The 57671-nt window shown below is 41.7% G+C and carries 51 protein-coding genes and 2 pseudogenes (2 of these 53 cut by a window edge); 27 read left to right on the top strand and 26 right to left on the bottom strand.

Annotation, left to right across the window (positions count from 1 at the left end; translation table 11 throughout):
- The 7 genes from FD725_RS09035 to FD725_RS09005 all read left to right on the top strand — a co-directional run.
- Window positions 1-3518 carry the 3' end of a pre-peptidase C-terminal domain-containing protein gene (locus FD725_RS09035; RefSeq protein ID WP_179047814.1) on the top strand. Its footprint begins 12787 nt before the window's first position, so only the last 3518 of its 16305 coding nucleotides appear in the window; its start codon lies beyond the left edge, outside the window; it ends in the stop codon at window positions 3516-3518.
- Window positions 3519-3639: 121 nt separating this feature from the next.
- Window positions 3640-4161: a peptide deformylase gene (gene def, locus FD725_RS09030; RefSeq protein ID WP_179047813.1), complete on the top strand. Its 522-nt coding sequence runs from the start codon at window positions 3640-3642 to the stop codon at window positions 4159-4161.
- A gap of 92 nt (window positions 4162-4253) precedes the next feature.
- A complete protein-coding gene (locus FD725_RS09025; protein ID WP_179047812.1) occupies window positions 4254-5435 on the top strand; it encodes an HMA2 domain-containing protein in 1182 nt (393 codons plus the stop codon).
- A 32-nt stretch (window positions 5436-5467) separates the two neighbouring features.
- Window positions 5468-6214, top strand: a complete 747-nt coding sequence (locus FD725_RS09020) for an HMA2 domain-containing protein (RefSeq protein ID WP_179047811.1) — start codon at window positions 5468-5470, stop codon at window positions 6212-6214.
- Between the two features lie 191 nt (window positions 6215-6405).
- Window positions 6406-8721: a heavy metal translocating P-type ATPase gene (locus FD725_RS09015; protein ID WP_179047810.1), complete on the top strand. Its 2316-nt coding sequence runs from the start codon at window positions 6406-6408 to the stop codon at window positions 8719-8721.
- A 67-nt stretch (window positions 8722-8788) separates the two neighbouring features.
- Window positions 8789-9094 carry a DUF5132 domain-containing protein gene (locus FD725_RS09010; RefSeq protein ID WP_179051483.1) on the top strand — a complete coding sequence of 102 codons (306 nt, stop codon included), beginning with the start codon at window positions 8789-8791 and terminating at the stop codon, window positions 9092-9094.
- A gap of 286 nt (window positions 9095-9380) precedes the next feature.
- Window positions 9381-9956 (top strand): HMA2 domain-containing protein, encoded by a 576-nt coding sequence (locus FD725_RS09005; RefSeq protein WP_179047809.1) that lies wholly within the window; start codon window positions 9381-9383, stop codon window positions 9954-9956.
- Window positions 9957-10132: 176 nt separating this feature from the next.
- On the opposite strand, the gene FD725_RS09000 is transcribed toward FD725_RS09005, so the two are convergent.
- Window positions 10133-10948 (bottom strand): carbon-nitrogen hydrolase family protein, encoded by an 816-nt coding sequence (locus tag FD725_RS09000; protein WP_179047808.1) that lies wholly within the window; start codon window positions 10946-10948, stop codon window positions 10133-10135.
- A gap of 396 nt (window positions 10949-11344) precedes the next feature.
- Between FD725_RS09000 and FD725_RS08995 the strand changes: the two genes are divergently transcribed.
- Window positions 11345-11938, top strand: a complete 594-nt coding sequence (locus tag FD725_RS08995) for a MarC family protein (protein ID WP_179047807.1) — start codon at window positions 11345-11347, stop codon at window positions 11936-11938.
- 140 nt (window positions 11939-12078) lie between these two features.
- Window positions 12079-12312, top strand: coding sequence for a type II toxin-antitoxin system HicB family antitoxin (locus tag FD725_RS08990; RefSeq protein WP_179047806.1), 234 nt, complete (start codon window positions 12079-12081; stop codon window positions 12310-12312).
- Window positions 12313-12742: 430 nt separating this feature from the next.
- On the opposite strand, the gene FD725_RS08985 is transcribed toward FD725_RS08990, so the two are convergent.
- Both FD725_RS08985 and FD725_RS08980 read right to left on the bottom strand, forming a co-directional pair.
- Window positions 12743-13120: a hypothetical protein gene (locus FD725_RS08985; RefSeq protein WP_179047805.1), complete on the bottom strand. Its 378-nt coding sequence runs from the start codon at window positions 13118-13120 to the stop codon at window positions 12743-12745.
- A 507-nt stretch (window positions 13121-13627) separates the two neighbouring features.
- On the bottom strand, window positions 13628-14692 hold the full coding sequence (locus tag FD725_RS08980) for an NAD(P)/FAD-dependent oxidoreductase (RefSeq protein ID WP_179047804.1): 1065 nt from the start codon (window positions 14690-14692) through the stop codon (window positions 13628-13630).
- A 214-nt stretch (window positions 14693-14906) separates the two neighbouring features.
- On the opposite strand from FD725_RS08980, the gene FD725_RS08975 reads away from it, so the two are divergent.
- Window positions 14907-15749, top strand: a complete 843-nt coding sequence (locus FD725_RS08975) for a YaaW family protein (protein ID WP_179051482.1) — start codon at window positions 14907-14909, stop codon at window positions 15747-15749.
- Window positions 15731-17053, top strand: coding sequence for an O-antigen ligase (locus FD725_RS08970; protein WP_179047803.1), 1323 nt, complete (start codon window positions 15731-15733; stop codon window positions 17051-17053). Before FD725_RS08975 ends, FD725_RS08970 begins: the two co-directional genes overlap by 19 nt.
- A 490-nt stretch (window positions 17054-17543) precedes the next feature.
- Here FD725_RS08970 and FD725_RS08965 read toward each other — a convergent pair whose 3' ends face one another.
- The 5 genes from FD725_RS08965 to FD725_RS08945 all read right to left on the bottom strand — a co-directional run bounded on the left by FD725_RS08965 (window position 17544) and on the right by FD725_RS08945 (window position 29077).
- Complete coding sequence (locus tag FD725_RS08965) at window positions 17544-19877, bottom strand: NACHT domain-containing NTPase (RefSeq protein WP_179047802.1); 2334 nt, start codon at window positions 19875-19877, stop codon at window positions 17544-17546.
- A 393-nt stretch (window positions 19878-20270) separates the two neighbouring features.
- On the bottom strand, window positions 20271-21380 hold the full coding sequence (locus tag FD725_RS08960) for a response regulator (protein ID WP_179047801.1): 1110 nt from the start codon (window positions 21378-21380) through the stop codon (window positions 20271-20273).
- Window positions 21381-21534: 154 nt separating this feature from the next.
- Window positions 21535-22746, bottom strand: coding sequence for an EAL domain-containing response regulator (locus tag FD725_RS08955; RefSeq protein ID WP_179047800.1), 1212 nt, complete (start codon window positions 22744-22746; stop codon window positions 21535-21537).
- Between the two features lie 13 nt (window positions 22747-22759).
- Window positions 22760-26641, bottom strand: a complete 3882-nt coding sequence (locus FD725_RS08950; RefSeq protein WP_372726709.1) for a PAS domain S-box protein — start codon at window positions 26639-26641, stop codon at window positions 22760-22762.
- A 1182-nt stretch (window positions 26642-27823) separates the two neighbouring features.
- Entirely contained in the window at window positions 27824-29077 is a 1254-nt protein-coding gene (locus FD725_RS08945) for a folylpolyglutamate synthase/dihydrofolate synthase family protein (RefSeq protein ID WP_179047798.1), read from the bottom strand.
- 203 nt (window positions 29078-29280) lie between these two features.
- On the opposite strand from FD725_RS08945, the pseudogene FD725_RS08940 reads away from it, so the two are divergent.
- Window positions 29281-29388: pseudogene (locus FD725_RS08940) on the top strand (DUF433 domain-containing protein); the annotation flags it as partial.
- Window positions 29389-29416: 28 nt separating this feature from the next.
- On the opposite strand, the gene FD725_RS08935 reads toward FD725_RS08940, so the two are convergent.
- A complete protein-coding gene (locus FD725_RS08935) occupies window positions 29417-29737 on the bottom strand; it encodes a DUF5615 family PIN-like protein (protein WP_179047796.1) in 321 nt (106 codons plus the stop codon).
- 2 nt (window positions 29738-29739) lie between these two features.
- Entirely contained in the window at window positions 29740-29958 is a 219-nt protein-coding gene (locus FD725_RS08930) for a DUF433 domain-containing protein (RefSeq protein WP_179047795.1), read from the bottom strand.
- Between the two features lie 150 nt (window positions 29959-30108).
- Between FD725_RS08930 and FD725_RS08925 the strand changes: the two genes are divergently transcribed.
- From FD725_RS08925 to FD725_RS08910, 4 genes are all read left to right on the top strand, one after another.
- Window positions 30109-30624, top strand: coding sequence for a hypothetical protein (locus FD725_RS08925; RefSeq protein ID WP_179047794.1), 516 nt, complete (start codon window positions 30109-30111; stop codon window positions 30622-30624).
- Window positions 30625-30856: 232 nt separating this feature from the next.
- Window positions 30857-31066 (top strand): hypothetical protein, encoded by a 210-nt coding sequence (locus FD725_RS08920; RefSeq protein WP_179047793.1) that lies wholly within the window; start codon window positions 30857-30859, stop codon window positions 31064-31066.
- Window positions 31056-31445 (top strand): type II toxin-antitoxin system VapC family toxin, encoded by a 390-nt coding sequence (locus FD725_RS08915; RefSeq protein WP_179047792.1) that lies wholly within the window; start codon window positions 31056-31058, stop codon window positions 31443-31445. Before FD725_RS08920 ends, FD725_RS08915 begins: the two co-directional genes overlap by 11 nt.
- Window positions 31446-31613: 168 nt before the next feature.
- Window positions 31614-32507 (top strand): hypothetical protein, encoded by an 894-nt coding sequence (locus tag FD725_RS08910; protein ID WP_179047791.1) that lies wholly within the window; start codon window positions 31614-31616, stop codon window positions 32505-32507.
- Between the two features lie 247 nt (window positions 32508-32754).
- On the opposite strand, the gene FD725_RS08905 is transcribed toward FD725_RS08910, so the two are convergent.
- Window positions 32755-33489 (bottom strand): peptidoglycan-binding protein, encoded by a 735-nt coding sequence (locus FD725_RS08905; RefSeq protein WP_179047790.1) that lies wholly within the window; start codon window positions 33487-33489, stop codon window positions 32755-32757.
- Window positions 33490-33757: 268 nt separating this feature from the next.
- Here FD725_RS08905 and FD725_RS08900 point away from each other — a divergent pair, with 268 nt between their 5' ends.
- From FD725_RS08900 to FD725_RS08870, 7 genes are all read left to right on the top strand, one after another.
- On the top strand, window positions 33758-35200 hold the full coding sequence (locus FD725_RS08900; protein ID WP_179047789.1) for a hypothetical protein: 1443 nt from the start codon (window positions 33758-33760) through the stop codon (window positions 35198-35200).
- A 389-nt stretch (window positions 35201-35589) separates the two neighbouring features.
- Window positions 35590-36051, top strand: coding sequence for a ribosome maturation factor RimP (rimP, locus tag FD725_RS08895; RefSeq protein ID WP_179047788.1), 462 nt, complete (start codon window positions 35590-35592; stop codon window positions 36049-36051).
- Window positions 36052-36235: 184 nt separating this feature from the next.
- The gene (nusA, locus tag FD725_RS08890; protein ID WP_179047787.1) at window positions 36236-37513 is read left to right on the top strand and encodes a transcription termination factor NusA; all 1278 of its coding nucleotides are present in this window, start codon (window positions 36236-36238) and stop codon (window positions 37511-37513) included.
- Window positions 37514-37661: 148 nt separating this feature from the next.
- Window positions 37662-37931, top strand: a complete 270-nt coding sequence (locus FD725_RS08885) for a YlxR family protein (protein ID WP_179047786.1) — start codon at window positions 37662-37664, stop codon at window positions 37929-37931.
- Window positions 37932-38418: 487 nt separating this feature from the next.
- Complete coding sequence (infB, locus tag FD725_RS08880; protein WP_179047785.1) at window positions 38419-41529, top strand: translation initiation factor IF-2; 3111 nt, start codon at window positions 38419-38421, stop codon at window positions 41527-41529.
- A 128-nt stretch (window positions 41530-41657) separates the two neighbouring features.
- Window positions 41658-42269 (top strand): low-complexity tail membrane protein, encoded by a 612-nt coding sequence (locus FD725_RS08875; RefSeq protein ID WP_179047784.1) that lies wholly within the window; start codon window positions 41658-41660, stop codon window positions 42267-42269.
- A 6-nt stretch (window positions 42270-42275) separates the two neighbouring features.
- Window positions 42276-42473: a hypothetical protein gene (locus FD725_RS08870; protein WP_179047783.1), complete on the top strand. Its 198-nt coding sequence runs from the start codon at window positions 42276-42278 to the stop codon at window positions 42471-42473.
- A gap of 155 nt (window positions 42474-42628) precedes the next feature.
- Here FD725_RS08870 and FD725_RS08865 read toward each other — a convergent pair whose 3' ends face one another.
- Window positions 42629-42847: a hypothetical protein gene (locus tag FD725_RS08865; RefSeq protein WP_179047782.1), complete on the bottom strand. Its 219-nt coding sequence runs from the start codon at window positions 42845-42847 to the stop codon at window positions 42629-42631.
- Between the two features lie 74 nt (window positions 42848-42921).
- Here FD725_RS08865 and FD725_RS08860 point away from each other — a divergent pair, with 74 nt between their 5' ends.
- Together FD725_RS08860 and FD725_RS08855 are read left to right on the top strand one after the other, a co-directional pair.
- A complete protein-coding gene (locus FD725_RS08860; protein ID WP_179047781.1) occupies window positions 42922-44580 on the top strand; it encodes a DUF1565 domain-containing protein in 1659 nt (552 codons plus the stop codon).
- Window positions 44581-44655: 75 nt separating this feature from the next.
- On the top strand, window positions 44656-44796 hold the full coding sequence (locus tag FD725_RS08855; protein ID WP_179047780.1) for a hypothetical protein: 141 nt from the start codon (window positions 44656-44658) through the stop codon (window positions 44794-44796).
- A gap of 58 nt (window positions 44797-44854) precedes the next feature.
- On the opposite strand, the gene coaE is transcribed toward FD725_RS08855, so the two are convergent.
- From coaE to FD725_RS08820, 8 genes are all read right to left on the bottom strand, one after another.
- Window positions 44855-45433, bottom strand: a complete 579-nt coding sequence (gene coaE / locus FD725_RS08850; protein WP_179047779.1) for a dephospho-CoA kinase — start codon at window positions 45431-45433, stop codon at window positions 44855-44857.
- Between the two features lie 74 nt (window positions 45434-45507).
- A complete protein-coding gene (gene cobA, locus FD725_RS08845; protein WP_179047778.1) occupies window positions 45508-47082 on the bottom strand; it encodes a uroporphyrinogen-III C-methyltransferase in 1575 nt (524 codons plus the stop codon).
- A gap of 68 nt (window positions 47083-47150) precedes the next feature.
- The gene (locus tag FD725_RS08840; RefSeq protein WP_218653160.1) at window positions 47151-47855 is read right to left on the bottom strand and encodes a PmeII family type II restriction endonuclease; all 705 of its coding nucleotides are present in this window, start codon (window positions 47853-47855) and stop codon (window positions 47151-47153) included.
- 12 nt (window positions 47856-47867) lie between these two features.
- Window positions 47868-48098 carry a hypothetical protein gene (locus FD725_RS32150; RefSeq protein WP_218653159.1) on the bottom strand — a complete coding sequence of 77 codons (231 nt, stop codon included), beginning with the start codon at window positions 48096-48098 and terminating at the stop codon, window positions 47868-47870.
- Window positions 48099-48140: 42 nt separating this feature from the next.
- Entirely contained in the window at window positions 48141-49316 is a 1176-nt protein-coding gene (locus FD725_RS08835; RefSeq protein ID WP_179047777.1) for a DNA cytosine methyltransferase, read from the bottom strand.
- A gap of 255 nt (window positions 49317-49571) precedes the next feature.
- A complete protein-coding gene (locus FD725_RS08830; RefSeq protein ID WP_179047776.1) occupies window positions 49572-50048 on the bottom strand; it encodes a tetratricopeptide repeat protein in 477 nt (158 codons plus the stop codon).
- Between the two features lie 4 nt (window positions 50049-50052).
- Window positions 50053-51015, bottom strand: coding sequence for a homogentisate phytyltransferase (locus FD725_RS08825; RefSeq protein ID WP_179047775.1), 963 nt, complete (start codon window positions 51013-51015; stop codon window positions 50053-50055).
- Between the two features lie 628 nt (window positions 51016-51643).
- Window positions 51644-52309 (bottom strand): isochorismatase family protein, encoded by a 666-nt coding sequence (locus FD725_RS08820; protein WP_179047774.1) that lies wholly within the window; start codon window positions 52307-52309, stop codon window positions 51644-51646.
- A gap of 109 nt (window positions 52310-52418) precedes the next feature.
- Between FD725_RS08820 and FD725_RS08815 the strand changes: the two genes are divergently transcribed.
- On the top strand, window positions 52419-52781 hold the full coding sequence (locus FD725_RS08815; protein WP_179047773.1) for a helix-turn-helix domain-containing protein: 363 nt from the start codon (window positions 52419-52421) through the stop codon (window positions 52779-52781).
- 383 nt (window positions 52782-53164) lie between these two features.
- Here the strand turns inward: FD725_RS08815 and FD725_RS32425 are convergent, their stop codons facing one another.
- A complete protein-coding gene (locus FD725_RS32425; protein ID WP_256871878.1) occupies window positions 53165-53299 on the bottom strand; it encodes a hypothetical protein in 135 nt (44 codons plus the stop codon).
- A gap of 339 nt (window positions 53300-53638) precedes the next feature.
- Between FD725_RS32425 and FD725_RS08810 the strand changes: the two genes are divergently transcribed.
- Complete coding sequence (locus tag FD725_RS08810; protein WP_179047772.1) at window positions 53639-54043, top strand: phosphomannose isomerase type II C-terminal cupin domain; 405 nt, start codon at window positions 53639-53641, stop codon at window positions 54041-54043.
- A gap of 76 nt (window positions 54044-54119) precedes the next feature.
- Here the strand turns inward: FD725_RS08810 and FD725_RS08805 are convergent, their stop codons facing one another.
- From FD725_RS08805 to FD725_RS08785, 5 genes and pseudogenes are all read right to left on the bottom strand, one after another.
- The gene (locus tag FD725_RS08805; RefSeq protein ID WP_179051481.1) at window positions 54120-54878 is read right to left on the bottom strand and encodes a HEAT repeat domain-containing protein; all 759 of its coding nucleotides are present in this window, start codon (window positions 54876-54878) and stop codon (window positions 54120-54122) included.
- 234 nt (window positions 54879-55112) lie between these two features.
- A pseudogene (locus FD725_RS33110) lies at window positions 55113-55731 on the bottom strand (GNAT family N-acetyltransferase).
- Between the two features lie 142 nt (window positions 55732-55873).
- The gene (locus FD725_RS08795; protein WP_179047771.1) at window positions 55874-56032 is read right to left on the bottom strand and encodes a hypothetical protein; all 159 of its coding nucleotides are present in this window, start codon (window positions 56030-56032) and stop codon (window positions 55874-55876) included.
- 105 nt (window positions 56033-56137) lie between these two features.
- The gene (locus FD725_RS08790) at window positions 56138-56539 is read right to left on the bottom strand and encodes an ABC transporter permease (RefSeq protein WP_179047770.1); all 402 of its coding nucleotides are present in this window, start codon (window positions 56537-56539) and stop codon (window positions 56138-56140) included.
- A protein-coding gene (locus FD725_RS08785) for an AmpG family muropeptide MFS transporter (protein WP_179047769.1) crosses the window boundary here: on the bottom strand, window positions 56524-57671 show its 3' portion. 358 nt of this gene lie beyond the right edge of the window; the window shows 1148 of its 1506 coding nt (coding positions 359-1506); the start codon falls outside the window, past its right edge; it ends in the stop codon at window positions 56524-56526. The genes FD725_RS08790 and FD725_RS08785 overlap by 16 nt, the downstream gene beginning before the upstream one ends.

Below are 57671 nucleotides of genomic sequence, written 5' to 3'. Positions count from 1 at the left end.
CGGGAACAGATAACGGTAGCGGCATTGCCTCCTACGATATCTACGCCTCAGTGAATGGTGGTGCATTTACCTTGTGGCAAGACAACATCACCACTACCTCTGCTCAGTACAGTGGTGCAGTTGGTAATACCTACGCCTTCTACAGCATCGCTCAAGATAATGTCGGCAACCTCCAACCAGTTCCCCTAATTGCCCAAGCTACCACCCAAGTGATTGCCGGCGCGACGACGACAGTGAGTATTAGCGATGTCACAGTTATTGAAGGGTTGAACACCAACGCTGTATTTACCGTCACCCTTTCAGCCGCCAGCAGTCAACCAATTACTGTTCAATATACGACAGTTAACGGGAGTGCGATCGCCAACTCTGATTTCACCCCTCTCACCAACACCCTCACCTTTGCTGCCAATCAAACCAGCCAAACAATTACCATTGCCCTGTTAAATGACAACCTCAACGAACCCAACGAAACCTTTACCATTAACCTGAGTAATCCGACTAATGCTACTCTAGGTGATGGTCAGGCGATCGCTACCATCAGCGACACCTTAACTGCTACTACGACAACCGTCTTACCCAATAACGTAGAAAACCTCACTCTGCTGGGTACTGATAACATCAACGGTACTGGTAATACTGGCAATAACATCATCACAGGCAACAGTGGTAACAACAGACTCAACGGTGGTGCTGGTGTCGATACCTTAATTGGTGGTGCAGGCGATGATATTTATGAAGTCGATACCACCACTGATACCTTAACGGAAGCGGCTAATGGTGGTACAGATACAGTTGAGTCTTCTGTCAGCTTCAACCTCAGCACTATTGCCAACATCGAAAACCTGACTCTTACAGGTACAGCCAATATCAACGGTACAGGCAATAGTGAAAATAACGTCATCACAGGTAATAGTGGTAATAACCAACTTAATGGTGGTGCAGGCGTAGACACCTTGATTGGTGGCAATGGTAACGATACATATATCATCGACAACAGCGATATCATCACCGAAACTGTCAGTGGTGGAGTAGATACAATTCAAGCTGACTTTAACTTTAATCTCACCACAGTCGCCAACATCGAAAACCTCACCCTCACAGGTACAGGTAATATCAACGGTACAGGAACTAGTGGAAATAACGTCATCACAGGTAACAGTGGCAACAACCAACTTGATGGTGGAGACGGTGACGATACCCTCAATGGTGGTGCAGGTGTAGATATCTTGATTGGTGGCAATGGTAACGATACATACATCATCGACAGCAGCGATATCATCACCGAAACTGCTAGTGGCGGCATAGACACAATTCAAACCAGCGTCAGCTTTAATCTCAGCACAGTCGCTAACATCGAAAACCTTACCCTCACAGGTACAAGCAATATCAACGGTACAGGTGCTAGTGGCAATAACATCATCACAGGTAACAGTGGCAGCAACCGCTTGGATGGAGGTACAGGAGTAGACACCCTCATCGGTGGTGCAGGCAATGATTTCTACGTCGTAGATACAACCACTGATACACTGCAAGAATTGAGTAATAGCGGCACAGATACCATAGAAGCCATCATCAGCTTCAACTTAACCACAGTCGCCAACATCGAAAACCTCACCCTCACAGGTACAGCCAATATCAACGGTACAGGCAATACTGGCAATAACGTCATCACAGGTAACAGTGGTAGTAATCAACTCGATGGTGGTGATGGTAATGATACCCTCAATGGTGGTGCAGGCGTAGACACTCTAATTGGAGGCAATGGTAACGATACATACATCATCGACAACAGCGATATCATTACAGAAGCAGCCAGTGGTGGAGTAGATACAATTCAAGCCGACTTTAACTTTAATCTCACCACCGTCGCCAACATCGAAAACCTCACCCTCATAGGTACAGGTAATATCAACGGTACAGGAACTAGTGGAAATAATGTCATCACAGGCAACAGTGGCAACAACCAACTTGATGGTGGAGACGGTGACGATACCCTCAATGGTGGTGCAGGCGTAGACACCTTGATTGGTGGTAACGGTAACGATACATACATCATTGACAGCAGCGATATCATCACCGAAACTGCTAGTGGCGGCATAGACACAATTCAAACCAGCGTCAGCTTTAATCTCAGCACAGTCGCTAACATCGAAAACCTTACCCTCACAGGTACAAGCAATATCAACGGTACAGGTGCTAGTGGCAATAACATCATCACAGGTAACAGTGGTAGCAACCGCTTAGATGGAGGGACAGGAGTAGACACCCTCATCGGTGGTGCAGGCAATGATTTCTACGTCGTAGATACAACCACTGATACACTGCAAGAATTGAGTAATAGCGGCACAGATACCATAGAAGCCATCATCAGCTTCAACTTAACCACAGTCGCCAACATCGAAAACCTCACCCTCACAGGTACAGCCAATATCAACGGTACAGGCAATACTGGCAATAACGTCATCACAGGTAACAGTGGTAGTAATCAACTCGATGGTGGTGATGGTAATGATACCCTCAATGGTGGTGCAGGCGTAGACACCCTAATTGGTGGCAATGGCAACGATACATACATCATCGACAACAGCGATATCATTACAGAAGCAGCCAGTGGTGGAGTAGACACAATTCAAGCAGACTTTAACTTTAATCTCACCACAGTCGCCAACATCGAAAACCTCACCCTCACAGGTACAGGTAATATCAACGGTACAGGAACTAGTGGAAATAATGTCATCACAGGCAACAGTGGCAACAACCAACTTGATGGTGGAGACGGAGATGATACCCTCAATGGTGGTGCAGGCGTAGACACCTTGATTGGTGGTAACGGTAACGATACATACATCATTGACAGCAGCGATATCATCACCGAAACTGCTAGTGGCGGCATAGACACAATTCAAACCAGCGTCAGCTTTAATCTCAGCACAGTCGCCAACATCGAAAACCTCACCCTCACAGGTACAGCCAATATCAACGGTACAGGTAATACTGGCAATAACGTCATCACAGGCAATAGTGGTAGCAATCAACTGGATGGTGGTGACGGAGATGATACCCTCAATGGCGGTGCAGGTGCTGACATCTTGACAGGTGGTGCTGGAGTCAACACTTACGTTTTCCAATTTGGTCAATCTTTGATTGCTAGCGCTGACAGAATCAACGGTTTCGCTATAGGTACTGATAAGATTGATTTACTGAGTCAAACTGGCACAGCATTAGCAGCACCAACTAACTTAACCCGTGCCACAGATAGCGTTGCTACTACTCTATTAGAATTAGTCAATCAAGTCTTTGCTGATGCAGATGGAAGCACTGTTGGCAACCAAGCTTTAGCTGTTAACAGTGCTGTATTAGCACGAGTTACACAGGGAGCAATATTAGGTACTTATCTAGTAGTCAATGACAGCACAGCCGGATTACAAACTAATCAAGATTTAGTCATCAATCTCACCAGTTACACAGGAACTTTACCTCCTTTAGGAACAGTACCTGTCAATAACTTTTTTGCATAATGAATTATTTAGCTGGTTCGGGTGTTGGGTTGTGAGATCCCCAACTTTTCCAAAACGTTGACCATCTCACCAAACTGCTCATCACCCCCGCTAAAATTTAATAAGATACTCTCCTATTCCCATGATGATTATTCAATTAGGTAATCCCAGGCTACGCCAAAAAGCTGCTTTGGTGGAAAATGTCGATGATGCTAATGTGCAGCAACTAATTGATGAGTTAATCGCTACGGTTGCTGAAGCTAACGGTGTGGGAATTGCCGCTCCTCAAGTAGCACAGTCACAGCGTTTATTTATTGTGGCTTCTCGTCCTAATCTCAGGTATCCCCATGCACCAGAAATGGAACCTACTGCTATGATCAATCCCAAGATAGTGGCACACTCGACCGAAGTTGTTAAAGATTGGGAGGGTTGTCTCAGTGTTCCTGGTATTAGAGGGTTAGTCCCCAGATATCAAGCGATAGAAGTAGAATATACAGACCGTCACGGCAAATTACAAAAGCAAGAGCTAACAGATTTTGTCGCTCGTATATTTCAACACGAATTTGATCATCTAGATGGTGTAGTCTTTATAGACCGTATAGAAAATACTCTAGAGATGATCACTGAGCAAGAATATCAAAAATTGGTAGTAAACAAGACTTAACAAAAATATTTTGTTAGAATGATATGCAATAAAATTTTTTAATGTATACTTAACCTATTGTTAACCTAAAGCTGGGTGTAGCTATCGAGTAAATGACACAAACTATTAGTAGTCGTGAGAGGGTGAGTCCGCAGTTAAAAATATCTTCTGACTTAACCTCTACTCAGCGTCAAAACGATGAAGTAAAAGTGAATACGAATAGCAGTAGAGCAACCATACAGCCACAAGTGCAACTCACTGCTACTGGTATGCAAGTTGTACACGCAACGAATGGACGCATACGCATCAAGGCGACTGATGGTAGTTTCAACTCTAACGTCAAAAAGATAACTCAACACTTGCGGCAGTATCAAGGTGTCAAAGAAGTTGCAGCCAATGAGCAAACTGGCAGCATGGTAGTAACCTTTGATGAAAATAAACTGTCACTGCGGCAGATGTTGCGGATATTGAGACAATTTAATATACGACCATCACAAAATACTCCATTGTCAGATCCCTTTGCTCCTTGGAAGTCTGCGGATTTTTGGAAAGAGCAGACTGTTTCCTTCATTCCTCTAATGACGGGGTTAGCGGTGACAGGCGGACTGGGAATCAGTGGTTTAGCGGCGATACCCGTTTATATGATTACCACAGATGCGACTCGCTCGGTAATCGACTATCTAAAACCACAAATTAGTGGAACAGAGGCTGTTAAAGAGGCTCCGAAAACTGTGGTGAAGATTGAGGAACACCGCAAAGCCACTACAGAAAATAAACCCGTTAATCATCAAAAAAATATTGGCACAGCAACGCAGTCGGAAAAATTAACTTATGCTGTTGTCCATGAAATCCCTGGGAGGATTCGCTTTAATTTACCATTAATAGCGAGCGATCGCGCTTATGTAAAGCGACTAGAAAGGTTATTAAAAGCTGATCCCTTAGTCACCAATGTGCGGATAAATACTGATGCAGCATCCTTGGCTATTTCTTACAAGCCTAGCAAAGTAGCTGTATCTTACTGGGTAAACTTGCTGGAATCAGCTTTGCACATCAACCCAGTCACAGTCCCCAACACCAGAATCGAGCCACAAACATCTCTATCTCTAGTCACAGAAACAGTGGAGACAACATCATCTGTATCTGAGCCAGAAACAGTTACTCAGATAACTGCATCGGCTGATGAAACAACACCAACATTTGAAGGTCAATCTTTAGATATTTCTAGTCTATGGGCTGACATGAAACCTTCAGCACTCACCTATTCTTTAGATTTAATAGCTAATTTGCCGTTGTAGATAGTTCCTAGAGGAACAGTGGAGGAATCAAGATGGAGGATTCTGCATCATCATCGGATGCCGTCCCGCGACCGACGCAACACCGTGTATCTTACAGTGTGACTTACGCACTGCCAGGACACATAGTATTTTGTGTACCTCGGATTAGTGAAGATGCAAAATACCTACAAAACCTACTCAGGTTGCTAGAAACTGAAAGTGGAGTCATCAGTCAGGAAGTTAATTCTGTGACGGGATCTTTAGCAATTTCTTATCAATCTGAGTTAGCTAACCATGTGGATATGCGTGGGCATCTAGCTAGTCTGTTGGAGATGGCTGATGATGTAGAGACTGAAGAACCAGCAGCTTTACCATCATCACCTGCATCTGTCTTTCAGATAGCTGATGAGCCACAGGTGGAAGTTGAAGAACCTACAACAGAACCAGCCAGCTTATCCTCTACACCTCCATCGGTAATTTATCCACAAACAATCAAGCAGCCGACAAAAATAGCCTATAGCATCGTTCATACCATTCCTGGACGAGTGCGGTTTCATGTACCGCAAGTCGCTTCAGATCCAGCTTATGTCCAACGCTTACAGGCTTTACTCCAATCAGATCCAGTAGTAATTAGTGAGCGCATCAATAGGGAAGCAGCATCAGTTGTCATTACCTATCAAACAAACAAGTTGCAACGTTCCCAACAGCAACTACAAAGCGTCTTGACAGCTGCTGTGTCACATCTGATTAACCTAATTCAATCTGCGGGGATCACAGCCAATGCACCCAGCAGTATTTAAAACCAAGCAAGTCTGCATTTGGTGAGGGGCTAGAGGTTAGAGAGGAAGGGGAGCAGGGGAGCAGGGGAGCAGAGGAGAATAACTAATTACTCATCACTCATCACTCATCACTCATCACTCATCACTCAGCACTCATCACTCCCTCACTCAGCATTATCGACAAATTTACACACCCATCAGAGATCAAGGTAATGGCAAAAATGATAGTTGAACTAGCGTCACCTCCTGCTCATGAGTCTTACGAGACTTTGGAGGTAACTAGAGGGGAAGTATCGGTAACTTCCATACCTTACCAAACGGTAGCGGAACAGAATGGTAAAGTTGCTGTAGCTACTAAGAAAGTTAAATCCCGCAAGTCTGCTCCCCAGGTTACTTATAGTGTGGTTCATGCTGTCCCCGGTAGATTGCGGTGGCGTGTGCCTCGACTACGCAACGATGCCAGCTATGTTAAGCGATTACAAACCTTGCTGGAAGCTGATTCTCTGGTGAGTGGAGTTAAAATTAAACCCTCAGCAGCATCTTTAACAGTTACTTATAAATCCAGTGCGGTCAGCGATGCTAAGATGCGATCGCGTCTGGGTTGTTTAATCGTCGCTGCTAGTGATCCCGGTATTGTCCTCCTCCATCCGCAAAAAGCAGCATCACCAGAAAGTGAGGAAATGTCTTGGCCAGGATTGCAACTTTCCGCTTTAGCTACTGGTTTAGCGATTTTGGGGGGGCCTGTCGGGTTATCGATCCCGCCCCTTGTTACTGCCGGAACTATTGTCCTAGCAACCTTACCTGTATTTAAAAGAGCGCTAGAGGGCATTGTTAGTGAACGCAAACTGACAATTGACTTTTTAGACTTTCTAGCGATCGCTATCACTACAGTCCAAGGTCAGTTTCTCACTCCATCCCTGATGTTGAGTTTAATTGAAATTGGCGAAAATATCCGCGATCGCACGGCACGTTCCTCGAAAATGCAAACTTTGGATTTGCTCAGTTCTTTGGGACAATTTGTCTGGGTAGAGCGTGATGGCGACAAACAACAAATCCCCATCCAACAAGTCCAACCAGGGGATACAGTGATCGTTTACCCTGGGGAACAAGTACCTGTGGATGGCAGTATCCTCAAGGGTAAGGCACTGCTAGATGAACAAAAACTCACAGGTGAATCTGTACCCATCCTCAAAACCAAAGGACAAGCTGTATTTGCTTCCACTTTGGTACGGGAAGGACGAGTATATATTTTAGTCGAACGGGTAGGTAATGATACGCGGGCAGGACAGAGCATCAAACTGATGCAAGAAGCTCCAGTTCACGATACTCGCATGGAAAACTACGCTACAAAAATTGCCGAAAGAGCCGTAGTTCCCACTATTTTATTAGGGGCTGCTGTATTTGCTGCTACCCGCAATCCCATCCGCGCTGCTAGCGTCTTAACACTCGATTTTGCTACAGGTATTCGGGTATCTGTACCCACAACAGTCTTAGCTGCCTTATCTTATGCTGCTCGGCAAGGCATCTTGATTCGCAGTGGTAGAGCTTTGGAGCGATTAGCAGAAGTTGATACCATCGTTTTTGACAAAACAGGTACACTCACCCAAGGGGAAGTAGCTGTGATTGGGGTTGATAGTTACAATCCAGATATATCTAGCGATCGCATTTTAGCCCTCGCCGCCGCCGCCGAACAACGTCTGACACACCCTGTAGCTGAAGCTGTGATTCGCTATGCAGAAGCACAAAAAGTAGCAATCCCCAGCCGCAGTAAATGGGATTATCAATTGGGCTTGGGTGTGAAAGCAGAGATTGATGGCGAAACAGTTTACGTCGGTAGTGAGCGCTTTTTACGGCAACAAAATGTTGACATGGCAGCCCTCAACGGCAATGGACAAAAAGCCACTTCTGTAATATATGTCGCCAGTAACGGGCAACTCCAAGGTAAAATAAGATATAGTGATATTCTTCGCCCAGAGAGCAAAGAAGTAATTTCCCAGCTCATGACGGTGGAAGGCGTAGAAGTCCATATGCTCACCGGAGACAACAAGCGCACAGCCACAGCTGTAGCCGCAGACTTGGGAATTGCCCCTCAGCATACTCATGCAGAAGCCTTTCCCGAACAAAAAGCAACGGTAGTCCGTGGACTGCACGAACAAGGTAAAACAGTTGCATTTGTTGGAGATGGGATTAACGATTCGCCAGCTTTAGCTTACGCCGACGTTTCTGTATCCTTCGCTCACGGTTCAGAAATCGCCCGCGAAACAGCAGATGTGGTGCTGATGCAAAACGACTTACATGGCATATTAGAGGCAATTGCGATCGCCCGTCAAGCGAAGAGTTTGATTCATCAAAACACTGGAATTGTCGCTATTCCTAACCTGGGAGCCTTAGTTGTAGCAGTGTTGTTTGGATTAAACCCCTTAGCAGCAACAGTAGTCAACAATGGCTCAACCATCGTTGCAGGAGTCAACGGCTTACGCCCCATCCTTAAACACTCACCCAAAAAAGCTCTCCCAGCAGGAAGATGAATTAACCAATCTAGCAAGATTAGGCTAGAAAGCTTTCATGCAAATTTTCAAATCACTAGAGGAATAAATCATGCCTAAAATTACTGATTTTGTTGAAGAAGCCGGCGCTCCTGGACTTATCGCTGGTATTGGTGCTGTAATATTAGCTCCTGTTTTGATTCCCGTCGTTGCAGGTATTGGTAAACCCATCGCTAAATCACTCATCAAAGGCGGAATTCTCGCCTATGAAAAAAGTAAAGGCGCTTTTGCTGAACTAGGCGAAACCTGGGAAGATATCGTAGCTGAGGCGAAAGCTGAATTGGCGGAATCTAAAGAAACACCTGCATTTGAAGCTGCTAGCACGAATATTGATAGCTCCGATAATGGGGTGTAAATTGGTAATGGGTAATAGACATCTCCAAAAATGAATCTAGAGACGTTGCAGTGCAACGTCTCTACAAGCAAAAAAATTGATTTTGACTCCTGACTTCTGAATTCTTCTTCAATTGAGTTATCGAGATCCATGTTGGGTTACACTTTGCTCCACCCAACCTACATCTAAATAAAATTATTTTGGGATTTTTAATTGAAATAATTTGTATTTAAACACTAGTTTTATAAAACTTGTGAACAAACACTAATAACAATTAGCCAACGTATTAAGTTTGGAGTATGGCTTCATGTTGACCAATAGTCATGGTAATCTCACGACAATGCCAAAAATTCAAGAGAAAATAAATTTTAGTGTGCCATCTCCACCCATATCTACCAAGATTATTAGTGACACACCAGGAAGATTAAGATTGAGAATTTCCCAATCTCACCGTCTACCAGAAACAATGGCACATATCGCTAGTGTGTTAGCAGCACAACCCAAAGTTAGTGAAGTGCGGACTAATACCGAGCATGGCAGTATTGTGATTAAACATGATGGCACAAGTGATAGTTGTCAAGATGTGTTAGCAACCCTCAAAGATTTAGGAATGATTTTCACCGAAATCACAGTAGGGAATACAGAAGCAGCTACTACCGTATCCAGTGCAGTTGTCGATTTGAATAAACGAGTTAAACAAGCAACTGATGGTGTGGTTGATATCCGGTTCCTTTTCCCTCTCGGACTGAGTATTCTCGCTGTGAGACAATTAATTATTAAAGGGTTGCAGTTTGAAATTATCCCCTGGTACGTGTTAGCTTGGTACTCCTTTGATAGCTTTATCAAACTGCATGGAATTACACCACCGAAAGAGAGTCAATAGTCATTAGTCATTGGTCAATAGTCAATAGTCAATAGTCAATAGTCAATAGTCAATAGTGCTGAGTAGTGAGTAGTGAGTAGTCATTAATTATTCTCCCCTGCTCCTCCGCTTCTCTGCTCCCCCTGTCTCCCCAGATCCTTGTCTCCTCACTCCCTCACTCAGCACTCCCTCCGTAATCAACTAAAAACCCGATGCTGTAGGGAAGGCATTTGACGACGGACTTGTTCTAAGCGGGAGGGATTAATTTCGGCGATCGCAATTCCTGGTTTGTCGCCAGCATCAGCTAAAATTACTCCCCAAGGATCGATAATAACGGCGTGTCCGTGAGTAAGGCGGCGGCTGTAATTGTTACCAGCTTGTGCGGGGGCAATTACGTAGGCAGTATTTTCGATGGCTCTGGCTTGGAGTAAAACTTGCCAGTGATCTTTGCCTGTAAATGCTGTAAAGGCAGCTGGTATAAAAATAATATCTGTTCCTTTATCAGATAAATGGCGGTATAGTTCTGGGAAACGGACATCGTAGCAAATCGATACACCAATGTTTCCCAGTCTTTCGGAAAAGTGGACGGGTGGTAATTGTTGACCTGCTACAACCGTGCTAGATTCCCGGTATGTATTACCATCAGGAACATTCACATCAAAAAGATGTACCTTATTGTAACGTGCGAGTTCCTCACCACTGGGGCTAACGAGGATTGTAGTGTTATAGACTTTACCTGTATCTCCTACCGGCACAGGAAAACTACCACCCAAAAGAGTGACTTGGAAACGCTGCGCCATTTTTTTGATAAAAATTTCACTTTCACGAGCGATCGCTTCTGCTTGTGCTAGTTTATCTTGTTCTTCGCCCATAAATGAAAAGTTTTCGGGCAAACCAACCAATTCAGCACCCCGACGCACGGCTAAATCAATTAATTCTTCTGCTTGTGCCAAATTTTTGTGTAAATCAGGCACACTGGTCATTTGAATAGCAGCTGCTAAATAAGACTTCATAGACTTAACAAAAACAGTGGACTTGTGTGAGATGGATACTCAAATATACCGTTAGTTGGGGAGTAGAGAGTAGGGAGTGAGTAAGTGAGTGCTGAGTGCTGTTAGCGGTAGCGGGGCGATGAGCCGCGTGCTGAGTAAGGGAGTGATACCGTTTCACTTTAAGGTTGATACATTTAGGCAAGCAGGGGAGCGGAGGAGCAGAGGGGCAGAGGAGAAATTATTTGTATCATTCATTTAGTGAAATGGTATGAGGGAGTGAGAGAGTGAGGGAGTCATGACCAATGACTAATGACTAATGACTATTGACTATTGACTAATTTAATCTTCCTACGAGTTATGACAAACTGAGCCAAATCAAGTTAAGTTGTTATCAAACTTTGATAAATTGGCAATAATGTGGATACCTCGGTTTTGATTCAGACTTTTATCGCTGTGTTCGTGTTGGCAGATGCAATAGGTAATATACCAATAGTTTTGGCTTTAACCAAAGGGATGACACCAGAAGATAGAAATAAAGTAATTGATAAAGCCAGTATTATAGCGATCGCAGTTCTGCTAGTGTTTGCTTTTGGTGGTCAATATATTTTGAATTATCTAGAAATTAGCATGGCATCCTTGCGAGTAGCTGGAGGATTGCTGCTGCTATTAATTGCCTTGCAAATGCTTCGGGGCGAGTTGGAGACACCCATTACCGAAGAAGGGCGTGATGTGGCAATTACACCTCTAGCTTTGCCGTTGTTAGCAGGGCCGGGTACACTAACAACAGTGATGTTGTTGATTTCTAAACCTGAGAATCCCAATTTAGAGGTAACATTGGGGATGATCGGAGCGATGTTTGTCTCCTGGTTAATTTTGCGCTTGGCGAATCAAATAGAGAAGTTGATTGGAGTTGAGGGTAGCGTGATTGTGACTCAGCTTTTAGGCTTTTTGTTAGCGGCGCTAGCAGTGGAAATTGGTAGCACCGGCATTCGAGAGTTGTTTTTGCGCTAGGGGATAGCTTGCAAGACTAATAGCTGGAATGAGAATTGTAAAAATTTGATCGCAATAGTAGTATTTATATCTCAAATTTTCCTGCTTTTGAGATTTTGCTTTTACACTTGAATATGTAATTTTAACTTCAGGCTATCTTCATGCAGTCTCAGCAAGGCTACACCAGCATAATTCGCCCCGACGATAATACTACTTTTATGGCCAATATACCAGCCATGCTCAGTTATTATCCTTGGGGAAAAACACCAGATCAAGCTCGTGGGGAACTGATTGACGTTTTTGACATGATTCAACAAGAGTACGAAGAACATGAACGTTCCATACCGGACAAGGTTGAATTTGCAGCAGACGAAGAACGCCACCAATTAAGATAAGTCAGACTAATCTGATTTCATCCTCACTTTCTTTGAGTGTGGACAATAGCCTTCTAGAGAACATCGCCGACTCTAAAATTGCCAAAATCAGGCGAGCATCATCTTGGACATCAGGGAATAAACAAGCGATCGCCTATAATTCGGCATAGCCCATCGCATCTGCCTTTTTCAACTATCATGTCATACTTACAGATAAGCTCTTGCTGGGAATATTTGATACTCAATTTATTCTCAGCAAGAGCTAATTTCAACAATATTTTTGACGCTACAACCTCTCAATTAGCCAGTTAAGACTTAACATTAACGTAAGAACTCAGCACCCAGGAGTGAGAAGTCAGAATTAATCAGGGTTCAGGAATTAGCTTACTCATCAAATATGAAAATTTGAACTATTCTGACTCCTGTATTCTGACTCCTGAATCCTTACACATTAACCAAACCAATGAGATGGTTCACAACCTGCTTGCACAGATTCACAAAGATGATGGCTAATCCAGTCTGATTTTTCTTGAAAAATGGCGTAAATACCTTCGTGAATCAGACGTTGTAAATGCAGTTGCTGCTCTAACGGACTACGAGGTAACTTATTGTTAAGCCAGCTTTCTTTGTCACAGCTTTGTAGTAACAGTTGTTCGTCACTGACGACACTATAAAGACAAGGAATCCGATTCAGCACAAAGGCTATTAGCTCTTGGCGTAAATCAGGAATTGCAAATGCTTGTTGATAGGGATGATATGGATATGTATCTAGAACATTTTCAATCTCTCCCAAGACTGATTGTTGTGTTAAATTAACGACTGTTTTCATGATTTTTTAACTCCTGTTTATTTATAGAGACAAACAGCCAAAATGACAATATTTTGTTAGTCACCATTGAGGGTTTATCTCTGTGTTTTAACTCCGACCATAAACGAACTTTTATCTGAGGAGAATCCTAGCTATTTGACTCTACTCTTTTTTAAAATTGATACTGTTTGACAGTATAGCGTCTAAAAACAGTAATCAACAGATGGGGAAAGTAGTAATGTCTTATTGTTATATTTTAATTTTTTCAAATTTATGCCTTTTGGCTGAAAATCTACATAAAACGCAGCATAAATAATCAGGGATCAATATAAAGTAGAGCTAGTTTGGTTAATAATGGTAACGTTATTAACTAAACTAGCTCTCCTGTTTTGTTAACACTACTTATTGAAAACATAGTCAATAGTCGATGCTCAAGGGTCAACAGTCAAAAATTATAGTTTGGGAGACTGGAGATGATTGATTTGCTAACTTACTTATATCGAGTCACCAGTCTAACGATAGATGCAATTATTCACTAAAAACTTTGAAAAAGTTCACACCAGGAAGTAGTAATTGACTTAAATAATTGTTAATTTCCCCAGATGCAGCTATTCCTGAAAGCATTGCTCCTTCTACAAGATGGCCACCGCACCAATCACCACAACAAACTAAAGGTAATGGCGATGCAGCCGATAAAATTGGCTCTGACCAAGGAATGCTAGGAAAAGCATAGCGCCAACGATGAACTTGTAACCACTCTGGTGTAGTTAAACCGGGAATTGCTAAAGTCTCAGCAGCAGATTGCAACATCTGCTGTCCTAATGGTTGTAAGTCTGGTGATTCTAGATGTTGTTGGGCAAACTTGGCACTACTGTGCAAGACAAACACTGGTTGTTGGGGTTGGAGACGTTTGCTGCTATCTAAACCAATCCATCCCAAAATAGCATCATCAATAAAACTGATAGCTTGCCAATCAGGGATAAGATGAGAGGAAGCAGGATAACCAGCGATCGCACTAATACAAGCAGAGAATTCCACAGCACTTAAATTTGTCAGAAATTCTCCTCCCAGTACACCTTCCCCCAATGGTGTTAATAGTGTCAAAGCTTGAGGTGCAGGAATAGCCACAACTAAAGCCTTAGCTGTTAGTACCTCATTGCTCGATTCTAAAGTCAGTCGCCAAGTTTTGTTTCCAGTTAAGTTAATTTCTGTGACACGCTGATTGAGTAAAATCTGCAAATTCTGAGCGAGAAATTTAGCGATCGCACTCATCCCCCCAGGCGCAACATAACGGTATGCTAAGTCAGGAGTAAATAGTCCTGAATCGGGATGGAATTCATGAACTTGATCTGTCCAGACTTTTAGGATCTGGCGATCGCACAATAACTCCACAAGACTAGTAAATAATTCGCCTTTAGGCTTGAGATAACAAGCACCATGATCTGCCAAAGTTTCGTGTAAGCGTCGTGTAGCCACTCGTCCCCCCAAACCACGAGACTTTTCCACAACCAACACAGAATAACCAGCTTGACTTAACTGCTGGGCGCAAACTAAGCCAGCTATACCTGCACCAATGACTATGATATCGTTCATAAATTTTAGAGACTTGGAAAGGACAAGGGGACAAGGAAGGGGATAAGGGGATAAGGGGACAAGGGGACAAGGGGACAAGGGGACAAAGAGATAATTCTTTCCCCCATCTCCCTATCCCCCCATCCCCCCATCTCTCCCTCCCCATTCCCATTTCTGATGAAAGCTAATAGTAGAATAGGGTACAGATATGCAGCATGGAAGGGAGGAAGGGAAATTGGATGAGTTGAGGGCGGCGCTAGAGTTAGCAACTGACGAAGAATTACAGGATTTAACAGCAATTCTGTTTAGTCGCAAGTTCAATCCCCTAGATTATGTTCACACACCGGAACCCATCGAAATTCAAAGTCAAGACCGTGAAGCTTGGCTAGATTCGCTAGAAAATCGCTTTCGATTTTTAGCAGCAGATGGGGTAACAGTACTTAGGGGACGGACAACCCAAGTAACTTACCGTCAAGCACTGATTCAAGTTTGTAAATATTTGAAAATTCCTTACTCTCAAGATTTAACAACAATTGATTTAGAAGCAGAAGTATTTCTCCATCTGTTAGGAAAGGTGTGGAAAAAATTACCAGAAACAGAAAAACAAAAATTGGCGGCGCGAGTACAACGTCATCTGGTGAAATCCAATATCAAACAACCTTTACCACTACTATTACAGCGTGATCCTTTGAGCTTGTTATTAAAAGGTGGTAGCGCTTTAGCTGTGACATCCGTTGTTCAACCACTTGTTTTACAACAAATTGCCCGTCAATTTGCCTTGCATTTTGCCACATACCAAGTAGCAACAGAAGCAGTAATCAAGGGTTCTCAAGTAGCAACAACACAGTTTCAAAGCTATGTAGCCTTGCAAATGGCTAGAAGGGGTATGACTGTAAATGCGGCTCGTTATGGAGCAGTTCGCAGCCTGTTTGCTTTTGTTGGCCCTGTGATGTGGGCTTGGTTTTTTGCCGATTTAGGCTGGAGAACCATTGCCACTAACTACGGTAGAATTATCCCTACTATTTTTGCTTTGGCGCAAATTCGTCTCACCCGTGCTGAATGTTGGGAGTTGGCTTGAAAATAGCTTTTTATCGTCCCAAACCTGATGATCAATTTCCTTGGAATTGCTTTCAATTAGGACTATTAATTTTTCCACTCACGCCTTTTGTGGGTTTTGTCTGTATGATGTTGGCGGTATTGATTACCTGGTGGCGACAATACCGCACCATTATTCAGCAGCCAATTAACTGGGGATTTGCTCTTTTCAGTTTTTTGCTGTTTGTTTCTGCTGTCTTTGCCAATGACAAAGCGGCAGCTTTTGTGGGACTGTTCAATTTATTGCCATTCATCTTGATAGTGACAGGTTTGAGCGCCTTAATTCAAACAACTGCCCAATTAAGGCGCATAGCCTGGATTTTGGTGATTAGTTCCGTACCAATTGTCATGATGGGCTTTGGACAGTTGTTTTTGGGCTGGGATTTGCAGGTACAAGTTTTGTGGATTTTGCTCGATTGGACTATTACACCATCCGGATTTCCACCAGGAAGAATGGCAGCGATTTTCATGCACGCCAATATTTTGGCAGCTTATTTAGCGATCGCTTTCACACTAGCGATCGGATTATTATTAGATGAAGTTCATTCTCCAGTCCCCAATACCCAATCCCCGATCCCCAAAATTTTCCTCACCCTCTCAATCATCGCTAACTTTGCCGCTTTGATTTTAACTAACTCGCGTAATGGATGGGCGATCGCTATTATTGCTTGTTTAGCATTCGCATTTTATCAAGGTTGGCGCTTATTAGTCGGTGGTGTTGCTGGCATAGTCACTACTGTTTTATTAGCAGCTTTTGCCCCTCCCCCAGTGGCGCAAATTTTTCGTCGTGTCGTCCCGGCTTTCTTTTGGGCAAGATTAAACGATGATTTGTATCCAGACCGGCCAGTGGCTTTAATGCGAAAAACTCAGTGGCAATTTGCTTGGTCTTTGACTCAACAACGTCCCTGGACAGGATGGGGATTGCGTAATTTTACAGCCCTTTATAAAAACCAGATGCAGATTGATTTGGGACACCCCCATAATTTATTTTTGATGCTATCTGCGGAAACTGGATTGCCATGTACTTTGTTATTTTTAGGTTTACTTGGTTGGATATTTTTTGCGGGTTTTCAAATACTCAGAAAATTAAATGCTCAGGGGAAAGAAGATGGATTAATATTATTTAGTTATCTGGTAGTTTTTGGTGAGTGGGTGTTATTCAATACAGTAGATGTAACTCTATTTGATTTTAGATTGAACACTCTTTCATGGATCATCATGTCTGCTATTTGTGGAACTGTATACTATTACAATCGGCATCATGATTTAGTTACTAACAAAAGTTAGTATTTTGTGTATACCTGAGAAAACTGACAATCATAGCTATATTTTAGTAGCGCAGAAGAATTTTCAGTGGTTATACTGCGGCACTCATAGATTTTGGTGAATAAGATAATTATATTCACGTTTGTGACTGTGAGTGTGGCTAGTCACTAATTAGCCACTGTTGCTGATTGTTGGGAAGGTGTAGGGATAAACCCTTTTGGGTTTTTCCTGCATGACAGGCATCTTAAAAAGATGCCTTTTTTCATGGAAGTTTTTGTTAGTTAAACTTTAAAATAATCCAAGTTCAATCAATAGGTTTTCTACTTGATTCTTCCAATTTCCTCTAAATGTAAAATAGTATTTACCTGCATTTCTCACAAAACGGTAGGGGCGGGTTAACGAGATATTCGTGAATGATTGAAGCATATTTGTGAACCCGCCCCTACAGTCTCTGGACTTTGGTTTGATAAATTTCGTGAGAAATTCGGGTTTAGTAGTTACGAATTACGAATTACGAATTAGTATCAGCACTGTTTTGGTGAGAGAATTTGACAATCGACATTTCTAAATGACTCCGTAGACTAGGCGAAAGATCATTAGCCACTAAAAGACAATCTAGAAGTAACTTATTTGCATCCCAGTACTGTTGTAAATCCTGACAATCTTGTTGATGGAACTGCCAATCATAGCCAATTTGGCGAGTATTGATGAGTACAGTTCGTAACTCCTCTGTCCAGGTTTGGCCGTTGGCTTGCCACCAAATTCTTAAATTTTCTCGACTTTGAGTAGGAGATGGTAGCTGATATTGGAGGTGTTGCAGAGATTGGTGCAAAAATACTTCATTGACTAACAAGTGTTTCAAGTCAAGCGCTAAGTTTAAAGTAGATAGTCTCAAGAAAAAGATATCTGCCGTGATTGTCAAACTTACCATCAGTGCATGAATCAAAGCCAAATCTAGAGCTAAATCTCCAGACAATTTACTGGTAAACTGATGATCTAAAGCGATCGCTAAATCTTGATTGCCAGCTAAAGGATTATCTGGGGGTAGAGCAGTCGTCAAGTAAAAAGCCCGGACACTAGCACAGCAGCACTCAGATTTGACTTGAGCAGATTTTTGTTCTACCCACTGCAGAAATTTAGATAACTTAGCATTTTTGATCACCATATGATCAATCGCTGCCTTCATTAACTTAAATAAAGCATCTGCTGGTTTGAGCATTGCCGCACTTAGTAAAAAGACTTTGCGCCAAGGTTTATCATTTAAGTGATTAGTCAAGTCTTTTAAATTTTGATGATTAGTATTAGTAACAATCTCTCTAGCTGTGAAATACTCTTGAAAAATTAAGTGAGAAAAAGCATAAATTCCTTTTGCCTTTTCTACTAGCAGTCCATGTTGCATTTCCATCATTTGCAAAACTGCTCCACTCTCTAATTCTAAAGCATCTAGATCAGTATTTGCATTAGGTAAGCTACATAAATAATCAGCAATAATTTGTTTAATTTGAGTTTCTGTAAACCAGTAATGCTGTTGATAAAAGCTAATGATGGCAATGTGACTAAGTAGTTTGATTTTATGTAGTAAAGACAAGTCAGGTGTGACTTGAGAAAATTTCATTCCTCTAACTTCATCCCAACGTACTAGTAGTAGATCCAGAGATTGCTTATAAATTTCCCAATGGTTAGGAGGAAAGTCTCTCACAGATTGCCAAAACAGACAAATGAGATTCAATAGCAGTGGTGTAGTCGCTAATTGGAGAATTTCTGAGTTTTCGGCTATCTCCAGTTTTTGCATGAATTGATAGACTATTATTTGCGCTTCATCAGGAGAATTTTTGGCAACTAGTGAAAACCATTTATGGGTAAATTCAGCTATTTGTAATTTATTAAAATCAGCAATTTCTAATTCAGTAAAACCATAAAACTTAGAGTGGTTTGCACCTGTGCGACAAGTAATAACTAAGCGATTTTTGTAAAACTTATCAATAAAACTCCTGATTTTATTCAGAATTTTTTCCTGATTGCTGCCAATAATCTTATCTAAGCCATCCAATAAAATTAAAGCTCTACCTTGATGTAATATCATCATCAATTCTAATTCAGAAATACTAGAGTCCATCAAATATTCATGTATGTATTTGCATAAACTAAGTTGATGGTAATCTCTAGCATCATCAGCAAAACTCTTAAGATTAATGAAAATTGGTAAATAGTTGCCCAGAAAAATACCTTGATTGCAACTCAGGGCAACTGATTGTAAAAATGTAGTTTTACCTGAACCTGGTTTTCCTAACAGAATCATCTTCTCATATTTGGCGACGGCTGCTAAACCACCAAGTTGTTGAGAAGACAATTGAGTGAAAATAGAACTGTGATGGTCATGAGAGTTTAACTTTTGTAATTCATTAATATCTAACCATTTTTGATTAGCAATATCTTCACAAACATTAACCTCGATATAAATATCATTGACAGCAACAGGTCGAGTAATATCTAAAAGATGTAATGTACCGCATTGGGCTTGAATTTTATGGTGATGAATTGCTCTGAGTTTTTCTACCAAACCGTCAATATCTAGCGTGGCGTGTTCTTCTAGTAAATCTAGTGTGATAGACTCATCAAAAACAAATGGTTGAACAATTTCTGAGGCTTCTAACTCAAGGGCAGAACATATATCATTAAAGACATGACGGTCAACAGGCTTACCACTAAAAAATTTCCATATGGGCTGGCGAGTTTCTAACCCGACTTCAGAAGCTAAATATTCTTGTGTCCAACCTTTGCGTTTAAACGCCTGCTTGGCCTTTTTGATACCTTGTGCTGATGCTTGTAGCGATCGCTTTGCCATTGGTGTACCACCGAACTATGATACTAGTCTGCCCATTTGTATACAACATATACAATTTATACTCTAACTTAAACGAAAAACCCAACGCGATCGCAAACATCAGTTACAGATAATAGTCATTGAGTCAGCCAAATCTACATACCCAACTAGCTTACGGCATTGCCCAAGGGCAATTTGCATCTTGAGTAATGCCCAAGCTTTTATTAGTCAATGGTCAATGGTCAATGGTCAATGGTCAATAGTCAATAGTCAATAGTCAATAGTCAATAGTCATTGGTCATTACGCATTACTCATCACTCAGCACTCCCTCACTCCCTCACTCCCTCACTCCCTCACTCATCACTCAGCACGGGCTAAACGCCCCGCTTCCGCTAACAGCACTCAGCACTCCCTCACTTCCTGGGTAACGTACTTGCAGGTAGCATTACTTGCACAATAGTTTTTTCATCTGGCTGGCTTTTAATCTTCAGATTGCCGCCGTGTAATTCTGCTAGACGTTTAGCAATAATTAATCCTAAGCCTGAGCCTTGTTGTTCATAAAGTTTACGTTCAAATTGCTGATAAGCACCTAATTCAGCAATTTGTGTTGCGGTCATCCCGCGCCCGTAGTCTATAAAATTTAAAGTTAATGTATTATTAACCAACTCAGTATTAATTTGAATGGGACTTCCCGCAGGGGAAAATTTGAGAGCATTATCAACCAATTCTTCGATAATTTTAGTCAGCTTTTCTAGCGAGATTTTCACATTACACGGTTGTAAATTGACTTGCAAATCGGCTTTTCTACCTACTTTTATAGCTTTTTCCGTAATTATATTCGTTAATAAAAGAGTAGGAAATAGAGTATTTTGGCTTTGTAGTAATTTAATTTGTTCTGAATCTGTAGCAATAATCTCTAGTTCTGCATACAGCAAAAAATTTTGAATCAACGCAAATAAACGTTCACCAGATAAATAAATAGACTCAGCCATATCCCGAATTGTTCCGGCATCTAGGCTCTCGCTTTCTTCCATCATAAACTGTGAAAAACCTAAAATCCCATTCAAAGGTGTTCGCATTTCGTGAGGGAGAGATAGAGCTATACTATTACGTAAATTTTCCAGTTTTTGTTGGCTGTGCTGTTTAATAATACTGTGTTTTTCTAAGCGACAACTAATTGCTGTTAATAACTCTACTCTAGTAAAGGGCTTAATCACGTAATCATCTGCCCCCAGTGCCATGCCTTGACGGAAGTCGGTTTTGTCAGATTTAGCAGTTAAGAAAATTAAAGGAATCATTGCCGTTTCTGGCTGTTGACGTAACGTTTTTAATACTTCATGACCATCTAGTTCTGGCATCATGACATCACAAATAATTAAATCAGGAATTTCTGCTTGCGCTAATTGCACACCCATACGTCCATTGTGAGCTTCAAGTATATTGTTAAATCCCTCACTATGTAGTAGTTCTAAAATATTTTGACGAACATTGATGTCATCTTCAATAACTAAAATTTTACTCATATTAATTTAAAAATAAAATTGGTTATTATACACTATAAAGATCATAGAAAATTCATAATAATATCAAATCTTAATTAATCAGGATTACTAAATTACAGCACGGGCAATTAATTAGGTGTTGTTAAGAAAATGATAAATTTTAAAAATTTGAGCATTAAACAGTCAAATGCTTGTTAGTCCATAAAAAGTTTTCAAATTCTGCTGCTGGTAATGGACGACTGAACAAAAAACCTTGCATAGCATCACATTTGTTTTGCTTGAGAAATGCCAACTCTGCTTCCGTTTCGACTCCTTCAGCAATCACTTGTATATTCATGTTATGTGCCATTTCAATTAAAGCTTTGGTAATAGCAGACTTTTGGATATCTTCATCTACATTATGAATAAAATAGCGGTCGATTTTTAGAGTACTGACTGGTAAATTTTTCAAGTAGATTAAAGAAGAATAACCAGTGCCAAAATCATCGATCGCAATTTTCACTCCTAGAGATTGTAATTTTTTCATAGCAACAATCGTAATGTTTAAATCTTGCATAATCATGCTTTCTGTTAATTCTATTTCTAAGCAATGTGGAGACAAATTATTAATTTTTAAAGCATCTGTAATTTGTTGAATAAAATCTGGTGTATTAAATTCCATTGCTGATAAGTTGACCGAAATTGTCAAACATTCTACTCCAGCTTTATGCCAGGTTTGAATTTGCTGACACACGTTTTTTACTACCCACTGATCAATCGGCACAATTAAACCTGTGGACTCGGCTATGGGAATAAATTCTGTAGGAGTAACAAAACCTAACTCCGGACTATGCCAACGTAATAAACTTTCGGCTGCAACTATTTTGCCAGAATTAATATTAACTATTGGTTGATAATACAGCACAAATTCTTGAAAATTTTGTTGCTTAATCACTTTATGTAACCCCATCTCTAATAACTGCAATTTTGGAGATGATGTTTTAATTAAATTTTGATTGCTCAAATACTTTTTTAACGTAGCTTGTCTTTCTAGCCGATTCATCACAGCGCTCAATAATTCTGCTCTGGTAAATGGCTTGGTTAGATAATCATCTGCACCCATATCCATACCTTGACGAAAATCTGCTTTAGCTGATTTAGCTGTGAGAAAAATAAAAGGAATAGTTGCTGTTAATGGTTCTTGGCGTAACGCTGTCAATACACCATAACCATCAACTTCTGGCATCATCATATCGCATAAAACTAGGTCAGGAAATTCTGCTAAAGCTAAATTTATGCCAATTTTGCCATTGGCAGCAGCTATAGTAGAAAAATCTTCTGCTGCTAGCAAATCTAGAATATTTTCTCTGACTGATTCTTCATCTTCAATTACTAAAATTTTAATCATTCTCTACCTCAATTTATATTTGATTATTCAATGGTAGTTTCACAGTAAATTTTGTCCCCATTCCCAGTTGACTAACAACAGAGATTTCACCTTGATAAATATCAACACATTTTTTGACAATGGCTAAACCTAAGCCAGTCCCGACTATATTGCCAACATTTTTGGCACGATGGAAGGATTCAAACAACCGAGGTATGTCTTCTGGGGGTATGCCAATGCCCTGATCTTTAATTTCAAATATGGCATATTCATTCTGGCAGTCAAAAGTAAATTGAATAGTGCTGTCATCAGGAGAATATTTAATAGCATTTGCCAGTAAATTATGCAGAATATGTCCTAGCAATTTCTCATCCATATAACATGGTATGGTTTTATATTCACTAATAAAGTGCAGCTGTTGATTGCTAATGTTTGCCTGTATTTCTCCGACCAAATGACGACAATAAGCCATCAAATCGAAGGATGTGGGGATGAATTCTAGTTTTCCCGCTTCTGCTTTACCAATGACTAAAACATCATTTAACATCTCTGTCATGCGCTTGACAGCAGATTGAATCCGATGTAAATGAATGAGTTGTTTTTCTTCTGTCCATTTGTGGCGATAGTGTTCTAGTAGTTCCGATGAAGACAGAATAGTACTTAATGGTGTACGAAATTCGTGGGAAGTCATAGAGACAAAGCGAGATTTGAGTTCGCTGAGTTCTTTTTCTTTTTCTAGTGCGATTTTTAATTCTTCTTCTAGTTGTTTGCGTTCTGTCATATCTATCAGGTAACCAACCATTTCTACTGGGTTACCTGTGTCATCTTCAACTATCCGACCTTGATCATATAGCCAATGATATGTACCATCTTTATGGAGAAAGCGATATTCTAATTTGTATTGTCTTTTCTCTAACACTTGAGAAAATTCTGCCAACACGGAAGATAAATCTTCTGGGTGGATACGATTAGACCAAAAATTTGTATCTTGAATAAACTCCCAAGTTTCATAACCAGTTATAGTGGTGATATTGTCGCTGACAAAAATATCGCCAAAATCTCCCAAAGTTTTACAAGTATAAATTACGGCTGGACTAGAGGTAAGCAGATATTGCAGTCGCTGTTGGCTGATGAGTAATGCTGTTTCTGCTTGTTTGCGTTCAGTGATATCTGTTTGAATGCCAATGTAGTGGGTGAGTTGACCTGTTGAGTCGTAAACTGGGGAAATGTTTAACTCATTCCACAATAGGCGACCATCTTTACGATAGTTCCGGAGAACTACAGTACAAGCTTTGCCTGCTTGCATGGCTAGTTTAAGTTCTTGGATTCCTGGTTGTTCAATATCAGCGCTTTGGAAGAGGCGAAAGTTTTGACCAATAACTTCCTCTGCCAAGTAGCCTGTCATTCGTTCAAAAGCTGGATTGACGTAGATAATCGGCCCGTTGGGGATGCTAGCATCAGCAATAATAATCCCATTACTGCTAGCATCGATCGCTCGATCACGTAATCTTAAACCTTCTTCTACTTGCTGACGTTGAGTAATATCTGTATGAATACATACAGTACCGACAACTTTACCATTAGTATCTTTAATTGCATCAACTCTGAGGTCAACTTGTAATAGATTACCCTCATGCGATCGCATAGTCACCTCACCCCGCCAAGACTCCCCTTTGAGAACACTAGTAAAGATTTGGCTACGTTCATCAGGCATATGGAAAATTACCCACATTCCACCTACCGCTTGTAATTCTTCTAAGTTATATCCATATAATTCCGTAAAAGCCGGGTTAACATAAATACCAATACCTTGGTTGTCTTCAATGGCAACACCATCACTTGTGCTTTCAATTGCTTTCTGGAAACGCAATAAACAATCCTCTGCCATTTTACGCTCTGTAATATCACGAGTTACCTTAGCAAAACCACGTAATTTACTAGTTTGATCGCGTAATGCCGTTAAAATGCAATTTGCCCAAAAATGTGAACCATCTTTACGAACAAAAAGACTTTCACATTCATATCGCCCAGTAGCTGCGGCAATTTCTAGTTGCTGAGTTGGTAAAGCTTTAGCTATATCTTCTGGCACAAAAAAGCAAGCGAAATCTTGCCCGATAATCTCTGTAGTCTGATAACCAGTAATACATTCTGCACCAGAATTCCAACTCATGACTCGTCCTTCAGGATCAAGCATATAAATTGCGTAGTCTTTGACATCTGCTATCAATAAACGGAAGCGTTCTTCACTCTGACGTAATTCTTCTTCTGCTCGTTTACGTTCAGTGATATCTGTCGCAATCCCACATACTGCATACGTGACACCATGAACATCTTTGAGAGGAAACTTAACAGTTAGGTAAGTGTGTAAACCATCTTGTTGGGGAATGACTTCTTCGCTTTCTGTTGGAATACCATTGGTCATTAATAGATGATTGTTTAACGCAAATCTCTTAGCAATATCATCAGGCCAAACATCATAAATACTTTTGCCAACGATTTCATTTTGGGTAAAATTGATGAGCTTTTCATACTCTTGATTAATCAACACAAAGCGATTTTGAGTATCTAAGACAAAAATTACCGTTGGTGAGTTATCTAAAATGGCTTGTAATTGCTGCTGAGTGTTGTGTAGGTTCACCTCTGCTTGTTTGCGCGTTGTAATATCTCGATCTATACCCCGATAGCCACAAAGTTTACCTGTTAGATCAACTATTGGGACTCCGCTAGTTTCCAAAATGACTAAATGACCATCTCGATGAATGTTAATACTCTCCAAAAATTTAAATGGCTGTTGCATTGCCGCAATGGGTGCAAAAATATCTTTTACACGCTGGGCTTCTGCTGGTGGCATAAAGTCGAAGGGTGTTTTACCTAATAATTCCTGTGGTTCGTAACCTAAAATATCTCTGATTTGAGGACTTGCGTAAGTATAAATAGTATTTTCATCAACTTCCCAAACCCAATCACTACTCGCTTCTACCAAGTTGCGGAAGCGTTGTTCACTTTGAGTGAGTGCTTCTTGGCGATCGCGTAGTGCCGCTTGTTGTTCGCTCACATCTTCTAGTGTACAGAGAACACCAATCACCTTACCTTCACTATCACGAAGGGGAACTTTATTTGTCTTTAACCAAATTTGCTGCTCATTGGTTTTAAGTAAGAGTTCAATGATGTGATACTCAGGAGTACCGGTCTTAATGACTCTAGCATCAGATGCTCGGCAAAAGTCTGCGTCTTGATAATTGGCAAGCAGATCATCGTCGGTTTTACCCACAATCTCTTCTGGATGCTCAAAGCCTAGCATCCTGGCAAAATTCAGATTACAGCCTAAAAAGACGGAATTGATATCCTTCCAGCAAATGCACTCAGGAATGGTATCGAGAATTAGCTGCAACATTAGTTGCTGTTGAGTCATTTGGCGATCGCTCATATCTAACAGTTGTTGTCTATTCCTGTGCTGCCAGATTAAGCTGTGATCAACTAGTTCCATTATTTCTATTCCTAGTTCTGACTTAGTTAGTGGCATTGCTGCGGGCGCTAAACAGTCATCATCAATATCTATTTGCTGGTTTAGCTGTGTTATTTGTTCTATTACTTGACAAACATTTTTATGACTAACTGTTCCCACTAGTTGATCTTCTTCATCGACAATTAACAAGCAATTTGATTGATATTGCCGTGATAATAAAACTATTTTAGAGATATCTTCCAAATCTGAGAGTTTTAATTTGATTTCTATAGGATTCATGACTGCGGACACGGGAGTTGTTGGCAAATCAATTCCCAAAGCTACCAATTTCACTACATCATGTTCTGACAACCACCCAAGTGTCTGCAAACTACCAACTAACAAGACATCCACACCTTGTTTTACCATCTGGGAAATAGCATCTGACAACAGCGTTGCTGGCTCAACCATCAGTGGCGAAATGTCAATAATTGATTTAAGGCATCGTAGCCATAGAAGTTGACACAGGGATTGCATAGATAATTACAATGACTAGTATTAAACAATCGTTATCCAAAGCAAATGCCTTAGTTTTTTGTAATATTTTGACATTAAATAAATAATAGTATCTGGCGTATATATACTGTAAACTTCGTATGAAGAAATACAAAACTATTTCCTTAAACTTTACACTCAGGCAAGAAGTGTAGTGGGGAATTCTCAAAAACACAAGCTGGAATACCCTGTTTTTTTCAACTTTTGATTGATTACTAGTTGTATTTATGACTCACACAAATATTATGCTTTGTTAATTAAGATGTATATTTATTAATTTTTATTCCTGAAATTATTTGCTTAGGCTAGGAGTGGTAGGGAGGATATGTTCAGTTAAGCCTAAAAACTACAACTAGTATAGGTTGGTTTGAAGAATAGACATCTGGTAGAAATTAATTCTGCGTTGCCCGAAATCCTTGTAGAGACGTTGCACTGCAACGTCTCTACATTCATTTTCCCCAGATGTCTAATGTAGGGGTAAGCCTTATCGGAGAGTAACCCAATAGTATCAGGACTTTGTTGGGTTGAGCGACAGCGCAACCCAACCTACTTTTCTGCTTAACTGAACCGTGCTGATATGATTCACCAATATCTCACTTAACTCGCCCCTACAACTTCTTGACTAGACAGGTGTACTTCATCGGCATGAAAATCGCTATATCCTCTAATACCAATTCAAAATTCAGAATTCGTCTTGAAAAGTTGAGCCACTGCGTTGGAGAGGCAGTGCATTGGGCGGCTTTGCCGACTTGTAGCAACTGCCGTCGGGTTTCCCGGCTTATAGCAAGTGGCGTTCCTACGGCGGGAAACCCGCCTACAGAACTTTTGTCTTCGACACGCTACGCGAACGCAAAATTCAAAATTAAGAAACTCTGATTTTACAACGGTTTCCGTGTTTGGATCTGTATCAGATTTTTAGTGAATTGGTATAAGAGGATGTTTGAAAAGTCTGTTTCTTTGTCATGTTGAATGCAGCGTAGCGGAATGAAACATCTCGGTATGTACCACAAAACCTAGATTCTTCCTGACGCTCCGCTCCAGTCAGAATGACATTTTTATACCTACTGAAACTTTTCAAACACCCTCTAAGATTTACTATTACCCATTCCTCTTTTCACAACTAAAAAAGTGTCCAATTAAATAGAGAGAACCACATAAAACTATTAAATTATCTCTAGCATTACAGGCAAATTCTAGTGCTAATAATAAATCTGAAGAAGTTTGACAAAGGCTTAGTTCTGGACAGATACTGATAGCTAGCTGGGCTAATTCCTCTGGATGAGCAGATTTGTTATCAGGAACAGGCACTAAATATAATTGGTCATTTGGTTGTAATAAAACCTGAAAAATATCAGCGTGGTCTTTAGTCGCCAGCATTCCCATCACCCATGTTACTGATGGAGGCTTGAGGCTATCTACATAGTTTCGCAAAACTTGGGCAGCAGCAGGATTATGCGCGCCATCAATTAATAATTTGTGATTGTGCCAATTCACCCATTGCATTCGACCTGGCCATTGAGTTTTTGCCATGCCATTAACAATTGCTGTTGCCGAAATCTGCCAACCTTGTGCTTGGAGAACTTCCACAGCTGCTAAAGCTAAAGCTGAATTACTCAGCTGAATCTGTCCTTGTAAAGGTAAAGGATATTTAATTGTTTGATATTCTGCCCATCCAGGAGCGATTTGATGAGCAGGTTGGGGAGTAATTAATGGACATTGTAATTCTTGAGCGCGCGATCGCACAACTTTGTCAGCATCAGGTGGTAAACTCCCCATCACAACCGGACATCCTGACTTGAGAATACCTGCTTTTTCCCCAGCAATATCAGCAACAGTCGGCCCTAACTGCTGCCAATGTTCACGGCTAATGGAAGTGATAATTGTCACTAACGGCTCAGAAATCACATTAGTCGCATCCAAGCGTCCCCCCAGTCCCACCTCGACCACAGCTACATCAACTTGCTGCTGGGCAAAATATAGCCAAGCTGCGGCAGTAATCACCTCAAATTGCGTTGGTGACTCATCAAAGCTAACAGCAGCTTGTACTTGCAGTAATAATTGACAAAGTTCCTCATGGGAAATCGGCTGTTCATCCAAGCAAATACGTTCTGTCCAATCAACTAAATGGGGAGAAGTATAACGCCCCGTACGATATCCAGCCTCAGTAAGTACAGCAGAAAGATAGGCACAGACAGAACCTTTCCCATTTGTTCCCGCAACATGAATCACGGGAACTCGCTGCTGGGGGTTGCCAAGATTCGCTAACAGGTTAACGATACGTGAGAGTCCCAAGTTAACACCAAAGTGTTGAAATGGTTCAAGTAAAGAATCGACACTAACAAATTCAGACATGAGCCATGAGGTGATAGAGGCATTATCGAACAGAATTCAGGAGTCAGGAGCCAGAATTCTGTATGAATTCTATGCGACTGGCGGATGTAGCTTGCTTCTCCAAAGGAGTATAAACCAATACGGTTCAGTTAAGCAGAAAAGTAGGTTGGGTTGAGGAACGTAGGTGTAAGCCTTCTCGGAGAGTAACCCAACATTTCTGAAGCTTGTTTACTGCTGGACTAAGCACTGAACAAATCCTAAATGAGATGCCCGATCTAGAAGCAGATGATCTTAAGGCAGCGCTTTTGTATACCTCTTGTAATATTCTGTAGCTTAGAGGCGGAAAAATGAGTACACTTTCTAAGTGCTAACTATTGTCGCTTTTCCTTTAGCTGCGGTAGGTAAAGTATCTAAGATTTTTGCTGCTAAAGGCTTTAGATCCGCTAAACGATTTGATGGTGCTTGCAAAACAATTACTACAATATCGAACTGTGGCAGATTCTGTTGAAACGACAAGTTGCGATCAACTGTGATGAATACATCAAATGCTGATTCCGCAAGTGTAAGAAGTTGACCGTTCTTTACCCCTGCCCATCCCATTTGGGGAACTGTTTTCACTTCATAGTCAACAAACTCTCTTGCCAATCTACGGTCAATGCACTCATCCAACAAAATCTTCATAATTATGCCACCATACTGACAAGTTGCTTTCCCGCTTCTTCTAGAAAAGCGACGACTTGCTCTTTGTTGACAGTCGGAAACCCTTCTAGGAAATCATCGATTGTCTCTCCTGCTTTGAGATAATCTAGTAGTGTTTGAACAGGAACCCTAGTTCCGGCAAAAACTGGAGTACCGCCCATAATCTCAGGAGATGCGCTGATGATTGGAGTGTTGTTAAACATAAGTCTTTGTTCCTCAAGCGCTTTTTTCATTAGTTTATCAATTCTTCACGCAAGTAGCGTGGTCTAACAATCTCGTTGCACATCGACCGTACTGGCATGGCAAGCCTAAATTTGTGTATTAGTAGTGTATTAGTAGCGTTGATTCTTTTTATGGATCGGATTCTGGAGATAGCTTGGAAGCAACAAGAGAAGCCCTTTCATGCAGAAACGATTGTTCCAGCCGATTTAATTCCCGTTTCCACACTCCGTCAGATTCTGATATCGATTGTTGAGCATTGTAAATTGTATTATCCATCCGATTACTGCGCCCTTTACAAGTTTGATGACTGGCATGAACATGATGGTCACGTGACGGATCAGCATCTAACAACTTTTCAAGATTTGCACTCAGGTTTAGAGTCCGATGAGTCGCTGTATCAATCGAGACACCAAGATTGCAGCGTTTATCACGCTTTTTATCCAGACTCGCTAGATTTTCTTTGCCGTTACAATATTCTTGATGAGAACGAAGAGGCAGAGCAATATCCTGGGATTTGGGGCGATTTTTCGTTTACAGGTTATGGTTGTGACTTGTGGGAAATAACAAAGCGATTGCGTGATTACAGTAACATGACATTTAGCCAGCAAAACTCAAAGGAATATTTCGATAAAATCTACGGTGGATAGAAGCAGGAAATGTCTCGCCATAATTTGCTCTGAGTATGATTAAACCTGTAGATAGAATTGCGATCGCCTAAAAATTGTCACAATAATGACAGCGATCAGTTTTTTTAGGAAAATCAACTCTATGAGCGACTTGGCAAGTAAGGCGATCGCTAGGGTGCTTGCCGACTGTGTAGGGTGCGTTCTCCCATCATATACTTTAGATATCTCACTTTAGTGGGGGAACTTTGAACACATGACAAACCGTGAGCAATTGATTCAGGAACTCGAACAAGCTCCCGATGATTTAGTACAAACAGTGCTGGATTTTTTACATCGGGTTAAAGCTATACGCAAGAACCATCCTCTGGCAAAATTTGCAGGAATTTTAAGTGATTTAGAGGCAGAAGAGCTACAGCGAGCAATCACGGCAGAATGTCGGCAGGTTGATTTGAATGAGTGGTGAGATTGCACTTGATACCTCTGCTGCGGTTCGTTTTTTAAACGGAGACGCGACAATTACTGAAAGGGTATTGGTTTTACCGGAAGTAATCCTGCCAATAATTGTCGTCGGAGAGTTATTATTTGGTGCAGAAAATTCAACCCGTCCATTACAAAACTTGCCGCGCTACCTGGAGTTCATATCGGCTTGTAGAGTTTTGCCATTAGGAAGAGAAACAGCAACAATGTATGCACAAACTCGGTTGGCGTTGAAGCGCAAAGGGCGACCAATTCCAATGAATGATATATGGATTGCTGCTCAGTGCCTAGAACATAGTTGGGTATTAGTGACTGATGATACTGATTTTGATTATGTAGATGGACTGATATTGGAACGCTGGTAGCAGAATTAGGTCACTTATCTAGTACCCAAAGTCAACACCCTACCCCTACACTCCTCCTGCTCCCAAAGATATTGATACTAGACCACTTTAAACCTGTAGATAGAATTGCGATCGCCTAAAAATTGTCACAATAATGACAGCGATCAGTTTTTTAGGACAATCAACTCTATGGGCTTTGGTATTGGTGACTTATTCTGGATTTTTCTGCTGCTTTCTTCTGTGCAACCCATCTGGCAAAAACGCCAAACTGAATATCGTCGCTTGCGCGCCCTCCAAGAATTTCAGCAGGAACGTAAAAGCCGTGTAATTTTATTAATACACCGCCAAGAGTCTATCAGTTTATTGGGAATTCCCATTTCACGCTACATTACCATTGAAGACTCAGAACAAATACTGCGGGCAATTCGCCTCACGCCCCCAGATGTTCCCATAGACTTGATTCTGCACACTCCTGGCGGTTTAGTACTAGCTACAGAACAAATTGCCAGAGCCTTGATTCGGCACTCAGCCAAAGTAACTGTGTTTGTACCTCACTATGCCATGAGTGGGGGAACAATGCTAGCTTTAGCTGCAGATGAAATTGTCATGGATGCTAATGCTGTTTTGGGGCCAGTTGATCCCCAGTTAGGTAATTATCCAGCAGCCAGCATTCTCAAGGTCGTGCAAGATAAACCCATCAGTGAGATTGATGACCAGACTTTGATTATGGCAGACCTGGCAGGTAAAGCGATCGCTCAAGTACAGCGCTTTGTCAGAACTCTACTAAAAGATAATATTCCTCAACAAAAAGTCCAGCCAGAAAACATTGAATCCATCATCGACGCTCTAACAACTGGCCGTGTCACTCATGATTATCCCATCACCATTGAAGAAGCCACAGAAATGGGGCTACCTGTAACCGTTGGACTGCCCCGTTCTATTTACGAACTCATGGATTTATATCCCCAACCTCAAGGCGGAAGACCCACTGTTCAGTATATTCCTATGCCCTACGACGATCGCCGGCCGATTTTACCTACACCAAAAGGCAGACCCTTAGAAGAACCAAATCAGAGGTTTTAACCAGTTTATTCGCGCTTAGATCAAAATAATCTAGGACTTACGCAGTGTCACCAAATTTTCTAGCTTTTTTGTCAATAGTCAATGGTGAAATAGTGCGTTCCTGTCGCTTTGCGTCGGAAAGCAACTATTGAACCCGTAAAGGTCAATAGTCTAAAAAAACTTAATTTTGACCATTGACCATTGACCATTGACTATTGACTACCCTCTTTTATGGTTTATTGGTTGAGTGCGTAAGTCAATAGCTTATTTAGGGTGTAGTTGTGGGTGAAGCCGTCGGTGATGGAGATGTTGTGGGTGAAGCTGTCGGTGATGGGGATGCTGTTGGTGAAGTCGTTGGTGTTGGTGTTGGCTTTGTAGTCGGTTTAGCCGTTGGTGATGTTGTTGGCTTAGTTGTTGGTGAAGCCGTTGGTGTTGGTGTTGGCTTAGTTGTTGGTGAAGCCGTTGGTGTTGGTGTTGGCTTAGTTGTCGGGGAAGCCGTTGGTGTTGGTGTTGGTTCAGTACTCGGCTGACTAATCACTTTCTTGGCTTCTTCATTCAGCTTTTGACGGAGTGCTAAATTAGCAATCCCGGTTTCTTGTAGCTGAAACTTCTTCTGGAATTCTTTGACGGCTGCTTCTGTTTTGGGGCCGTAAAATTGATCACGAGGTAGAAGCGGATTAGGCTTGAGTACAGCGTTTAAATTAGCTTGCAAGATTTGAATGATATTCGCAGCAAAATCTTGAGTTTTGGGGCCGGCTATGCCATCAGCAGTTAGCTTGTAACCCTTTTGGAACTCAGTGATAGCTTTTTTCGTTTCTGCATCAGTCAGAGGCCCGTTGGTGACTTTCACGTTGTAACCCAAACCCCGCAACACAGCCCGGAATTGCTGCGGTGTATAGTTACGCGCTCTAGCAGCAAAGGTTGTATTTGCCACCACGAAACTAGTGCTAATTAAGCAGGTGGCAGCAATTGCCATGCTTGATTTTCCCAATCCACACCACATATTTTAAACTCCTTTAAGTTAAACCAGTCAGATAATCAAGGTTAACAAGTCGATTATCCTACTTCGCTTTGCTGTTTTTTTCTTAATTATTCATGATTTTTGATAAATATCCGTCTTGTATTAGTTAAATGTAATTGATATCTGAAAAAATATTTCTGTCCTCTGTCTCTAGAAAGAAGTTTATTTACCCATGATGCGACAATGTAACAATTTAACATAATTTTAGTTTAATACTTTTATCATTATTCTGTATAATATAAAACAAAAAATGCTTAATCAAAAATCACTAAAAAAACAAAATATCTACTTTGAAAGAGTTATGGCTGTAGTAGTTACAGTCAATTTTGGCTTAGTTTTATTCGATTTAACTTATGTCTCGTGGCGTGATTTTTATTTACGAGAAGTACCGCGAATCACACAAATTTATGACCGTGTTAAAGGTATTGAAACGCACAGGGAAACACAAAACTATCTAGAAACAGTTGACGCTTTAGAAGAACAAGTCAGTCAGACGGGGTTAACTTCATCACAAGTAAAGACTCAGTTACAAAAACTGGAACGTCTCAGTAGCGAGATGATTGACGGCAATCCATTTGCTGCAGTTGGCAAAAGTGGCACTTTAGAAAGAATCAAAAAGCGGATGCGCGATCGCACTAATAATGATTCAGCCAAACAAGCCTTTATGATCTTTTGGAGCCAACCTTACTTATCCCAAAAAGGCTGGAAGCAAGAAATTAGTTTTTTTAATCAAAAGATTCGTCCTTTTATGGCGACAAACTATTATCGGAGAATTGGCGAGAATGGGGAATTTATCGATAACTTTTGGTTACTTGATTTACCATTCGTCTTGCTTTTTGGTGTAGAGTTTCTCGCTCGAATCATTTACATCAAAGGTCGCCATCCTAGTTTTAGTTGGTTAAATACTATACTGTGGCGCTGGTACGATCTATTTCTCTTAATGCCCTTTTGGCGTTGGTTAAGAATCATACCTGTAGCTATCCGTCTCGACCAAGCTGATATATTAAATCTTCAACCAATCAACACACAATTTCATCAGATAGTTGTAGCCAATTTTGCTGAAGAACTAACAGAAATTGTGGTGATCAGAGTCATCAACCAAATTAAGGGATCAGTGCAAAGAGGTGATATAACACGCTGGTTACAGCAAAATGATAAATTGCGCCCTTATATAGACATTAATAATGTCAACGAAATGGAAGCGATCGCCAGCCTTTTATTACAAACAACTGTTTATCAAGTACTCCCCAAAATCCAACCAGAACTAGATGCTCTATTACGTCACAATATAGACACCGTATTGCATCAACTCCCCCTCTATCAAAACCTCCAAATCCTACCAGGATTCACCCAAGCCCAAACTCAACTCAGTGAACAATTAACTACTCAACTCACCACCAATCTCTACAAAGCACTAGTCAACGCCGTCGAAGATCCCGTCGCGGCTAAACTTTCAGGTCAACTAGTACAAGGCTTCAGTCAAGCTTTAGCCACAGAAATGCAGCAAAAACAAGTAGTTTCCCAAATCCAAAGTTTACTTGCTGATTTCCTCGAAGAAGTCAAACTCAACTACGTCCAACGCCTATCTCAAGAAGACATAGACCAAATACTCGAACAAACTAGACAATTAAAAACCCAACCCCTAGTCAGTAAAAGTTCCACCCTCGCAGAGATTAAGCGACAGGACAGATGAGTGGGGAGTGCTGAGTGCTGAGTGAGTGCTGAGTGCTGAGTGCTGAGTGCTGAGTGAGTGCTGAGTACTGAGTGCTGAGTGAAGGAGTGAGAGAGTGAGAGAGTGAGAGAGTGAGGGAGTGAGGGAGTCAGAGAATGACTATTGACTAATGACCATTGACCATTGACTAATGACCATTGACTAATGACCATTGACTATTGACCATTGACTATTGACCAATGACCATTGACTAATGACTATTGACCAATGACCATTGACTAATGACTAATTAAGAAATGCGCTACACTCAATCTAGAGGCGAACCATCACTGGTTCGTCACAAGACTTCTTGGAAGATATCCCTATCGCAGGAAGTGGGTTTACGCCCACTTTTTTTATTGAATTCACTCATGGCTCATCCTCTAATTCCACAGATTACAGATTTAGCAATCCCAGTAGCAGAACAACTGGGCTTAGAAGTCGTTGGCATTGTTTTTCACACTAACCAAAGACCGCCAGTATTGCGGGTAGATATCCGCAATCCTCAACAGGATACTGGTCTAGATGACTGTGAGCGCATGAGCCGTGCGCTAGAAGCTTCTTTAGATGCGACAGAGATTATTCCAGATGCCTATGTCTTGGAAGTGTCTAGTCCTGGTATTTCGCGCCAACTAGTAACTGATAGAGAATTTATTTCCTTTAAAGGATTTCCGATAACTATCTCCACTTCCCCATCCTACGAAGGCCAACAAGATTGGGCTGGTCAGTTGATTCGCCGGGATGAGACAAAAGTTTACATAAATCAAAAAGGTCGTGCGATCGCAATTCCTCGCTCTCTTATCACTAAGGTGCAGCTACATGAACCTCGATAGGCGAGGAGCGAGAGGTTAGAGGCTAGAAACTAGAGGCTAGAGGCAAAGAGAGGACTAGAGAAAACTTTTCTCTAATCCCCTGCTTAATGCTAAATTTTTGGATTTTATTTTCTCATCTCTAGCCCCTCATCCCTAACCTCTAATCCTTAGTTTATAGACGCTAATTTTTAAAGGAGATTTGCTTATGTCAATGGTGAGTTTACCAGGATTAAAAGAGCTAATAGAAAGTATCAGCCGTGAACGCAATTTGCCTCGTTTAGCAGTTCAAGCAGCGATTAGAGAGGCACTACTCAAGGGTTACGAACGTTATCGTCGCGCTCAAAATTTAGAACGTAAGCAATTCGATGAAGATTACTTTGATAATTTTGAAGTCGAATTAGATATTGATGATGAAGGATTCCGTGTTCTTTCCACAAAAACCATTGTGGAAGAAGTAAGTAATACTGACCATCAAATATCTTTAGATGAAGTGCAGCAAGTTGCACCTGAAGCTCAATTAGGAGATTCTGTCGTCCTAGATGTCACTCCAGATCAAGGAGAATTTGGACGCATGGCAGCCATGCAAACCAAGCAAGTACTGGCGCAAAAACTCCGGGATCAACAGCGCCAAATGGTGCAAGAAGAGTTCCAAGATTTAGAAAGTACAGTTTTGCAAGCCAGAGTTTTGCGGTTTGAGCGCCAATCAGTGATCCTAGCTGTCGCCAGTGGTTTTGGGCAACCAGAAGTAGAAGCAGAATTACCGAAACGAGAACAGCTACCCAACGATAATTACCGCGCGAACGCCACATTTAAGGTATATCTGAAAAAAGTCTCCCAAGGTCAACAACGGGGACCACAGCTACTAGTATCCCGTGCTGATGCAGGTTTAGTAGTTTACCTATTCGCCAACGAAGTCCCAGAAATTGAAGATGAAGTGGTAAGAATTGTGGCTGTAGCCAGAGAAGCCAATCCTCCCTCTCGCTATGTGGGGCCACGGACTAAAATAGCAGTAGATACCCTTGATCGTGATGTAGACCCCGTAGGAGCTTGTATTGGCGCTAGGGGATCACGGATTCAAGTAGTAGTTAACGAATTACGTGGGGAAAAAATTGACGTGATTCGTTGGTCACCAGACCCAGCAACATACATTGCTAATGCCCTGAGTCCTGCCAGGGTAGATGAAGTCCGCCTGATGGACCCGGAAACTCGTCAGACTCATGTTTTGGTCGCTGAAGATCAACTGAGTTTAGCGATTGGCAAAGAAGGACAAAATGTTCGCTTGGCTGCCCGCTTAACTGGTTGGAAAATCGACATTAAAGACAAAGCCAAATATGATCATGCGGCTGAAGATACCAAATTTATAGCTGTCCGGGCCAACTATCAACTAGAGGAAGATGACAATGAATTCGAGGAACTAGAGTATGAAGAGAATCAAGAAGAAGAATTAGAGGATGAATCTTTTGACACCAGAGATGAAGAGTAATTTATAAGCCTGAAAGATTTCTGGTAAGATAATTATTTGTATTAGTCTTAATTATTACTAGAAATTAGGCAACACAAGGTAAATCATGGTTGGTAATGCCAACTTGATTATTACCATCAACAAGTTCTGTTAAAGTTACAGAAGACCAATGCAACCTAATTATCGGCGTTGTATTAGTTGCCGTAAAGTTGGACTAAAACAAGACTTTTGGCGGATTGTCCGTGTCTTTCCATCAGGGAAGGTACAATTGAATCAGGGCATGGGGCGTTCAGCCTACATTTGCCCACAGATGAGTTGCTTACAAGCAGCTCAGAAAAAAAATCGACTAGGGCGATCGCTACAAGCAACAGTGCCAGAAACACTGTACCAAACATTGTGGCAAAATCTAGCCCAAAACAATCCCCAAAACCAAATTTAGGCGATCCAGCATTCTTGGCGGTAATCCCGAAAGGAATATTGGCAAAAGCCAAAATATTTGTGCTATGACAAAACCCTCTGCAATTTTGAGGGTTAATGCCAAAATAGTAAATGGGTGTAGTTAGCAAGCGGCTCTGCCAAAATCAAGAGGAGCGAAGCAGTACTCCCAACAAATTCAACTTAATGTGTTGTGGAAGACTCAGAAACAGCAAAACAAAAAACTACAAAATGGCAACCTGGTAGCGCTCAGGCGCAGTTCGGCGTCAACGGACACCATAAAAAAGTTTTCTTAAAAAAGTTTTTATGGGCATCCGCCAACCACCAATTTTGGTGGAGATGCCAGCATTGAACCGACACATCTCTCTTTCCTGATTGGAGGCACCGGCAAAATCACCAAGGGCAACCTAAAAACAGTAACCGAAGGATGGAGATGTCGCACTCCCAGGCAACCATCCGCTAAAAAACTGTAAATTAAAGGGGAAGAGTGGATGAACAACGGCAAAGTTAGAATCTACGAATTATCAAAGGAATTGAATTTGGATAACAAAGAGCTATTAGCAATTTGCGACCAGCTCAATATTGCGGTCAAAAGCCATAGCAGTACTATCTCAGAATCTGAAGCAGAAAGTATCCGGGCAGCTGCGGAAAAACTCGCAGCTACAAATGGAACAACTAAAAAAGAACTAGGTACAACTAGTCATAAACCAAATTCAGCCCAGACTGGCTCTCGCAATCGACCTGCTCCACCTCACAAACAACAAATTTTGGAAATTCGCAAACCCAAAATATTGAGAAATCCTACCTCCAACGCCCCAGAGGCGTCAGTTGCTAACGAAGACCAGATTGCTTCTTCTGAAGTCAATTCTCCTGCACCTCCGAAGCCCTTCGCCACACCAGCCTCACCCATGAAGCCGACGGCACCCTCTCGACCAGTACCCCGGAATCTATCTGAGACTCCACAAAAGCCTGCTGTACCAGAAACAGAACCAGCACCCAAGCCACAAGTGCCGGAAAAAACTACAGCAGAGAAGACCGATAAAGTAGGTCAACCAAGACCTAGTAAAGCTGAAAGACCGCCCAAACCCCAGCTGTCAGCACCACCAAGCAGACCTGCGGGAGAAAAAGCCGATGTCATCGAGCCTTTGGGTGTTTCCGCCGAGAAACCAATTCTCAAACGCGATCGCAGCGACCAAGTCAAGCCGACAAAAGTGGTCAAGCCAGCGTCAGGAGAAACTTCTCCAGCACCAGTGCAAAAGCAGGCTCGGCCTACCCAAAGTCCGGTAAAACCAGAGCAACGTGGCAGCAGACCCAGCGCACCGGGCGGGGACGGGGTACGTCCTCAAAGACCAATGCGCCCCTCAGCCGACCAACCAGCGCCTGTAGCCACCCCGCCAAGACAAATGGCAGGTACACAGGCCAGAGGAGAAGTAGGTGCTGAAGCGATCGCCCCAGACCTGCTCGACCTGAAACGTCCCACACCACCCCGCCCTTCCAAAGGTGGTAAAAAGTGGCAAGAAGAAGAAATTATCGACGAAATCAAAGAAAAGGCTGGTAAGTTAGGCGTTAAAGGCAAACGTACCAAGCCCATCTTGGAAGATGATTTTGAAGACGAAGACTTCTTAGATGAAGATGGGTTAGAAATACCCGCAACCGTCCAAGTCAGTCTTTCCATCGCCCGTCCTCCCAAACCGAAAGCAGCTAGACCAACACAATCACCAGTAGCAGCACCAATCAATGCTCCTACTACTCGTGGTAAAAAGTCTAGTAGTAGCAACCGTGACCAGCAAAACCGCCGCCAAGAAACAGAAGTTAAGCGCGAGCGTCCAGAAAAAGTCATAGTCATGGGGCCGATGACGGTGCAAGAGTTGGCTGATGCTTTAGTCGTGGCCGATACAGAGATTGTGAAAATCCTGTTCATGAAAGGCATGGCGGTGAGTATCACTCAAAATCTAGACATCCCAACAATTACTTTGGTAGCGAAAGAGCTAGAAGTAGAAATCGAAACCGCCGAACCAGAAGCGGAAGCTCGCAAAGTCACCGAAATGATTGACGTGGCAGACCTAGAACATCTCCTGCGTCGTCCGCCAGTAGTGACAATTATGGGTCACGTAGACCACGGTAAAACTACCCTACTAGACTCGATTCGCAAAACTAAAGTCGCGGCCGGTGAAGCTGGGGGGATTACTCAGCATATCGGCGCTTACCACGTAGACATAGAACACGAAGGTAAAGAACAGCAAATCGTCTTCCTCGATACTCCTGGTCACGAAGCCTTTACAGCCATGCGGGCGAGGGGAGCTAGAGTCACCGATATAGCTGTGTTAGTAGTGGCAGCAGATGATGGTGTTCGTCCACAAACCGTAGAAGCTATTAGCCATGCTCAGGCTGCTGAAGTCCCGATTGTAGTTGCCATCAACAAGATTGATAAAGAAGGCGCACAACCAGACCGTGTGAAACAAGAACTCACCCAATATGGATTAACCCCAGAAGAATGGGGTGGTGAGACAATTATGGTTCCTGTGAGCGCCATCAAGGGTGAAAACCTGGATACTCTCCTAGAGATGATCCTGTTGGTCGCAGAAGTTGGCGAACTTTCCGCTAACCCAGACCGCAGCGCCAAAGGCACAGTCATTGAAGCCCACTTAGATAAAGCCAAGGGAGCGGTTGCTACCCTACTGATTCAAAACGGTACTCTCCACGTAGGAGATATGCTGGTTGCGGGTTCAGCCTTTGGTAAAGTCCGAGCAATGGTAGATGATCGCGGCAGAAGAGTAGACATAGCTAGTCCCTCCTTCGCTGTTGAGGTCTTGGGTTTAAGCGATGTCCCCGCCGCAGGTGACGAGTTTGAAGTCTTCCAGAACGAAAAAGAAGCCAGATCCCTGGCCTCAGATCGTGCCGACAAACAACGCCTATCGCGTCTCCTCCAAGGACGTGTTACCCTCACCACCCTATCTGCTCAAGCTCAAGAAGGCGAGTTGAAAGAACTCAACCTGATCCTGAAAGCAGATGTCCAAGGTTCTTTAGAAGCAATTGTGGGATCACTCAAGCAAATCCCCCAAAACGAAGTACAAATTCGGATGCTATTATCTGCTGCTGGTGAAATCACTCAGACAGATATTGACCTAGCCGCCGCCAGTGGTGCAGTTATTATTGGGTTCAATACGACCTACGCCAGTGGAGCTAGACAAGCAGCTGATGAAGCTGGTGTGGATGTGCGAGAATACAACATTATCTACAAACTCCTAGAAGATATTCAAGGAGCTTTGGAAGGTCTGTTGGAACCAGAGTTGGTAGAAGAACCATTGGGTCAAACCGAAGTCCGTGCCGTCTTCCCAGTCGGTCGGGGAGCTGTGGCTGGTTGTTATGTCCAATCTGGCAAACTAGTCCGCAACTGCAAAATTCGTGTACGTCGTGGTGGCAAGGTGATCTACGAAGGTGTGCTGGATTCCCTCAAGCGGATGAAAGACGATGCGCGTGAGGTCAATGCTGGCTACGAATGTGGTATCGGTGTTGATAAGTTCCATGATTGGGCTGAAGGTGACATCATCGAAGCCTACCAAATGGTTACTAAGCGCCGTACCCTCGCGTTAACAAGGTAGTGCTGAGTCACGAGTGCTGAGTCGTCATGAGTAAAGTGAGGATAGATTCCTTAACTATCAAAGCTTTCACTCACAACTTGAGAATCAACACTCAGCACTCAGTACTCAGTACTCAGGACTCTAATAATATGCGCTCATTTCGCTCTGAACCGATACTGTGGATTCATGTCGCCGGCTTGGCGGCAATGCCAATTTTTTTATTGCTGTGTTTATTGTTTCTATCTGTTGGTCAGCCAGTGTTGCCTGTATGGATAGAACTTTTATTAGTCGCAGCAGTGGGTGTGATCCCGCTTTTGTGGATGCAGTTACGCCGTCCATTTTATATATTCGCCATTTTGGGCATAGCCATCAAGCCAGAAAATCTGACTGAGCAACAAAGAAAAATTCTCTGTTTAATTAATACAAAGTTAAATCGTGTACTAGCACTTGTGGCAGCAATTTTGTCCATTGGTGTATTATGGCAATTGTACCAAGCGACCCCGCTAGTAGTTAATGTGGCAAGTTTTTTACCACAATGGCATGGTGTAGGGTTAGTATTGGCAGCCTTAACCTTTTTGGCAAGTAATTTGTTTCTCCAAATTCCCGTGAGTGTAGCGCGAGTTTTAGTGACCAATGACACAGAATTTGCAGCGATAAAACCATTACCTTTAGAAAAGATTAAGAAAGATTTCACCATTTTAGGGGTGCGGGTAAATAAAATCTTGCCCCAGTTAACTAGTGAAGTTAAAACTGAGGAATGAGGGATTATGGCTAAGATAACAGCTTCCAGTGACTACCAATTCGCTCGTGATTCTGAAATTTGGAATCATCTGCAATATGCGATCGCAGCTAGTTCCGGCTTCCAGCGCTGGCAGTTAGAAAGCAACGTTCACCTGCAAGAGCTACATCTGGAACAGCAAGTCCAGCGCTACTTGCGAGAAACACTAGAAACATTAGCTTACTGAAAACAACATCAAAACAGTATAAATAAAACAAATAAAGCCAAGTACACCAACCCCGGTTTCATGAAGAAATCGGGGTTCTCATTTGTGTTTATTCAAAATAGGAGTGAGAGAGTGAGAGAGTGCTGAGTGCTGAGTGAGGGAGTGAGAGAGTGCTGTTAGCGGAAGCGGGGCGATGCAGCCCGTGCTGAGTGAGGGAGTGAGAGAGTGAGGGAGTGAAGGAGACGAATAAATTCAAAATTCAAAATGAAGAAATAATGACTATTGACCATTGACCATTGACTAATGACTATTGACCATTGACCATTTTCAAATTTATGTAATTTCTTCCGAAACATAGCTAGCGAATCGCTAGTCATCCGGTTATAGTTTTGCATGGGTTTGATAGCTAGATATTTGCCAAATCAACCCAATTTCACCATATCACAATCAGCACATCTCAAACACAACAATGAAATACCAAGGTTTTAACCTGCCTTTAGTAAGAAGTTTACTCTCAACTTTATCCTTGCCAGTTGGGATCACTGGTTTACTGTTGGTTGCTGGTGGGTTCATGCTAGTCTCCACTGAGGTAAATGCTGGAGCTACCAAGCCTATTCTGACAGCGCAAGTTCCTGTGACTGCACCAGTTATTTATGTCAACCCTGCAACTGGTGTAAATACTGCTGGTGCTGGTACAAGCGCAACTACACCCTATAAAACAATTAGCTTTGCTCTTAACCAAGCGCAGCCAGGAACATTGATCCAACTGGCTCCGGGAAATTACAGCAATGAAACTGGCGAACAATTCCCTTTGATAGTTCCAACTGGAGTAACTTTGCAAGGTGATGAATCAAATAGAGGGCAAGGAGTATTAATTACAGGTGGTGGTTTTTATACCAGTCGTACCTTTGCTCGACAAGATATTACGATTTTGGCTGGTAATGGTACAACGATCGCTGGTTTAACTGTGACTAACCCCAATCAACGTGGTACTGGTGTGTGGGTAGAATCAACTAATCCCACTATTAAAAATAATACTTTTACTAACAGTGTTCGGGATGGGGTGTTTGTCACAGGCACAGGAAATCCCAAAATTGAAGGTAACATCTTTTTACAGAACAAAGGTAACGGGGTTTCTGTAGCCAGATCAGCCCAAGGGGAGATTCGCAATAACTTATTTCAAGATACAGGTTTTGGGATTGCGATCGGTGGGACTTCTACCCCTCTCGTTGTCGAAAATCAGATTGTCCAAAACCAAGATGGTTTGTTTATCTCCGAGTCAGCCAAGCCCATACTCCGGAAGAATGTCATTCAAAATAATAAACGCGATGGTGTAGTGGCAACTATCGGCGCTCAACCCGACTTAGGTACGAATGAAAATCCTGGTGGTAACTTGATTCGCAGTAACACTCGTTATGATGTGAATAACGCTACCAAAACCAATCGAATTTTGGCTGTTGGGAATGATATTGATCAGAAAAAGATTTTTGGACAGGTGGACTTTGTAGCGGCTAGTGTTGAACCACCCCCAGGAGGACAAACCACGGGCTTTAATGATGTACCCACAGGTTACTGGGCAAAGGCATATATCGAAGCTTTAGCTTCACAGAATATTATTGCTGGTTTCCCCGATGGTACGTTTAAACCCAATGAGCCTGTAACACGCGCCCAATTTGCCACTATTGTCACTAAAGCGTTAACACCACCAACTAAACGTAACGCGATTGATTTTCGAGATGTCAACCGCAATTTCTGGGCTTATGGGGCAATTCAAGCGGCTTACCAGAGTCAATTTGTTTCTGGTTATCCTGATGGTACTTTTAAACCACAGCAGCAAATTCCCAGGGTTCAAGCATTAGTTGCTTTAGCGAATGGACTCGGCTTAACTGCTGATAATCAAAATGTCATTTCTATCTATACTGATGCTGGGCAAATTCCCAGTTATGCCGTTGGGCCAGTTGCCGCAGCTACCTCACGACAATTAGTCATCAATTATCCCACAGTTAGCCAACTCAATCCCAATCGTGAAGCGACTAGGGCAGAAATTGCCGCTTTTGTTTACCAAGCACTAGTAAATGCTGGACGCGCTCAACCACTCCAGTCATCTTATTTAGTGAGAGTTCCTTAATTTTTAGTTGGTAGTGGCGTGTCTAAACTAAAATGTGGCATTAAAATTGTAGCTTGGGTTGTAGCAAGATCCCGAATGGTACGTAGAGAAACCCAACAAAATCCCGAAAATGTTGGGTTTCGCAAAGCCTCAACCCAACCTACGCCTACAATTTTTTGGCAACATTTTAGCCTTGTCACGCCAGTAGGGTGCGTCAGTACAAATAATTTTTGGTAAGTTAAGGGTTACTCAAACTGACGCACCCTACATATAAGAAATCACTTCAGGAACCAAATTAAATTGCTTGATCTATTTGTTTAAGCAGTGCTTCTAAGGTGGAAGAGTTATCTATAACAACATCGGCAAGTGCTGCTTTTTCTATGAGAGATAATTGACTATTAATTCGGGTTTGGGCTTGTTCGGGAGTTAAATTATTTCTGGCAATTAATCTTTGTAATTGCTGTGATTGAGAACAACTGACAACCCAGATTTCTGTGACTAAATCAGTCATCTGAGCTTCAAATAATAATGGTATAACTAATACTATGCTTGATGCAGCAGATTCAGCAATGTTTTGCAGAAAGCGATCGCGCACATAAGGATGAATCACGCTCTCTAACCAATGGCGTTCTTCTGGATGAGGAAAGATAATTTCACTTAGCATTTGACGGTTAAGATTGCCATCTGCTAGTAATATTTCTTTACCATAGCGTTGAGCGATCGCACTTAAAATTGGTGAACCTACAGATACTGTATCTCTGGCGTAAATATCTGCATCAAACACTGGCAAATTATAGGCACTAGCCAAATAATTAGCCACAGTTGTTTTGCCTGTAGCAATACCTCCAGTTAAGCCGATAATGCGTTTGGTCATTAGTCAATAGTCAATAGTCAATAGTCATTGGTTATTGGTAAAACTCTTACCCATTACCCATTACCCAGTCCCCATTACCCATTACTCACTCCTGTAATCAAGGCTTGAGTTAAACCATCTAGTGTGTATTCTTGTGCTTCTATGTCTACACGTCCGAAAAGGGAATGGCAGGTTTTTGAGGTTTGGGGGCCGATGGAAGCAATACATACGCCTGTTAAAAGATTTGTGGTATTTTCGGTTAATAGTTTGTCTACAAGTTGACAGAAAAATTGTACAGTTTTAGAGCTGGCGAAGGTAATAATATCTATTGTGCGATTTTTGAGAGCTAATTCTGCTGATGTTGGGATACTACTAGGACAACAAGATTGATAAGCTGCAACTTCCGTGACTTCTGCACCTTTCTCGACAAATTCTTTGACTAAAACTTCTCTACCACCACTTTCTACTCTGGGAAATAAAATCTTTTTTCCTGGGAATTCTTCGGGGAAGTTGACTACTAAGGAATCAGCGACAAAATCTGGGGGAATAAAATCGGGTTGCAGTCCATGTTGTTGTAAACTTTGAGATGTTTTTTCACCGACAACAGCAATTTTTACTCCTGCTAAAGCACGAGTATCTTTACCTTGAGTATTTAGTCTGGAAAAAAAATAATCCACCGCGTTGGTAGAAGTGAGAATTAACCAGTCAAAGTTAGATATATTAGCGATCGCCTGATCTAATGCTTGCCAACTAGAGGGTGGGACAATTTCTAAAGCTGGCATTTCTATGACTGTAGCGCCAAATGCTGCTAGGCGATCGCTAAATTGACTTGATTGTCCGACTGAACGTGTTACCAGGATGGTTTTACCTGAGAGGGGAAGGTGGGGGGACATCGTTTTTAAGTTGGAGGTGTTGAGTGCTTGAGAATCGATTAAATCTATTTTCTCAGGTTGTAAGTACTGGCGTAGCCCCACGACTTCACCAATAACGATAACGGCTGGAGAGAGCGATAAGCCAGATGTCTGTTCTAAAATATTCCCTAGTTGACCAGTCCAAATTTGTTGATCAGGTGTCCCCGCCCAGCGAATAATGGCTATGGGGGTTAAGGGCGATCGCTCATGTCTGATTAACTGCTGTACAATTTCTGGTAGGTTTTTGCCACCCATCAATATTACTAATGTGTCTAACCGTGAAAGCGTTTCCCAGTCTAAAGCTTCTGGTTCATGGGCTGTTAAAACGGTAAAGCAGCGACTCAAAACTGGATCTGTGAGAGGAATGCTTGCGAGTAAAGGCGCTGCTAAAGCTGAAGAAATTCCTGGTACTATTTCATATTCACAACCTGCTGTTTTCAACGCTGTGATTTCTGATGTACTCCGCCCAAAAATCAACGGATCACCTGATTTCAACCTGACAACTAATTTACCTTCTTGGCAATACTTAACTAATAAATGATTGATTTGGGTTTGTGGTGTGCTGGGTTTACCACCACGTTTTCCTACATCTACTTTTAGGCAATCAGGTGCGACACATTCTAATAATTGCTCATCTACTAGGGCATCGTAAATTAACACCTCAGCTTTAGTCAGGAGATGAGCAGCTTTTACCGTCAGATATGCAACATCTCCCAATCCTGCACCTACAAGATAGACTTTGCCCTTTTGTCCAATCATGGTTTTATATATTTTTGATTAGTGCGATCGCTCATTTGTTGAAAATATTCATCTTTGGAAATAAAGCTTCAGAAAATACTATTAATATAGTTACATACTCCTTGATCACCATCACCAAAATCTTGGATAAATTCATCAGTTATTCTGTCAGCACATCGATCTATTTCTTCAGAGAGGGAGTTTTGATATAAGATTTGATGAGCTGATTTACGTAAAAATTCAAATAATTTAGAACTATAATCATGGTCTTCACTTAAAAAGTACCAAAGTTCTTTACCAATTAAAGTCTGTATTTCCCAATCTGATAATATTTGTTTTAATAGACCAATAGTTACAGTTTTACTTGTTCTTTTCCCATAGGTAAAGCCGATATATGCTTTATCTCCTTCTCTAATTTTTTCTTGTATTTTTTCAGCCCAATACACTACTTGGTCTTTATCCATATTGTTAGGACCGCTTTTAACTTGTAACCAAATTTTTTCACCATCACTAGTTGTTTTAATCAAATCCCATCCTGATTTATTAGGAGCTTTTTCAATAGTATCAGAACTAGTCATTAACAAGTCTTCTATAAAGAAACCCATAGAAGTAACAATTGACCTTGTAGCTGCCATGTAAACATTTAATCGTACAACTTCATTAGGAGTTTCTAAATTAAGCGCTCTAATTAAAAACGGATTAGGATTTAAATCTTTTAAGGCTAGGCTTCTAACCATATCTAATTGTTTTTGTGAGAATACTCTACTGATAATACATAGATAGTTTTCAGCCACTGTAAAATCCGTCTATAAATAGCCTGATTTTATATATACAAATATTTTATTAATTTCTTCATCAGTTAATTTCAAAATATTTTTTCCGGAAATACTTCTAATATTTTTAATATTTTCTTCTTTCGCTTCCAAAAAATCTGTGATATCTGCAAAATGTGAGGCTAAAGAACGTGCTTTATTGAGTGTAAAACCAACTTCATATCTCAAAGCATATGCCAACATTTCATGAAACTGTTCAGACACGTTATTTTTCCTATTTATGGAATTAATATTTATTATTTATCACTAAAATAGTGAGAGTTGTTGATAAATAATTAATGATTCTGGATTGCTACCTTGAATAATTTTATATAAATGTTTACCTAGAGCGTAAGCTAATTTAACTGGTACTGAATTACCTATTTGTTTATATTTAGAAGTTACCGAACCATAAAATAACCACTCATCAGGAAATGTTTGAATCCTAGCATACTCGCGCACACTAAGAGGACGCAATTCACTAGGATGGCACATATCTGTAGCCTTTTGATGTGGACTAGTTGTAACTGTAGGAGAAGGTTTATTCCAAGATAATCTTCTGTAAAATCCCACTTTTCCACCTCCAGATTTATAAGCACCTCCCATTGCTTCAGCTTTTAATTCATCAGGTAGATGTCTCCAATTTTGACCTTCTTGTAGTAACGCAAGGTACTTAAGACGTTGTTTTGAATAAGGAATGTATTCTGGTTTTGGATCAGATAAATCAGCGATCGCATCTTTTAAATTTTGCCATTTCGGTAAGCCTTTCAAGCCATCTCTATCGTGACTCGGTTTTGGTAGAGATATAGATTCACCATCTCGTGAACCCAGAAATATAACTCTTGATCTGGTTTGAGGTACACCATAATCAGCCGCCTCTACTAATAGAGGAGGAGAAACTTCATAGCCAATAGCTCGCATCTCTGTGAGTACAATTTGAAGTGCTGCACCTTCCATTTCATCTGATTCTAAAGGTGGAAATCCTGCACCTCTTTGATTATGAGGTCTATGATGAATTGGTGCAGAAAGTAATCCTTTGACATTCTCCATTAAAAAAAAACGAGGTTGAATTTCTTGCACAATCCGAATGAAATCCATAAACAGACTTCCTCTTGGATCTATTACAGAACCACGCTTTCCTACTGTACTGAATGGTTGACAAGGAGGACCACCAGTTACTAAGTCTACTTCACCTGCTAAAAGAGGTCTACCTAATTCTAAAACACGTCCACCTTCTTCCAGCAATCTTTGTGCTGAAACTTGTCTAATATCCCTTGGTACCGCACTCTCTATAAGATGAGGACGATTCAAAACAATTGTTTTGTTCGCATCAGGCTCTATTTCCACTAAACTAACAGTATGAAACCCTGCTTGTTCTAATCCTAAATCAAGTCCAAAAGCCCCAGCAAAAAGTCCAATAGATATCAATTGATTATTAATCACCGCGTCCTCAAATTATCAGATATGTGCCTGACATTTAACTATGATATGGGAATCCGACTTGATTATTGAAATTTCTTGCGTGGTGCGCAAAGCGCAGCGCAAGCGCGATAGGCTCTTAACAGGTAACAGGTAACAGAAAAAGAAGTAATAGAGGTATACTGAGTTTTTTGTGTAAGCACAGGCTACGCCAACAAAAATCAAATATGATTCCTATAATAGACAAAGTATTAACAGTATAAGAAAATGAGCAGTATTTCAAAGGTTTTTGGTTACCTTAGTATTCATTTGCTCTAATAGTTTGGCAATCTTTTGAGCTTTTTCTGGTTGACGCTGTTTTTGCAATAGTTCTTGAGCCATTTTGAGATTAGTTTTAGCTTCTGATTGTTGATTTTGTTGCATGAAAATGTCCGCTAGACGCAAGTAACCTTGGGGATTTTTAGGACTACGTTTAATTACTTCTTGGTATAATTCTGTCGCTTCGGGGATTTTGTCTTGTGCCTTTAAGACATCTCCTAAAAATAAACGGACTACATCATTAGTTGAGTTGATCGCAATTACTTTCCGAAAAGCAGCTTCTGCGCCTGGATAGTCTTGTTGTTGATAAAGATTAACTCCTTGTTGGAATAAGTTGGAGGTAATCAAAGTTTTCCAGGCAAAGTAAATTAGGAGTGTGATACTAACTGCCACGGCAATAATTGCGAGAATATTGTTTAATGCCAAAGTATTTTCCATAATTTTAAGCTAAAAGACAGGCCAGAGGGAACATTAAATATTCTAGAAAGAACAGCTTCCAGATAAATTGGTAGAATTGAGCGATCGCTACTTGATCATTGATGTCTACAGCGAGACTCCGCACCCACATCCAACACAAGACAAGTAGATGGCTAATGATGATAAATACCGGGTTAATTGCGTCTACACGTAACACACCCATTATCACCATACCTAAATAGCAAACAGTTAGTACCCACAAAGCCAAATTAAATACTGCCTTCGGCCCCATTTGCAGGGTAAAAGTGGTGATATTGTAGAGACGATCGCCTTCCATATCGGGAATGTCTTTAAAGATAGCGATCGCAAAGGTAAATATTAAAACAAAAATTGTCAAAATCCAAACAGCTAAAGGAATTGACTGCGTATTTTGCAACAGCCAATTGAAATGGAGAAACAATCCTAAATTAACGATAGTTCCCCGAACTGAAAAAATACACAAGGCTGCCCAAAAAGGATACTGTTTTAAACGAATTGGTGGTAAAGAATAGGCTGTACCAATGGCTAAACTTATTGCCACCATACCAAACAAATATATGCCATTAATCCAGGCTAATACTAAAGCAGATATACCAGTGAAAATTACAATCAATAGCCCTTGCTGACGGCTAAACTCTCCTGATGCTAGAGGTAAATGGGGTTTATTAATCTTGTCAATTTCCACATCTTCTAATTGATTCAACCCGACAATATAAATGTTGCCACACAGACAGGCAAGCCACGCACCAAAAACAGGGAATATGGCATAGGGAATAGGGAATAGGGAATCAATGCGGTTACTAACGGCAATGGCAATTAAATACAAACCCAAAACACTTAGACTTGTGCCAATGATAGTGTGGGGACGAGAGAATTTCCAAAAAGCGTATAACCAATTTGATGGTAGAGGTTTCTGTGGTGAAGGGCTGTTTTGAGAACTCTGGCTCATGAGTCGCTTAGATACAGTATTCCGGCTTACTCTTAATCATTGTCACAGAATTTGTACCATGAACCCCACTTAGGGACTTCCAACTAAAAAAATATACCACCACTTTAGTGAGCAGGGGAGGCAGGGGTGTAAACAGTGAACAGTGAACGTTGATTAACTGGTAACTGATAACTGTTAACTGATTTGGCAGGGGAGGAAAAATCTAATGATTATATTTGCTCTCACCCATTGAATATTTTATTTTCTGGAAGTCACTTAAATCCGAGGCTGATATTGTAGCTTATGGATATGACTTTGAGCTTCAGTAAAAAATTGTAGGTTGGGGAGCCACTCACGTGGGCGGGTTTCCCACGCCAGTCCGTCCGCAAGCGGCTGGCTCGACTTAAGTGAAGTGGCTCTGTAGGCTTTGCGTAACCCAACATTAATATCCATACTGGGTTTTTGAGATCCATGTTGGGTTGCGCTGCGCTTAATCCAACCTTGCATCTGTCCCAGCAGCATAACGATTCCCAATCACCGGACACAGATAACCTCTGCAACTGACTGCACTGCTTGCTTGACTTTGTTTCGGTGCAGCGCAGTTGTTAGACAATTAACGGGGAAGAGTAACTTAACGCTTCACACTGTTTTATAACTTTGTGGCGGAGCGATCGCGTTCCGTTGCATGACGACGTGCTGTGTTGTAATTATCTTGAACCGTTCGCAAATCTGCCTGATGTTCTGCATAAATTTCAATCAGCCCTGCTCCTTCAGGATAAGCAAAATCGTGAAGGAGTTCAGCCCCTAAAGGAGACCACGTAGTTAGAATTGCCCCCATTTGAGTTAATCGAGCGATCGCGGTTTGTTCAGCACGAGTATCTAGTGAGGCAGAAGCATCTAAGACAACATAAACATCAAAACCATCTGCTAATGCGCCCTGTGCAGTAAAAGTGACACATTGTTCTGTTGTAATTCCAGCCAATATCAACTTTTTACGTCCGGTGCTGCGAACTAAATCAACATATTGCGGCACATCCCACGCGCCCACCTGCGAGCGAGGAACAAACTCCATATCAGGTAATATTTCTGGCAATTCGGGGATCTCTGCTCCCAGGTAGCTCATCCCTTCGCGATCGCCTGTCCCAATGGTAGGAAGCTGAAACAACCGCGCAATCTTGGCCAGTGCGATCGCATTGTTTTTTAGCAACCCTGGATCAATCGAACGACAAGCGCTCATCAATCCATGCATATAGTCAATCGGCAGGAAAACAGCGTTATCCGGTGCGAGTTTTTCTAAAAAACGATTGTTGGACATGGAAAATTTCCTAGATAGATGTTAGTCAGCCTTTCGCCAGCCAAGCTTCATCATTATCTATTGAGACTCTAATATACAAGTAGGCACTTTCAGGTTGCATAGTTACCTTATGGTTACCTCAAATTCTAGCGAGTACAATCTTGATCCCGATTGCCCTCTCAGGCAACTTTTGGGACTAATTGGGGACAAATGGACTCCACCCGTCTTGTATCTACTTTCATTGGGAGTACAGCGATACAGTGATTTTCAACGTCATATTCCTGGTATTTCTAAGAAAATGCTGACCCAAACCCTTCGCGCTTTAGAGGCAGATGGAATTGTGGAACGAACGGTCTATCCAGTTGTACCGCCTAAAGTGGAATATCGCCTAACACCATTTGGTGAAACGTTAATTGAGCCAGTCGCGGCTTTAGCGACTTGGGCCAAGAATCATCGAGAATCGTTGCAGAAGATTTATAAACGAAGATATTGAAATGTTGTTTCACTACATATGATTTCTGAGAGATCCTGTGACAATGTTCCTCTGTTTGTTATTTTTTTGCCTAACGATCGCTTGACTTTCAAGACAGTCGCTACGTCTACGTCTAAAACATTTCAGAAGATTGGCAATCTCACTTAATTTCTTGAGGAACCTTTACGGATCTCCTGTATCATCGTGTGCTTGAGATCAGCATAGAGAAATTGAATCCCTATTAAAAAAATAATGATCCTAAGAGGACGTTGGAAAAGTCTGTTTCTTTGTCATGTTGAATGCAGCGTAGCGGAATGAAACATCTCGGTATGTGCCACAAAACCTAGATTCTTCCTGACGCTCCGCTCCAGTCAGAATGACATTTTTATACCTACTGAAGCTTTTCAAACACCCTCTAAGATGTACATCCAAAGAGCGTGAGAAAACATAAGAAACCGCTCGTTATTAGGTGCAACAAATAAGCTTAAACCAATGAAACCCATACCTGTACCAGGTAATAAGGAACCTATAGAATTCATAACATTTACTGCTGTCAATATGACTTTCTAAGTAATGCTAACTTGTCTGTGTAAACTTGTCGATATAACTATTTATTATACGGAGATTTTTCTCATAACATCATTACCCAGCACTCGTTACTCAGAATACTTCTCTGTGAGAGGCTGCGCCAACGACTCAGATCAGTACAAGCTTATTACTCTTTACTCAACGCTCATTTATAACTTAGGTAAGGTAACAGTGGTTGTCATCACCAGATAATATTGTTATAAATTGTTGTGCATCTTGCTCTTATTTTTATCTGGTTACAGTTAGATTACCTGAAAACATTAATATTCTTTTAGCTGAGAAATCCACTTATGACTCAGGTTGACAATAACGGGCAGCTAACTGCCAATGAACCTTCCCCACATTCAGGTACTCGGTACTGGGGTACTGTGGAGGTTATAGAAGAGGGTGATAATTATCGCATCAGTCGTGTGGAAATTAAACCCAGACACGGTATTAAACCCCAAATCCACTATCATCGCAATGAACACTGGGTAGTAGTTTCTGGTGTAGCTAAGGTGACTTGCGGAGAAGAGGAAATCTTATTAGGTCGCAATGAGTCAACCTATGTCCCAGCCGCAACACTACATAAAGTCGAAAATCCAGGTTCTATCCCACTCGTAATTCTGGAAATTCAGAATGGCGAATACTTAGGCGAGGATGATACTGAGCGTCCTTATGATCTTAATTTAGTCAAGCCAGTGGATGATAATTAGTCAATGGTCATTAGTCAATAGTCAATGGTCAATAGCAATTGTTTTTGTCTTACTCCCCTTGTCCCCTTGTCCTTCTTCAAAACCATCCTTCTTGCTCAAGGGTTTCTATGAGCTGTAAGCCACGGGGATCGCCTACGCCTAAGAGTGATGCTTTGGCATCTTCGCGTACCCCTAAGTCTTGGTCTTCGGCAAAGGCTTGAATTAGGGCATCGATCGCTGTGGCGTAAACTATGTTGGAAGGTAGTTCTTTACACAGTTGTCCAATTGTCCAAGCGCTGTTACTCCGGACTGCGGCGACAGTATCTTGAACTAGGGCTTCAATTAGTGGTGGGATTGCGCCGACAACAGCTTCGTAACCGACTTCTGCCATCTGTGCTAAGGCGCTAGCAGACCATAAGCGCACGGCGGAAATGTCAGTTCTCAACGCATCTGCTAAGGGTGGTAAACAACGGCGATCGCGGCAGTTTCCTAAAGCCCAAACTACACCTTTTCTGACATAGCCGTTCCAATCTCGATACAGTTGAGTAATTAACGGTTCTACTGCATCAGGACTGGGGTTTCGACCAATAGCATAGGATGCACTTACTCGCACCAAGGGACAGGTATCAGTCAATAAGCGAATGAGCAGAGGGGTAGCTCGTGAATCTTCAATATCACAAAAAGCACGAGCTGCTAGCATCCGTTGCTGTGGTTGAGCATTTTCTAACAGGGCTAGCATTTCATCTGGGTCAGGTTTGGGTACTTCTGACTCAGCCGTGATTGGTTCTATTTTATCTAGGGGGCTTTCTAATTCCTCTTCGATATCAAGTAGGATTAGGTCTTCTTCGTCATACATATTTCTCTTGCACGCGCGAGTAGGATTCATATAAACCCCCCGTGCTATTTATTTAAAGCTTTATTGTTATTGGTTAAATCATTGTACACTTTCTCATCCATCTCTCATCCGATGACTTCAGAATTCAGTGGACAAAGAGGAGTAATGGGTAATGGGTAATGGGTAAGAGTTTTACCAATGACCAATGACTAATGACTCTTCCTACCCTATTGCCTATTGCCTATTGCCTATTGCCTATTCCCTATTTAAAGACTTGACCATCCACAGAGATTGTGTTTGATAGCCTAGTTGGTTGTAAAGATTTAGGGCGGCTTGATTGGATTGAAATACTTGGAGTCCGATTTGGCGATCGCCTCTTTGCTTTGCCCAGTTTTCTGCATATTGCATCAAAGCTGTACCCACACCCCGCCGACGATGTTCTGGTACGACATAAAGCAGGAAGATGTGAGCATGGCGATCGCCTTGGACTTGATCTAGGGCATTTCCCATCCACAGACAGGCGATGGGGGAGGGGGAGAGGGGGAGAGGAGGGGGGGGGGGAGGGGGGATGGGGAGAAAATCCTTCACCTTGTCCCCTTGTTTCATTTTGAATTTTGAATTTTGTTAGCGCAGCGTTAGCGAGTCCGCGAGCGTCATTTTGAATTGATTTGTCTCCTTGTCCTGCAAAATCTACCCACCACAAGGGTGTATCTTTGGAGAAGTATTGCTCAACAGTCATGGCGAGGTGAGCAAAGTCTTTGTGTTCTGGGAACAACTCATGGTAGGTACGCTGCATAAATTTGACTAGCAGCGATCGCTCTAATGTTGAGCCACGACGAATGCAGTAATCTGGTAATGAAAGGTCATTAGTCATTAGTCATTGGTCAATAGTCAATAGTCATTAGTCAACAGATTGTCTTATCCTCCCTCACTCCCTCACTCCCCCACTCCCCTACTCCCCTACTCTCTACTCATCACGGGCTAAACGCCCCGCTTCCGCTAACAGCACTCAGCACTCATAACTGTTTTAGAATTGGTATGACACCAACTTCTTCTATAGGTGCTGGTGCTGCCATGTCTGAGGGAAGAAAGATGCGAGCGCTGACTGCTACTAGAGCAAAAATGAATACTAATACTACTAGTAGGGGTGCAATGTACTGTCGAAAGATAGCCATAATTTTGCTGGTAATTAAATTAGGTTGTGAGATCCAACCTAGCTAAAGATTTGTAAATTTTACTTGACTTAATTTTAGCTATTTTTGGACATGGCAGCTCAAAATTTAGCGGGTATCACGGTCTAAGTCATCAAGCACTCTCTCGCAATACCAGTTTTCGGGCATTCCAGGATAGTTTTGTTTTGCTTGGTCGATTAATCGTTCTGCTGCCTCTACATCACCGGATAATTTGGTAATCAGTTTGTTTTTGAGAGGGTTGGCAGGTATTGGCTCATTTGTTTGAGTGGGAATCTTCGCTGGTAATACTTGCGTCTGTTCTCGCTTGAGTTGCCAGAACAAGACGTAGTAGAGAGTGCCAAAAATCAAAATCAGGCTAATTGTGCCGAAAAAAGTTAGCAGGTTAAATGTTAGATAACCTAAAACTAACTGTGAAAGCACATAGCCAAGTAACAAACCTGTGAGTAAGAGAATAAATGTGCCGACGATGATAATTACTTGGGTTCCCATACATCCTCTTCATCAAGTCCTGGTCTAGTTAGTGCCACTGGTTTAGGATTCCAAGGGGCAACAAAGGGCAACAGCAGCAATCCAGGTATTGCCGCTACTAGGGTTAGCAGGAAGAATACAGGCCAGCCCGTAGCTTTAGCCAGATCACCTGCTGGGGCAGAGAGAACGTCTCTACTAATAGCCATTAAGCTAGAGAATAATGCGAATTGAGTAGTGGTGAAGCGATGGTTACAAAGATTCATCAAGAAAGCTACTGTAGCAACTGTCACTAAACCAGCACTGAAGTTTTCGATATTCACCGCCAAGACTAAAAGCGAATAATTTTTGCCAGCAACGGCTAGTGCATAATAACCTAAGTTACTCAGCAATTGCAGGATACCAAAGATCCACAAACCGCGATGAAGATGAATTTTTGTCATAATCACGCCACCAGCTAAAACGCCTACTGTGGTGGCGATAAAGCCTATCCCTGCTTGAATTGCGCCAATTTCGGTTTTGCTAAAGCTGATTTCTCTTAAAAATAGGTTGGCTGTAATTCCTACTAGAGAGTCACCCAGTTTGTAAAGGATGATGAAAATTAAGATGACACTGGCTTGAGTTATGCCAAATCTGTGAAAAAATTCTTTGAAAGGTAAGAAAATCGCTGCTTGTAGATTTTGCGGAGGACTATCTTCTGTGACTTCACCCAATAACTCTGTGGGTAGGAACAAAGACGTGACAATCCAAGCTACGATTAACCCTGCCAATAGCCAGTAAAATACAGGCAGAGCAATAAACCCAACAAAAACACCTCCAAGTAATCCAGCAACTAAAACGGTGATCAACAATATAAAGATGACATCTCTAACTGAGAGAGGTGCAAATGTTGTAGCGTTGCGGGTATCAGGTTCTGGCGGTGACCATAGGGTAGTGAGAATGCTTCCTGCCATTAAAGCAGCCATGAGTAAGTAAACACCGTTCCAAGGAATATGGTCTGCTAAAACCAAAGCGAGGGAACTGGTGATAAACAAGGCTAAACGATAGCCTAAAACCCAAACAGATGCTCCTGTTTCCGCTTCTAATGGGTTTAAAATATCGGTACGGTAGGCATCCCCAGCTATGTCTTGGGTGGCGCTTAAAAAGGTAATGATGA

The organism is Nostoc sp. TCL26-01, from assembly GCF_013393945.1.
GTDB lineage: Bacteria > Cyanobacteriota > Cyanobacteriia > Cyanobacteriales > Nostocaceae > Trichormus.
Note: the sequence above shows the minus strand (reverse complement) of the source record. Positions and strands in the feature narration are given on the sequence as shown.

Coding starts and splice junctions, on each gene's coding strand:
- FD725_RS08790 (WP_179047770.1), bottom strand. CDS start 56,539: ATGGGAACCCAAGTAATTATCATCGTCGGCACATTTATTCTCTTACTC.
- FD725_RS08830 (WP_179047776.1), bottom strand. CDS start 50,048: ATGGAAAATACTTTGGCATTAAACAATATTCTCGCAATTATTGCCGTG.
- FD725_RS08900 (WP_179047789.1), top strand. CDS start 33,758: ATGCTTAATCAAAAATCACTAAAAAAACAAAATATCTACTTTGAAAGA.
- FD725_RS08905 (WP_179047790.1), bottom strand. CDS start 33,489: ATGTGGTGTGGATTGGGAAAATCAAGCATGGCAATTGCTGCCACCTGC.
- FD725_RS08980 (WP_179047804.1), bottom strand. CDS start 14,692: ATGAACGATATCATAGTCATTGGTGCAGGTATAGCTGGCTTAGTTTGC.
- FD725_RS08875 (WP_179047784.1), top strand. CDS start 41,658: ATGCGCTCATTTCGCTCTGAACCGATACTGTGGATTCATGTCGCCGGC.
- FD725_RS08950 (WP_372726709.1), bottom strand. CDS start 26,641: ATGGTTGAGCCAGCAACGCTGTTGTCAGATGCTATTTCCCAGATGGTA.
- FD725_RS08990 (WP_179047806.1), top strand. CDS start 12,079: ATGCAGTCTCAGCAAGGCTACACCAGCATAATTCGCCCCGACGATAAT.
- FD725_RS08815 (WP_179047773.1), top strand. CDS start 52,419: ATGGTTACCTCAAATTCTAGCGAGTACAATCTTGATCCCGATTGCCCT.
- FD725_RS08985 (WP_179047805.1), bottom strand. CDS start 13,120: ATGAAAACAGTCGTTAATTTAACACAACAATCAGTCTTGGGAGAGATT.
- FD725_RS08910 (WP_179047791.1), top strand. CDS start 31,614: ATGGGCTTTGGTATTGGTGACTTATTCTGGATTTTTCTGCTGCTTTCT.
- FD725_RS09015 (WP_179047810.1), top strand. CDS start 6,406: ATGGCAAAAATGATAGTTGAACTAGCGTCACCTCCTGCTCATGAGTCT.
- FD725_RS08930 (WP_179047795.1), bottom strand. CDS start 29,958: ATGTTTAACAACACTCCAATCATCAGCGCATCTCCTGAGATTATGGGC.
- FD725_RS08805 (WP_179051481.1), bottom strand. CDS start 54,878: ATGTATGACGAAGAAGACCTAATCCTACTTGATATCGAAGAGGAATTA.
- FD725_RS08965 (WP_179047802.1), bottom strand. CDS start 19,877: ATGGCAAAGCGATCGCTACAAGCATCAGCACAAGGTATCAAAAAGGCC.
- FD725_RS08865 (WP_179047782.1), bottom strand. CDS start 42,847: ATGCAAAACTATAACCGGATGACTAGCGATTCGCTAGCTATGTTTCGG.
- FD725_RS08820 (WP_179047774.1), bottom strand. CDS start 52,309: ATGTCCAACAATCGTTTTTTAGAAAAACTCGCACCGGATAACGCTGTT.
- FD725_RS08810 (WP_179047772.1), top strand. CDS start 53,639: ATGACTCAGGTTGACAATAACGGGCAGCTAACTGCCAATGAACCTTCC.
- FD725_RS08955 (WP_179047800.1), bottom strand. CDS start 22,746: ATGATTAAAATTTTAGTAATTGAAGATGAAGAATCAGTCAGAGAAAAT.
- FD725_RS08885 (WP_179047786.1), top strand. CDS start 37,662: ATGCAACCTAATTATCGGCGTTGTATTAGTTGCCGTAAAGTTGGACTA.
- FD725_RS32425 (WP_256871878.1), bottom strand. CDS start 53,299: ATGAATTCTATAGGTTCCTTATTACCTGGTACAGGTATGGGTTTCATT.
- FD725_RS08945 (WP_179047798.1), bottom strand. CDS start 29,077: ATGTCTGAATTTGTTAGTGTCGATTCTTTACTTGAACCATTTCAACAC.
- FD725_RS08795 (WP_179047771.1), bottom strand. CDS start 56,032: ATGGCTATCTTTCGACAGTACATTGCACCCCTACTAGTAGTATTAGTA.
- def (WP_179047813.1), top strand. CDS start 3,640: ATGATGATTATTCAATTAGGTAATCCCAGGCTACGCCAAAAAGCTGCT.
- FD725_RS09005 (WP_179047809.1), top strand. CDS start 9,381: ATGTTGACCAATAGTCATGGTAATCTCACGACAATGCCAAAAATTCAA.
- FD725_RS08925 (WP_179047794.1), top strand. CDS start 30,109: ATGGATCGGATTCTGGAGATAGCTTGGAAGCAACAAGAGAAGCCCTTT.
- FD725_RS09025 (WP_179047812.1), top strand. CDS start 4,254: ATGACACAAACTATTAGTAGTCGTGAGAGGGTGAGTCCGCAGTTAAAA.
- rimP (WP_179047788.1), top strand. CDS start 35,590: ATGGCTCATCCTCTAATTCCACAGATTACAGATTTAGCAATCCCAGTA.
- FD725_RS08855 (WP_179047780.1), top strand. CDS start 44,656: ATGGTACGTAGAGAAACCCAACAAAATCCCGAAAATGTTGGGTTTCGC.
- FD725_RS08920 (WP_179047793.1), top strand. CDS start 30,857: ATGACAAACCGTGAGCAATTGATTCAGGAACTCGAACAAGCTCCCGAT.
- FD725_RS08970 (WP_179047803.1), top strand. CDS start 15,731: ATGTTGGGAGTTGGCTTGAAAATAGCTTTTTATCGTCCCAAACCTGAT.
- FD725_RS08935 (WP_179047796.1), bottom strand. CDS start 29,737: ATGAAGATTTTGTTGGATGAGTGCATTGACCGTAGATTGGCAAGAGAG.
- FD725_RS08860 (WP_179047781.1), top strand. CDS start 42,922: ATGAAATACCAAGGTTTTAACCTGCCTTTAGTAAGAAGTTTACTCTCA.
- coaE (WP_179047779.1), bottom strand. CDS start 45,433: ATGACCAAACGCATTATCGGCTTAACTGGAGGTATTGCTACAGGCAAA.
- infB (WP_179047785.1), top strand. CDS start 38,419: ATGAACAACGGCAAAGTTAGAATCTACGAATTATCAAAGGAATTGAAT.
- nusA (WP_179047787.1), top strand. CDS start 36,236: ATGTCAATGGTGAGTTTACCAGGATTAAAAGAGCTAATAGAAAGTATC.
- cobA (WP_179047778.1), bottom strand. CDS start 47,082: ATGATTGGACAAAAGGGCAAAGTCTATCTTGTAGGTGCAGGATTGGGA.
- FD725_RS08960 (WP_179047801.1), bottom strand. CDS start 21,380: ATGAGTAAAATTTTAGTTATTGAAGATGACATCAATGTTCGTCAAAAT.
- FD725_RS08915 (WP_179047792.1), top strand. CDS start 31,056: ATGAGTGGTGAGATTGCACTTGATACCTCTGCTGCGGTTCGTTTTTTA.
- FD725_RS08870 (WP_179047783.1), top strand. CDS start 42,276: ATGGCTAAGATAACAGCTTCCAGTGACTACCAATTCGCTCGTGATTCT.
- FD725_RS09000 (WP_179047808.1), bottom strand. CDS start 10,948: ATGAAGTCTTATTTAGCAGCTGCTATTCAAATGACCAGTGTGCCTGAT.
- FD725_RS09020 (WP_179047811.1), top strand. CDS start 5,468: ATGGAGGATTCTGCATCATCATCGGATGCCGTCCCGCGACCGACGCAA.
- FD725_RS08825 (WP_179047775.1), bottom strand. CDS start 51,015: ATGAGCCAGAGTTCTCAAAACAGCCCTTCACCACAGAAACCTCTACCA.